This is a genomic window from Arthrobacter sp. 2RAF6, assembly GCF_052115205.1.
Lineage (GTDB): Bacteria > Actinomycetota > Actinomycetes > Actinomycetales > Micrococcaceae > Arthrobacter.
The window spans coordinates 1-57,289 of sequence record NZ_JBFRGF010000015.1; the positions used below are offsets into that span (position 1 = coordinate 1).

The following is a 57,289-nucleotide window of genomic DNA, read 5'->3' on the forward strand; positions in this document are numbered from 1 at the left end:
CCGCCGATGCTGATCGAGGACGCGAACACCGCGTGGGCCGACTCGAAACCGTCCAGCTTGGAAATCGACGGGGAAGACACGGACCCGCCGATCAGGCGGGTCAGGGCCAGGTTCAGGCCCGTGAGCATCAGGAACGTCGCGAGCGTGACAATGAAGGACGGCAGTTTCGTCTTGACCAGGATCCACCCATTGATGAAACCGATCCCGAGCGAGACGACGAGGGCCAGCAGGACACCCACCCACGCGTTCATCGAGAAATACCAGCTGAACAACGACGCGGTCAGGGCCGAGGAAATCACGGCAACACCGGTGGAAAGGTCGAACTCGCCACCGATCATCAACAACGACACCCCCACCGCCATGATCCCGATCGTGGAAGACCCATACAGGATCGTAGCCAAAGCATTCGGCTGCGTGAACGTCTGCGAGACCGAAGCGAAGAAAATGAAGAGGACAACCGCCCCCACGAGGGCACCGACTTCAGGCCTCCCCAAAAACTTCTGGATCGGGCTGCGGCGTCCGATCCGCTCATCGCCGGGGGCCGAAGCCGGTGCCGGCGGCAGGGTTGCTGTGTTTGCCATAGGAAGAGCTCCTTGTTGCTCAGGCTGCGCGGCGGTCGCCCGCCGCGCAGCCGGAATCCTGGATCTAGCGGACGCCCTGCTGGGCGAATTTGAGGACGTCGGAAGCGTTCGACTTGTCCACGATGGTGGGACCGGTCAGGACAGGCTGTCCGCCGCCGAGCTTGAAGCCGCCACGCTTGGCCTGCCACAGGGCGTCAACGGACATGTAGCCCTGGAGCCACGGCTGCTGGTCCACCGTGAAGATCACAGAGCCATCGACAATCTTCTGGGCGAGGTCTGCGTTCAGGTCGAAGCTGGCAACCTTTGCGGAGCTGCCGGCGTCCGTGACGGATTTAAGGAGCGTGAGGGTGATCGGGGCGCCCAGACCGATGATGACATCAGCGTCCTTGGCTGCCTGGAGTTTCGCGGTGGCGGTGGATTGGACCGAGGTCATGTCCTTGCCATCGACGTAAAGGATTTCCGTTCCGGGTACTTTCGCCTTGACACCGGCACACCGCGCCTCCAGTCCGACGTGGCCTTGCTGCTGGATCACGCAGACCGGGTGCTTGAAGCCTTGCGATGCCAGCTTGGTTCCAACGGCCTCGCCGGCAAGCTTCTCGTTCGAGCCGAAGTGTGTGAACGCCCCGAGTTGTGCCGAGACATCCTCGCCGGCGTTGAGGCTCACTACGGGGATCCCGGCGTCGGTGGCCTTCTTGAGGACGTCCTTGAGGGCGTCCGGTGTGGCAAGCGTTACGGCGATGCCGTCAACCTTCTGGTCGATGGCCTGCTGCACGAGCTGCGCCTGGCGACCGGCTTCGGGGTCGCTGGTGTAGAGGAGTTCAACATTGTCCTTCGAGGATGCCTCCTCCGCGCCCTTGCGGACGATGTCCCAGAATGTATCGCCTGCCGCCGCGTGGGTGATGAGCGCCACCTTCATGCGCGGAGTGCTGACGGCTTGTCCGCCTCCGGCGGCGTTGGCGCTGTCAGCCGGTTTTCCGCCTTGGCTGGAACACGCGCTGAGAGCCATCATCGGGACGACGGCTGCCACAAGTGCCGCCTTCCGCCAGGAAAACTTCTTCACGATTTATCTCCTTTGATAGGGGTTGCGGCCCTGCCACTCTGCAGGAGCTCAAAGCCCTCTACACAGATCATGGTGACTAGCCTCACAGATGTCAATACTTTGTCCTGACATTAGGATGTTTTTACGTGAGATGGTCACATGATCTCCCCGCGAACAGCGTGAGATCGGGGTTACGGGGCCGGTCGGGCCGTGGTACTTCGCACAACCAGGACGGGATCAATCAAGGTGCGCTCGGGCTTGATGGTGGGGTCCTCAATCCTGGCGAGCAGCCTGTGCGCGGCGTCAATGCCGACGAGATCGCTACGGTTGTCGACGGAAGTGATGTCCAAGTACCTCGACTTGGCCAGCGGAGAATTGTCGTAGCCGATCACCGAAATGTCGCCGGGCACGCGAAGGCCCCTGGCCTTGAGGACGGCAAACGCGCCGACGGCCATCGTGTCGTTGGCCGCAAAGATCGCTGTCGTGTCCGGGTGGTGATCCAGCAGCCAGGAAGCGGCGGCGTAGCCATCTTCCTCCGAAGTACCCCTGGACTCGGCAATCAGAAGTTCGACGCCGGCCGCCTGGATCTGGCGCCGGAAACCGGCGCGCCGATGGGCTGACGCGCCGTCGGACCCTGAGAGATGGCCAATGCGGGTATGGCCGAGCCCCAGCAAATGGCTGGCGGCCATACCGCCCCCGCCGTCGTCGTCGTTGGTGATGAGATCGGCACCGGCAGGCACCCCCTTGCGCCACCCGGCCACGACCGTGGGCACCCACGTTCGGTCGAGCATGGACTCACTCGACTCCGCCGCGATGACCAGCCCGTCAACATGCATGGCAAGCAGCCCATCGGCGGCTTCCTTGATGCGGTTCTCGCCGGGCCGGGAGTCGGCCAGCATGACGTGGTATCCAAGGTCGGAGAAAACCGACTCCATGCCTCTAAGGAGATCGACGAACCAAAGGTTCCTGTAGTCGTCAATCAGCAGGCCAATACTCTTGGTCCGATTGCTCGCCAGCGTCGTCGCGGCCCTGCTGGGATGGTAGCCGAGCTCCGACATTGCCGCCTGGACAGCGTGGCGGCGCTTGTCACTGACCCTCTCCGGCGACTGGAGGACCAAGGACACCAACGATGGCGAGACTCCGGCCTGTTTGGCGACGTCATAGATGGTCGGGCGGCGGGTTTTGGGACTTGTCGCACTCATGATTCGGGGAACCTTTCTACTCTGTCAAGGGTATTCGCGAGACATTGACAGGACATACTCACATGATTAGGATTTAAGTCCGGTGCTAAATTGTAGCGCTCCAAAATGCCGCAAGGGGTGTTCGGCACCCAGGCTTAATTTCGAAGGAGAAATCAATGGCTGAGAGCCTAGGGGTCGCCGTCATCGGCGCAGGAATGGCCGGCAAGGCACACGCGGCGGCCTACCGCACAGCGTCCGCCCTCTACAGCCCCGTGCTTCCGCCGGTGCGCCTCGTGTCCATCGGCGATGTGAACGCAGAGTTCGGGTCCCTCGCCGCCCGACGTTTTGGCTACGAACGCAATGACACCTCGTGGCAAGCGATCGCGGAAGCCGACGACATCGACGTCGTAAGTGTCGTCATCGCGAATTCCCTCCACCGCGAGGTGGTCGAGGGACTCCTGGCCGCAGGCAAGCACGTCCTCTGCGAGAAGCCGCTGAGTGACTCGATCGAGGATGCCCGCGCCATGGCCGAGGCCGCCCGCAACGCTTCCAGCATCGCGCGCATCGGCTTTACGTTCCGCCGCACGCCCGGCATTGCCTACATCCGCGATTTGATCCGCACCGGCGTCCTCGGCAAAGTGCTGCACTTCAGCGGCCGCTACTGGACCGACTACGGCTTCAGCCCGTCTGCTCCCATGAGCTGGCGCTACAAGGGCGGCCCCGGTTCCGGCGCACTGGCCGACGTCGGAAGCCACCTGGCCTACGTCTCCGAGTTCCTCTGCGGCGACATCAAATCCATCAGCGGCGGCCGCCTCAGCACCGTGATCGACAAGCGCCCCTTGCCGCTCGCCGCCGTCATGGGCCACGACCACGCCGCTGTCAGTGACACCTTTGAGGCCGTGGAGAACGACGACTACGCAGCCTTCAACGCAGAGTTCGAGAACGGCGCCGGCAGCTTCGAAGTCTCCCGCGTAGCCGCCGGCCACGCCAACAGCCTCAACTTCGAAGTGTTCTGCGAGAACGGTGCAGCCAAGTTCGACCAGCGCCGCCCCTCCGAAATCCAGCTGTTCCTCAACGATGGCTCCGGCAACGAGAACGGCTACCGCCAGGTCATCCTCGGCCCGGGCCACCCCTACATCGCCGGCGGCCTCGCCATGGACGCCCCCGAAGTCGGCTTCGGCCAAAACGACGCTTTCGGCTACCAGGCCCGGGCGTTCCTCGAAGAGGTTGCCGGTTTGCCGGAAGCCGAATCCCTTCCCCGCTGCGCCACGTTCGACGAAGGCGTGCGCAACATGGAACTGCTCGGCGCTGTCACGGAATCCGCACTCAACAACGGAAAGACCATCACGCTATGAAACTCGGCGTCTACAACGCAATCCTGCACGACAGGCCGCTTCCCGAGGCCCTCAAGGTCATCGCGGACCTGGGTCTAACGGGCATCGAGATCAACACCGGCGGCTTCCTGCCTGCCGTCCACGTTCCCACCTTCGACGACATCCTGGTTTCGGATGCAGCGCGAGATGACTATCTGGGCATCTTCGAGGGGACCGGCGTCGCGATTGCAGGCCTGAACTGCAACGGCAACCCCTTGCACCCGAAGCGCGAGATCGGCGAGAAACATGCCGAGGACATCCGCCGCTCCATCCGGCTCGCAGAGCGCCTCGGCCAGAACCGGGTGGTTACCATGTCCGGGCTGCCTGGTGGGGAACCCGGCGCGACCGTGACGAACTGGATCGTCAACGCGTGGAATTCGGCGGCTTTGGATGTGCTGGATTACCAATGGGACATCGCGGCGAAGTTCTGGCGCGAAACCGACCGCCTTGCCGCAGACCACGGGGTCAAGGTGGCCCTCGAACTGCACCCGCAGAACATCGTGTTCAACACTGCCGACGTGCACAGGCTCATCGAGCTCACGGGAGCCACCCACGTGGGCGTTGAACTGGACGCATCGCACCTGTTCTGGCAACAGATGGATCCCGTCGCGGTGGTCCGCGAACTCGGCCCGCTGGTTTTCCAGGCAGCCGCGAAAGACGTCCGTGTCAACACCGCGAACGCCGCTCTCTACGGAGTCCTCGACAACAGCTTCCGTCGCCTCTCGCCGGACGAAAGCCGCACGAACCTCGGCGGCGACGAGTGGGCCAACGAGTGGCCCAAGAACTCCGCGTGGGACTTCGTTGCCCTCGGCCGCGGCCACGACACCGCCTTTTGGACCGAGTTCCTGCGCGCCTTGCACGAAGCGGATCCAGGCATGCTCGTCAACATCGAACATGAAGATACCTCGCTCGGCCGGATCGAAGGGCTCGAAGTGGCAGCCAAGGTCCTGCGGGACGCCGACGCGGCGCTTTCGGCGTCGCTGAAGGTTACGGCTTAGGCGGCACATCGAACCATAGAGGAGGGCCCCATCCGAGTCGGWTGGGGCCCTCCTCTGTTGTCCCGCAAGGCTTTCCGTTCCCGTCCTTGGTATGCTGAATGATGAATCCATAAAATAGTCAAGCAAAGGCTTGTACTGACGGGCAGGGAGCAGTCATGGAAGAGTTCGCCGATTTCCGGGCACCGCTGTACGAGGTGAAGGCCAATCTGTTCAAGGGGCTGGCCCACCCGGTCAGGATCCGGGTATTGGAGCTGCTGTCGGCGGCGCCCGAGGTGTCGGTGACGGAGCTTCTGGCCGCAACGGGCCTGGAGGCTTCGCACTTGTCCCAGCATCTGTCGGTGCTGCGCCGATATCACCTCGTCAAGGGAGAACGACGGGCCCTGCAGATGTTCTACACCTTGGCGTACCCACAGGTCGCGGAACTCCTCTCCGTGGCGAGACTGTTGCTCAACGACATGCTGCACACCACCCGGGCGCAGCTTGAGTCCTCAGAAGCGACTGCACCCGTGTCCGCTGCAGCGGCCAGCACCCAATGAAGATCCTCGTCGCGGCCCGGGCCTTCCTGCCCGTGCGGCAGGATTACGCGCTGTTGCCGCGTACCTGGAAAGGAGATTTGGTTGCCGGGGTCACCGTCGGCATTGTCGCGTTGCCCCTGGCTCTGGCGTTCGGTGTCAGTTCCGGCGCGGGTGCGGCCAGCGGGCTGATCACCGCCGTGATCGCCGGCGTGATCGCGGCCGTTTTCGGTGGTTCCAATATCCAGGTCTCCGGACCCACCGGCGCCATGGTCGTGGTTCTGGGCCCGGTCATCGCCGCCCACGGGATCGGTGCACTGGCCGCAGTCTCGGTCCTTGCCGGGGTGATAGTGGTTGCCGCCGGACTACTCAAACTCGGGCGGGTCGTGACGCTCCTGCCCTGGCCGGTGATCGAGGGCTTTACCGTCGGAATCGCGATAATCATCTTCCTGCAGCAGGTCCCGGCCGCGTTCGGCGCCAAGCCCGGGCCCAGCAGCAACGCTGTCATCTCGGCCATCCAGGCCATCGGCACCGTGTCACCAGCCTCGGTTCTTGCCCCGGTGGCCTTGGTCGTCCTCGTGGCGTTGATCATGGTTGCCTCACCGCGGATCCATCCCCGGATCCCGGGCTCGCTTATCGCGATCATCATCGCCACTGTGGCAGCGCAGTTCCTCGACCTGCCCGTGACCCGGATCGGTGCCCTGCCCGATTCCCTGCCGGCCCCGATGATGCCTTCCCTGGACCTGGCGACGATCACCGCGCTGGCCGGGTCCGCGGCCACGATCGCGGCCCTTGCCGCGATCGAGTCGCTGCTCTCGGCACGGGTCGGGGCCTCGATCTCCGATACCGGCCCCTACGACGCGGACCGTGAGCTCCTGGGCCAGGGCCTGGCGTCCGTCGCGTCCGGATTCTTCGGCGGCATGCCCGCCACGGGTGCCATCGCCCGCACCGCGGTGAACATTCGCTCGGGCGGCCGGACACGCCTCGCCGCCATAACCCATGCGCTGGTCCTGCTGGCCGTGGTGTACCTGGCCACCGGCCCGGTTTCCCGCATCCCCCTTGCCGCGCTGGCCGGGGTGCTGATGGTCACCGCGACACGTATGGTCTCCCTCAAGACGCTGCGCAGCGTGATCGGATCAACCCGCGCCGACACTGTCGTGTTCTTCGTCACCGCGCTGATCACCGTGTCCTTCGACCTGATCGAGGCCGTGGAAATCGGGATCGCGGCCGCCGCCTTCTTCGCCCTGCGTGCCCTGGTCCGGTCCAGCGGCGTGCACCGGGAGGAAATCCCCGGCCCGGTCCACGAGGGGGACGAGCACATCGCCGTGTTCCGGCTCGACGGGGCCCTGTTCTTCGCCGCCGCCGAGCGCGTCCTGGAGCGGGTAAGCGCCATCCGGAACGTCGACGTCGTGATCATCCGAATGTCACAACTGCAGATCCTGGACGCAACCGGGGCCAGAACCATCACAGACATCGTCCAGGCCCTGGAACGCCGCGGAATCACCGTGCTGATCAAAGGGATCCAGGAGCGCCACCTTCGACTCGTCACCCAGGTGGGGGTCCTTGACTCCCTTCGCCACCACAAACACCTCTTCACCGAACTGGCCCCCGCCGTGGAGCACGCCCGAAGCCACGTCGCCCGCGCCGCACACGACCCCGCCGACGGCCCACCCGTGAAAGAAAACTAAGGCCGTTCGACGTCGGGGTATCGCCACCGGTAGTTGCGGCGACCTTGAGAGATCGCCGCAACCCTTTTGGCCGCCCCTACAGGGCCTTGGCGATGTACTTGCCCATGGTCTCCAACTGGTAGCGGGACACCTCGTTGGCGTTGTCGTCCTCGGCGAAGACGCTCGACACCATGACGGTGTTGTCCTTGTCCAGGAAGCCGATTTCCTTGAGTCCGCCAAAGAACTCGTCCCAGTTGACGTCGCCGTCGCCGATCTTGAGGTGCTGGTGCACGCGCACGGCATTGCCGGGCGGGTTGGTGATGTAGCGCAGCCCGTGGGAGGCATGGTGATCCATGGTGTCGGACACGTGGACCAGGCGCAGCTTGTCCCCCGCCGCCCGCATGATGTCGAGCGGCTTGTTGCCCATGTGGAACGTGTGGGAGGCAACATAGACCATGCCGATGTTGGGCGAGTTCACGCCACGGATGACACGCAGGGCGGAGAGCCCGTCCTCCACGAAGTCGTCCGGGTGCGGGTCGATGAGAACGTCCAGTCCTTCGCGTTCGATGATCGGAAGCAGCTCTTCCACGGAGCGGTAGAACGACCTTTCGGACTCCTCTGCCTTTTCAGGACGCCCGCTGAATTCGGTGTTCATCGTCTGTACGCCGAGATCGACAGTGATCTGGATGGCACGCTTCCAGTAGCGGACAGCGGCCTCGCGGGCGTCCTCATCCGGTCCGGACCAGCGCAGCACGGGAAGCACCGAGGCGATCTCGACGTCGGCATCCTTGCAAGCCTTCTTCAACTGGCCCACCAGTTCGTCGTCAGCCTTGGGGTGGTTGAAGAACGGGATGAAGTCAGCGTGCGGGGTCAGCTGGAGGTATTTGTAGCCGAGATCGGCGGCCAGCCGCGGAAACTCCAGGAGGCTGTGGCTGTGGTGGAACGGGGTGGGATCGAGGGCAATCTTCATGGTCACTCCTACCTGTACAGCTCAGGCTTGGTGTTCAGCTGTACCGCGACCTTTTCGCCCGACTTCTGGGCTTCGACGCCTGCTTCGCAGCAAGCAGCGGTGGCGTAGCCATCCCAGGCGGTGGGGCCGCCGATTTCGCCGCGGCGTGCCGCGTCCACCCAAGCCTGGACCTCGACGTCGTACGCGGCACCGAAGCGCTCCTCAAAACCGGGCGTGACCTTGCCGCCCCAGCGGCCGGCGCTGCGGACGTAAGGACCGCCGTCGCCGCCGATGTTCACAATGCCGTCCTCGAAGGACGCCTGGGTGGCTACTTCGTAGCCGAACTTGGCGTTCACGTAGATTTCGACGTCGGCCAGGACACCGGATTCGGTTTCGATCAGGACATGCTGGGGATCGTGCTGGCCGTTCGGGGCGTTGCGCGTCGCCTTGCCCAGGCGGACCTGCACGGCGGTGATTTCCTCGCCGGTGAAGAAGCGGATGGCATCGAATTCGTGGACCACGGAGTCGTTGATGAGCATCTCGTTGGTGAAGCCCTCGGGGGTGTTCGGGTTGCGGTGCTGGTGGTGCAGCATGAGCAGCTCGCCGAGTTCATGGTCGCGGATCACGGAGCCCAGGGCGGCGTACTCGGCGTCGAAGCGGCGCATGAAGCCCACCTGGATGCGCTTGTGGCCGAGTGCCGTTTCGGCCTGGACAACCTTCCAGGCACTCTCGGCATCCGGAGTAAGCGGCTTTTCGCACAGGATCGGGAAGCCCTTCTCCAGCGACTTGTAGAGGATTTCCTCGTGCAGGAAACCGGGGGTGGCAATCAGCACGGCGTTGACGTCGCCGTTGTTGAGCGCCTCTTCGGCGCTGGCGAGGGCGACGGCGCCGTCGATCCCTGCGATGGCGGCCTGCGCGCGGGCGAGGTCGACGTCGACGACGGCGGCCACTTCGGCGCCGTGGATGCGGGTGCTGAGCCGCTTGATGTGGTCGGCGCCCATGCGGCCTGCGCCGATGACGGCCACGCGGAGAATGTCAGTCAATGTTCTGTCCTTAGGTGTCTGGGCTGTTGTGCTCGGCGTTTTGTGCTATCGCACAGTGGTTCGGGAACCGCACGAAAGCAGGTAGTTGCGGGTGCGCTTGGCAATGGGCATGGGGACGTCGAAGGCCACGGGGTACATGTCCTGTTCCACAATGCCAAAGATCGGGCGGTTGAGTCCTTCAACGGCCTCGATGACTGCACGCAGGTCTGGGAGGCCGTTCGGCGGTTCGGTCATGACGCCGGCCAGATTGGCTGCCGCCCAGGTCATGTTTTCCTCGTTGACTTGTCTCAGGATGTCTGGGTTGATCTGCTTCAGGTGCAGGTAGCCGATGCGGTCCGGGTAGTTCTTGATCAGTTCCAAGCTGGAGGCTCCGCAGTATTCGGCGTGTCCGGTGTCCAGGCAGAGGTTCAGGTACTTCGAATCCGTGGACGCCAGGAGCGTTTCGATGTCCGCTTGCGCCCCGACGTGGGAATCGGCGTGCGAGTGGAACTGCTGCTTCAGGCCGAAGTCTTCCAGCAGGGTTTTGCCCAGGCGGTTATGGCCGGAGAACAGCTCGCTCCAGGCTTTCTCGGTGAGCTCCCCGCTTTCCACTGCTTCCCCGGTGACGTCGTCGCGCCACATGGCCGGGATGACCACGATGTGCTCGCCGCCCATGGCGGCCGTGAGCTCGGCTACCTTACGGGCGGGTTCCCAGGCGGTCTCCCATTGGTCCAACCCACGATGGAAGGCCGTGAAGACCGTTCCGGCCGTGACCTTGAGATCGCGCTGCTTGAGTTCCTCGGCGAGGCGCGTGGGATCGTTCGGCAAGTAGCCGTAGGGGCCTAGTTCGATCCACTTGTAGCCGGATTCGGCCACTTCGTCGAGGAATCGCTCCCACGGGGTCTGCTGGGGGTCATCCGCGAACCAGACTCCCCAGGAGTCAGGGGCCGTGCCGATGATGAGTTTGTTTTCTGTCATTGCTCAATCCTTAACGTTGACTGCTCCCCACCGGGGGCCGCAGCCCAACTGACTCGCATTTGTTGTCGTTATGAGGGCTCAAAACGACTGTGAGGGCCCACGCCGCCAGGGTTCCCTGGCCGAGCTTGCGAGGCGAGGGTGGCGGTGGGGATTAGTTGGAGGGGAAGTTGTAGGAGGCGCCGGAGGCGTGGGTGGGTTCGGGCCAGCGGGAGGTGATGACCTTGCCGCGGGTGTAGAAGGAGACGCCTTCGGGTCCGTAGATGTGCTTGTCGCCGAAGAGGGAGGCTTTCCACCCGCCGAAGGAGTGGTAGGCCACGGGTACCGGCAGGGGCACGTTGATGCCCACCATGCCCACGGTGACGGCGCGCTGGAACTTGCGGGCGTTGGCGCCGGAGGAGGTGAAGATGGCGGTGCCGTTGCCGTAGGGGTTGGAGTTGATGAGCCTGATGCCTTCGTCCAGGTCCTCCACGCGCACGACGACGAGGACGGGTCCGAAGATTTCCTCGGTGTAGGCGCTCATTCCGGTCTTGACGTGGTCGATCACGGTGGGGCCGACCCAGAATCCTTCTTCGTGGCCGGGGACCACGAGGTCGCGGCCGTCCACGACCATCGCCGCGCCCGCGGCTTCGGCTTCAGTGACGATCCGCACGATGCGTTCCTTGGAGGCCGGGGTGATGACCGGTCCCATTTCGGCGTCGGGTTCGGTGCCGTTCCTGACCTTCACCGCGAGGGCGCGTTCTTCGACCTTCTTGACCAGCAGCTCGGCGGCGTCCCCGACGGCGACCGCGACGGAGATGGCCATGCAGCGTTCCCCGGCGGAACCGAACGCGGCGGCGGCCAGGTGGTCGGCGGCGTTGTCCAGGTCGGCGTCGGGCATGATGATCGCGTGGTTCTTCGCCCCGCCCAGGGCCTGGACCCGCTTGCCGTGCGCCGTGGCGGTTTCGTGGACGTACTTGGCGATCGGGGTGGACCCGACGAAGGAGATGCCGTCCACGTCCGGGTGGGTCAGGAGCCCGTCCACGGTTTCCTTGTCCCCGTGCAGGACCTGGAACACGCCGTCGGGCAGGCCGGCCTGCTTCCACAGCTTCGCCAGCAGCATGGATGCGGAAGGGTCCCGTTCGGAGGGCTTGAGGATGAACGCGTTGCCGGTGGCGATCGCCATCGGCGCCATCCAGAGCGGCACCATGACGGGGAAGTTGAACGGGGTGATGCCGGCGACGACGCCGAGGGGCTCGCGGAAGGAGAACACGTCGATGCCGGTGGAGACCTGGTCCGAGTACTCGCCCTTGAGCAGGGTCGGAATCCCGCACGCGAATTCGATGACCTCCAGACCGCGGCCGATCTCGCCCTTCGCATCGGAAATGACCTTGCCGTGCTCGGCCGTGACCAGGGCCGCAAGTTCCTCTACATGGGAGGCGACCAGCTCACGGAACGTGAACAACACCGCGGTGCGCTTGGCCAGGGAGAAATCGCCCCACTTTACGCTCGCGGCCTTCGCGGCCGCGACGGTGGCGTCCAGATCGGCCCGGTTCGCGAGCCGCAGCTCCGCGGTCACGGCGCCGGTGGCCGGGTTGTACACCGGCTGGCTGCGGTCGCCGGCGCCGGCGGTTTCAACACCGTTGATGAAATGCTTGATGGTGGTCATGGTGGTCGTCGTCGACATGTGCGGACTTCCTTGTCTGTGGCTTGAAGAGAGCTTGAGGGGTTTAGCCGAGCAGCTTGCGCTGGCGGTTCTTGTGGTCTGTGTACGTCTTGTAGGCCTGCTGGGTGGATTCGAGTTCGGAGACCTGCGAGACGGGGACGTCCCACCAGGATTCGGAGCTCGGGGCATCCAGCAGGGGGTCCGATTCGACGTGGATGACGATCGGTCCGGTCTCTTCCGGTGCCGCTTTCGCGTCGCGGATGGCTTGTTCGAGTTCGGCGATGACTTTCTCTCCCGGTTCGATCCTGATCACCTTCGCGCCGAGGGACTCGGCGTTGAGGGCAAGGTCGATGGGCAGGTTCTCGCCGGCGTCGAATGAGTGTTGTTCCTTGTCCAGCACGCGGTACTGGGTGCCGAAGCGCTGCGAGCCCAGCGACTCGGAGAGCGAACCGATCGAGGCGTAACCGTGGTTCTGGATGAGGACGACGATCAGTTTGATGCGTTCGGCGACGGCGGTGACCAGTTCGGTATGCATCATCAGGTAGGAGCCGTCCCCCACCATGACCACGACGTCGCGGTCCGTGCCGCCCGCGGCGGACTCGGCCAACGCGGCGCGCTTGACGCCCAGGCCACCGGGGATCTCGTAACCCATGCAGGAGTAGGCGTATTCCACGTGGTATCCGAAGGGATCCCGGACGCGCCACATCTTGTGCAGGTCACCCGGCAGGGAACCGGCGGCGCAGATGACAACGTCCTGCTCATCCATGGCCCGGTTGGTGGCGCCGATGATCTCGTTCTGCGCCGGGAGCGGCGTGTGGCGGGTGTCGAAGGCTTCGTCCACGATGCCGTCCCAGCGCTTCTTCTCGGCCGCGATCTTCTGCTCGAGGTCCGCGCCGACACGGTAGCCGCCGAGTGCCTGGTTCAGCTTGACCAGTGCCTTGCGGGCGTCGGCGACGATCGGCAGCACGGTGCCGTGCTTGTACGCGTCGATTGCGGCCACGTTGATGTTCACGAACTTCACGTCGGGGTTCTGGAAGGCAGTGCGCGACGCCGTCGTGAAGTCCTCGTAACGGGTACCGATGCCGATGATCAAGTCAGCCTCGGCAGCGATGGCGTTCGCCGCCGTCGTGCCCGTGGAGCCGATGGCTCCGAGCGAGAACTTGTGGTCCCACGGCAGGACGCCGACGCCGGCCTGGGTGTTGCCCACCGGGATGCCGGTCAGTTCGGCGAACTTGGCGAGCTCCTCGTTGGCGAAGGCGTAGAGGACGCCGCCGCCCGCAATGATCAATGGCCGTTTCGCGGCACGGATGGCTTCGGCGGCGCGGCGGATGTCGTCGTCGTCTGCTTCGGGGCGGCGGATCCGCCACTCACGCTCGGCCAGGAACTCCTCCGGGACATTCAGCGCCTCGGCCTGGACGTCCTGCGGCAGCGAAATGGTCACGGCGCCGGTCTCGGCCGGGTCCGTCAGGACGCGCAGGCCGTGGTGGAACGCGGAGAACAACTGCTCCGGCCGGGAGACCCGGTCGAAGAACTTCGAAAGCGGACGGAATGCGTCGTTGACCGTGATGTCGTAGGCGTAAGGCAGCTCGAGCTGCTGCAGCACGGGGTCCGCGGCGCGAGTGGCGAAGGTATCGGACGGCAGCAGCAGGACCGGCAGCCGGTTGGTGGTGGCCAGCGCCGCGCCGGTCAGCAGGTTCGACGAGCCGGGCCCGATCGAGGTGCTGATCGCAAACGTCTGCCGGCGGCGGGTGTGCCGGGCATAGCCAACAGCCTGGTGCGCCTGGGCCTGCTCGTTGCGGCCCTGGTAGTACGGCATGATGCTCGGGTCCGCGGCTTGGTACTGCTTGAGGGCCTGGCCCACGCCGGCGACGTTGCCGTGCCCGAAGATCCCGAAAGTGCCCGGAATCAAGCGCTCCCGGTACTCGCTCCCGCCGACGGTGTCCACCGTGTACTGCTTGGACAGGAACTCGACAACCGCCTGGGCGACGGTCATTCTGCGCGTTGACATTACTCTTACTCCGATACTTTCGCAGGTGTCTTCAGCAGCTCTGGCGTCTTCAAGAGCGAAGCGGCGGTGGCAACGGCCCCGGCAACATCTCCGTCGGCCGGATACAGAAGGGTCCGACCCACAGTCAATCCCTGGACCCCGGGCAGGGCAAGCGCTGCCTGCCAGCTGGCGAAGACCTCATCCTGGCCCGCATCCGGATCCCCGCCCAACAAGACCGTGGGCAGGGTGGTGGCCGCCATGACCCGTTCCATCTCCGCCACCACAGGCAGTTTCATCCAGGTGTAGGCGCTCGTGGAACCCAGACCCTGCGCAATCGCGACCGACTTGATCACGGCGTCGGGGGAAAGATCGTTGCGGACCCTGCCGTTTGCCTCGCGGACGGACAGGAAAGGCTCCACCATCGCGATGAGCTTGCGCGCGGCGAGGGAGTCCACTGCCTTGGCTGTGGCTTCCAGGATCGATGCCGTGTCCGGGTCCCCGAGGCAGATCCGGGTGAGCATCTTCCCGCCATCGGCACCGAGGGCGTCCAGAGCGGCTGCGGTGTGGCCCGTGAAGCGGTCGTCGATCTCATTGACCAGCCCGGCGAGGCCGCCGCGGTTCATCGAGCCGAAGACAAGCTTGCCCTCAAGGGCGCCGAGCAGGAGCAGGTCGTCCATGATGTCCGGTGACGCCAGGACACCATCGACGGCAGGATTCGCCAAAGCGATCTGCAGCCGGTCCAAAAGATCCCGGCGGTCCGCCATGGCCACCGGGTCCGAACCGACGCTCAGGGCGCCGCGGGCCGGGTGGTCGGCGGCCACGATGAAGTTCTGGGTCCCGTACTTCAGGCTCGGGTGGCGGCGACGTGCGGCGGCGGCGCGGGCAACGGCGTCGGGATCTTCAAGCCGGATGGCACTGAGGTGCTCGTAACGGCGGGGGTCATCATTGAAGCTCAACGGGTTGCTCCTTCGGAAACTGCTGCGTGGGAAGCTGCCTGGTTGCCGGCCGGGGTCAGGCGGCCGCGTTCGGCGAGCAACGAGGTGACTTCCTCCGGCGTCGGCATCGCGTCGGCGCACGAGAGTCGGGAGGCGACGATCGCGCCTGCGGCATTGGCGTAGTCCAGGATCCGGGCCAAAGGCCAGCCGGAGAGCAGGCCGTGGCAGAAAGCACCGCCGAAAGAGTCGCCCGCCCCCAGGCCATTGACGGTCTCAACGGGAACCGGCGCGGAAACAACGCGTTCCGTGCGGGTCTTGGCCATGACACCTTCGGGGCCGAGCTTGACGACGGCGATCTCGACGCCGGCGGCCAGCAGACGGTCCGCCTGCTCGTCCGGGGTTCCTTCACCGACCGCGACGGCACATTCCTTGTCATTGCCAATGGCCACCGTGACGTGTGGCAGGATCTTGGCGACCTCTGCCCGGGCCTCGTCCTCGGAAGCCCAGAACATCGGCCGGTAGTCCAGGTCCAGGATGGTGTACTGGCCCTCGTTCAGGCCGGTGCGCGGCCGGGCCTCGTGCGCCGCAATGTGCGCTGCGCGGCTGGGTTCCTGGCAGAGGCCAGTCACAGTGGACCAGAAGATGCCGGCGTCCTTGATAGCCTCCAGGTCAAGTTCCTCGGCCTTGATCTGCAGGTCCGGTGCCGTGGGGAAACGGCCGTAGAAGTACAACGGGAAGTCATGCGGGGGCTGGATCGCGCAGAACGTGGCAGGAGTTTGAAGGCCCGCCACCGGGGTGACGAATGCGTCGTCGACCTTGAACTTGCGCAGCTCGCGGTGCAGGTAGATCCCGAACGGGTCATCGCCGGTACGTGTAATCACGCCGGATCGGCGGCCGTGGCGGGCTGCGGCAACAGCCACGTTGGACGGCGAGCCGCCAAGATACTTGCCGAAGGACTGCACGTCCTCAAGTCCCACACCGATGTCGTTCGGGTAGATATCAACGCTGATGCGCCCGATGGTGAGCAGTTCGTGGGTCACGGTGATCGCGGACCTTTCTGTAGTGAACTCTTCTTGCGGGACGGTGAGAGCTCCGGTGCTTTTGCCGGCCCGCAGTGAGCGGGGCCACAACCACTACTTTGCACCAGAATTCATGTCCTGTCAAAGGTTTGTACTGACATATTTACAACGAAACGTAATGACCTAAACTACGCGGCGGTTCGGGCTTGAATCCGCTCCAAAACGCCGGAGTTACCGGGCGGGAACGGCAAGCTCGCCAGTGACATACTGCGCCCGGCCAAAGCCGAAGGACCAGTCATCGGCACTGTTTTCCACGTACCCCAGGAAGACATCCTCACCAGCGACGCCTATCTCGCCGAGCCGGGCGGCAATGGCGGCGAACAAGGACTGCTTGGCTTCGCGGCTCCGCCCACCCTGGGTGAATATCTGGATCATGACAACGCCGGAACTCCGTTCGAAACCAAGGCCGGCGTCCTGCGCAACAATCTGGCCCGCGGGATGCTCGGTGATGATGTGGAAGTAATCGCGCTCGGGGATGCCATACTCGGCGAAGATTGCATCGTGGATTCGCTTGCTAAGGTCACCGAGCTGGCTAGGCGTGCGGCCTTCGTTGACATCAATGCGGACGAGGGGCATCTGCTCTCCTTAGTTAGTTTGTCCTGACATACTAACAAACTATCGACTTGGACCACAAGCTCTTTCCCCCGTGGCACCCCTCCCCCGCGACGCTCGCTCACCTATATGGCCTTATCCACCAACGCTCGCTCACCTATATGGGCTTAAGCACTAACGCTCGCTCACTTGATGTGAGCGAGCGTCGGGCGAAAAGCCTTCAAAGGTGAGCGAGCGTTCGTGAAAAAGACGCGATTGGTGAGCGAGCGTTGGTCCTTGCAACGTTCGGCCGGCAGTCCAACAGTTAAACGACGACGGCGCCCGTCACCTTCACTTGGAAGGTGACGGGCGCCGTCGTACTTTTCAGTCGCGCGGAAACCCTGCGCGGGGTTTTGCTAGAGGGTCGCGAAGACCTCGCGGAGGAGCTTGGCGGTCTCGGACGGCGTCTTGCCGACCTTCACGCCTGCAGCTTCGAGAGCTTCCTTCTTGGCCTGTGCCGTACCCGCGGAGCCGGAGACGATGGCGCCTGCGTGGCCCATGGTCTTGCCCTCGGGGGCAGTGAAGCCTGCAACATAGCCGACAACCGGCTTGGTGACGTTGGCCTTGATGAAGTCGGCTGCCCGCTCTTCAGCGTCGCCACCGATTTCGCCGATCATGACGATTGCCTTGGTCTCCGGGTCAGCCTCGAACGCAGCCAGGGCGTCGATGTGCGTGGTGCCGATGACGGGGTCGCCACCGATGCCGATCGCGGTGGAGAAGCCGAGGTCGCGCAGCTCGTACATCATCTGGTAAGTCAAGGTACCGGACTTGGAGACCAAACCGATGGGGCCCTTGCCCGTGATGTTTGCCGGGGTGATGCCAACCAGGGCTTCGCCCGGGGTGATGATGCCGGGGCAGTTCGGGCCGATGATGCGGGTGATCTGATTGCCGTCAGCGTCCACCGTGGCCTGGGCGAGTGCCCAGAACTCGGCGGAGTCCTGAACCGGCACGCCTTCGGTGATGACAACAACCAGGCCGATGCCTGCTTCGATGGCTTCAACGACGGCGGCCTTGGTGAATGCCGGCGGGACGAAAACGATCGAGACGTCGGCGCCGGTCTCGGCAATGGCTTCCTTGACGGTGCCGAAGACGGTGATTTCCTTGTCGCCGTGCAGCACGGTGGTGCCAGCCTTGCGGGCGTTGACGCCGCCGACGATGTTGGTGCCGGCCTTGAGCATCAGGGCGGTGTGCTTGGTGCCTTCGCCGCCGGTGATGCCCTGGACGATGACCTTGGAGTCCTTGTTCAGATAAATAGACATTGTGAGGTCCCTTTACTTCGCTGCGTTGGCGAGCTCGGCGGCCTTGTCGGCGCCCTCGTCCATGGTGGCTGCCAGGGTAACCAGCGGGTGGTTGGCCTCGGCCAGGATGCGGCGGCCCTCTTCGACATTGTTGCCATCGAGGCGGACAACCAACGGCTTGTTGGCATGGACACCAAGCTCGGCCAGTGCACCGACGATGCCCTTTGCCACAGCGTCACACGCCGTGATGCCACCGAAGACGTTCACGAAAACGCTCTTGACCTGCTCGTCACCGAGGATGACGTCCAGGCCGGCAGCCATGACCTCAGCGGAGGCTCCACCGCCGATGTCCAGGAAGTTGGCCGGCTTGACGTTGCCGTGGTTTTCGCCTGCGTAAGCAACGACGTCGAGGGTGGACATCACAAGACCGGCGCCGTTGCCGATGATGCCAACCGAGCCGTCAAGCTTCACGTAGTTCAGGTCCTGCTCCTTGGCCTTGGCCTCGAGCGGGTCAGCCGCGTCCTTGTCCTCAAGGTGAGCGTGCTTAGGGTGGCGGAAGCCGGCGTTCTCGTCCAGCGAGACCTTGCCGTCAAGGGCAACGATGTCGCCAGCGCCGGTCTTGACCAAGGGGTTGACCTCAACAAGGGTTGCGTCTTCCTTCTTGAAGACGTCCCAGAGCTTCAGGATGACGGAAGCAACCTTGCCACGCAGTTCCTCGGAGAAACCAGCAGCAGCAACGATTTCGTCGGCCTTGGCCTGGTCGATTCCGACGGCGGGATCGATGGCGACCTTGGCGAGTGCCTCGGGGCGCTCAACAGCAAGCTGCTCGATTTCCATGCCGCCTTCAACCGAGCACATAGCCAGGTAGTTGCGGTTGGCCCTGTCCAGCAGGACGGAGAAGTAGTATTCCTCAGCAATGTCGGCGCCCTGGGCGATCATGACCTTGTTGACGGTGTGGCCCTTGATGTCCATGCCGAGGATGTTGGTGGCGTGCTCCAGCGCTTCGTCAGCGGACTTTGCGACCTTGACACCGCCGGCCTTGCCACGGCCACCGACCTTTACCTGCGCCTTGACGACGGTCACGCCGCCGATGTTCTCGGCAGCAGCCTTTGCTTCTTCAGGAGTGTGCGCCACGATGCCGGCGAGCACGGGTACACCGTGCGCTTCGAACATATCGCGCGCCTGATATTCAAACAGGTCCACGGTTTAGTGTCCTTCTACGTCGAAGTAGTTTCTGTACAGCCGGAAACCACGGTGACCGCGAAAACCGGCTGCGGATAGGTGCGCATCGAACGGCCGCCAGGCAGCCGGTCACATTGCGCAAGTTCCTCTCGAACTTTAGCCCCCCGGGGAGGCCAGCCGGTTCTACAGTACCTGTTAAGTGAGTAAGCACACACTTCTATCGACCGTAGAAAAACCGCTATATGACGCGGTTTTCCGGCGCGTCCGGACGTCGTCATGCCAGGACGACAGGCCACTGGGAGCCTTTAGGAATCCAGTTTGGTCAGCGGCGCGTAACGCAACAGCAGCCGTTTCTCCCCGACGTCGAACTTCACCTTCGCCACGGTCTTGTCACCGGCGCCTTCGATGCCGATCACCGTGCCGTTGCCGAAGCTCGTGTGGTTCACTTTGTCCCCCACGACGACGGCGACCACTTCCTTTTGGGGCTGGACACGGTTGCGTACGACGGCGGCCGGCACGTCCGCGTTGAAGCCCGCCGTAGCGCTGGCGGCAGCCCCGCGCGACGTTCCGGCACCCCAGAAGGACCCGCCGTAACGCCCGGAACCGATAGGGGCGTTGCCCCAGCCGCTCACTTGGCGGGAGGTGCCTTCGCGCTTCCACTCCACGAGACCGGTGGGGATTTCCTCGAGGAATTGACTGGCGGGGTTGTATTGACTCTGGCCCCACATGCTGCGCACCTCCGAACGTGTCACATAGAGGCGTTTCCGTGCACGGGTGAGGCCAACATAGGCCAGGCGACGCTCTTCCGCCAGTTCCTTTGGATCCGTTGCTGAGCGCTGATGCGGGAACAACCCGTGTTCCATGCCGGTGAGGAAGACCACGGGGAATTCCAGGCCCTTGGCGGTGTGGAGGGTCATGAGCGTGACCACGCCCATCCGCTTGGCTTCTGCCACGGCGGCGGCAGCGTCCGCGGAGGATCCCTCCGGAGCGTCCGGGATCTGGTCGGCGTCGGCTACGAGGGAGACTTGCTCCAGGAACTCACCCAGCGAGCCTTCGGGGTTGTCGCGCTCGTATTCGCGGACCACCGCCACCAGTTCGGCGAGGTTTTCCACGCGGGATTCGTCTTGCGGATCGGTGCTGGCACGGAGCCCGGCAAGGTAGCCGGTCTGTTCCAGGACAGCTTCCAAAGCTGCCGCGGCCCCCGAACCGGAAGCCACTTCGGCCAAGTCATCGAGGAGCTTCACGAAGCCCAGGACCGCATTCACGGAGCGGGTGGCCATGCCGGGAGCCTGGTCTGCCCTGCGTGCCGCAGTCATGAACGACGTCCGTTCGCGTTCGGCGAGCGCCGCCACGGCACCTTCGGCACGATCGCCGATTCCCCGCTTGGGTTCGTTGAGGACGCGACGCAAATTGACGTCGTCGTCCGGGTTCACCAGGACACGAAGGTACGCGAGGGCGTCCTTGATTTCCTTGCGCTCGTAGAATCGGGTGCCGCCCACCACTTTGTACGGCAGGCCGACGCGCACCAGGACGTCTTCGATGGAGCGGGACTGGGCGTTGGTGCGGTAGAAAATGGCGACGTCGCCAGGACGCAGGCCATCCTCGTCCTGGAGCCGGTCGATTTCCTTGGCGATGAACTGGGCTTCGTCGTGCTCGTTCTCCCCCACGTAGCCGATGATCTTCTCGCCGTCGCCCTCGGCCGTCCAGAGTTTCTTGTCCGGGCGGTTGGGGTTGCGCGAAATAACGGAGTTCGCCGCGCTCAGGATGTTCTGGGTGGAGCGGTAGTTCTGCTCCAGCTTGATGGTGCGGGCTTCCGGGTAGTCCTTCTCGAATTCGACGATGTTGCGGATGTCCGCACCACGGAAGGCATAGATGGATTGGTCGGAGTCGCCGACGACGGTCAGCTCGCTCGCCTGGGGACCCTCGCCGACGATTTCGCGGACCAATGCGTACTGGGCGTGGTTGGTGTCCTGGTACTCGTCCACGAGGACGTGGCGGAATCGACGGCGGTAGGACTCTGCGAGCGCGGGGAAGGCCCGGAACATGTAGACGGTCTGCGCGATGAGGTCGTCGAAGTCCATGGCATTGGCCTGGCGCAAGCGCTGGGTGTAGCCCTTGAAGACCTCGGCCACGGCTTGCTCGAAGGGTTCGTTGTAATTGGCGCTCGACGCAAACGCGTCGTCATCAATGAGCTCGTTCTTGAGGGCCGAAATCTTGTGCTGGATGGCTTTGGGGGCGAACTTCTTGGGGTCCAGGTCGAGGTTCTTCGCTACGAGAGTGATGAGCCGCAGGGAGTCCGCGGAGTCGTAGATGGAGAAGTTGGAGTTCAGCCCCACGTTTGTGGCTTCGCGCCGCAGGATGCGCACGCAGGAGGAGTGGAACGTGGAGATCCACATCGACTTGGCGCGGGCACCCACCAGGGCCTCGATGCGTTCCCGCATTTCCGCGGCCGCCTTGTTGGTGAAGGTGATGGCCAGGATCTCACCGTGGTGGGCCCGCCTGGTGGCGATCAGGTACGCAATGCGGTTTGACAGCACGCGGGTTTTGCCCGAACCCGCTCCGGCCACGATCAGCAAGGGGCCGCCGGCATGTTTGACGGCTTCCTCCTGCTGGGGGTTCAATCCTTCGAGCAATGCCTCCGCAGACGGCAAGCCCGAGTGGCCCCGGTCTTGCCCGCCTCTGGGCGTGCCACCCCAGGACACACCCCCGCCGGGCGCAGAGTCGCCAGGCGCACCCCCGCCGGGCGCAGAGTCGCCAGGCGCCGGGCTGCTTCCGGCGCGTGAAAGCATGGCCGGAGCGGCCTTGGTGGCAGCTCGGCTTGCAGCTTTGAAGGGGCCATCCGCGTACGGGTCAAACAACATATCCATGGTGTTTACCAGTCTAGGCGGTGGCCCTGACACCGGAGGACCCGCATGATCTTCCACGGTGCCGGTCAAATACCGGCCCAGCCGGGAAATACGGCGGCTCCGCGCCGCCCCGGTGTGGTGTCGAAATACGGAACCCTCCTGGGGTTGTGCATCACCACTAAGGACGGCGCATGCTCACAGGAACCGCAGCACCATGTCCACCCGTCAAACGAAGGACGGCGCATGCTCAGGCGAGCTGCGGCACCGAGGTGAGCGCCGCGCGCAACTCGCGTACCGCCGTCGGGCCTCCAGCAAGGAACCAGTCCAGGCCGTTGACGCGTACGACGTCGGTGTCCCCGCCGGCTGCGCGGACGATCGCTTTGCCGGGGAGCCAGTCCCACTCAGGACAGCTGTGTTGGAACCAGCAGCCCAGTTCGCCGTCGGCCACGCGGCCAAGATCGCAGGAGCCGGAACCGAACATGCGCAGTGAAGCGGCGGACACCGCTGCAGCGTGCCAGGGCATGGCGGCGCGGGGATCGGCAAGCCAGGTGGGGTGGATGTAGGTCGCGGCACCGAGTTGACTGAGGGCAGCCCCCGACGGTCCCGGGATCCGTTCGTCGTTGAGGGTCGCGGGGTGGCCTTCGCCGCCGGTCCAGAGCTTGTCCAGCTCCGGCTGATAGATGGCCCCGAGGATGACGTCGGCGTCCGAGGCGACCCCATGTGTTGCCGTGCGCTCGTGCTTCAAGGCGATCGCAGAGCACCAATACGTGGAGCCGTGCAGGAAATTGTAGGTACCGTCCACGGGATCGATCACCCACGTGCGGCCGCTGTTTCCTGCCACCGAGCTTCCTTCTTCACCCAGGATGCCATCGTCCGGGCGGCAACGGCGCAGTTGCTCGAGGACGTAGGCTTCAGCCGCATGGTCGGCGGCGGTCACCACGTCCGAAACCGAGGTCTTCCGTTCTCCCTGCAAGCCGCCCATCCGCATCAGCAGGGCGAGCTGCCCGGCTTCGCGGACCAGGGCCGCAGCGAGTTCGTAGTCGTCGAGCGAAGGATCAAGTTCTGTGGCGGAGTGCCTGCCAGTGGTCATGGGTCCAGCTTATGTGCCGGGATAATGAATGACATGGCCAAGACCCCAGCCCAACGCATCAAGAAGCATGGCGCCAATGCCGCTGTCCCCCAGCACCACTTGCCGTCGGTGATCAATCCCACCACCCAGCGGTCCCCCGAGAAGGCTCAGAACAACGGCCGCCTCATAGTGATTGCCGGGGTGGTGGCCAGCCTTTTCCTGTTCTGGTACGTGCACCTGCTGACCCTGAACCAGATGACCCAGTTGTCCGGCGGCATGGCCATGCCCGATTCCCTCATCGGAGGGTTCTCCACCGACTACGTCCATCAATTGCACGGCGCCATGACGGACGACGCCCGCGGACAGCTCAGCTACATCCACAAGACCGCCGGAACCCTGTTTCCGCTGATCTTCGGCTTCACCTGGCTTCTGCTCATTGGCACGAATGTGGCCGGAAAGGCACTGCGCTGGGCCTTGTGGGCTGCGCCCCTGCTCTTCGCCGTAGTCCGCTTGTGGAGCAACGTGGCAGTTGACGCCGCGCTGGGATCCGCAACGCCCGACGCCGGCCAAGTGGCTTTGGCTTCCACGCTCACCGTTGTGGGCTGGGTACTGTTCCTGCTGAGCCTTTTGGCTGGCGGCGCGGCTGTGTTCCTGGGGCGGCGGCGTTCCAAGAGCGCCTAACAGGGCCAGCGCCCGCGGGCGCTCCTATTCCGAATCAGGCCCTATTCCGAATCAGGCCCCGGAACGAGCATCTCCCGGGCTTGGAGGGCCCGCTGGTGGGCGCCGGCTTTGTCGAAGCGATCGGCCGCTTCGACCAGGCTTTCTTTCGCTGCCTGCTGGTTCCCAGTACCGGCTTGGGCCCGCGCCATCAAGAGGTAGACCTCGCCTGCCATCTGAGCGGGCAGTTGGTCAGCGCGGCCCCTGATTTCGTGCAGCAGCTCAAGCGCCGCCCCGGCGTCTCCCGCCAGGTAGTTCCAATGCGCGCGGTTGAGTCGAAGCAGGAGAATTTCCTCTTCGCTGCCACCGACGACATCGGTGGCAAGCTCCGCCCGTTCAATGCACCGCAGGGTGGCCGCATCTGCCACTTCCGCCGCCAGCCTCATCGCCGCCGACGCCTTGTTGAATTTGGCCCAGACATCAAGGTTCCGGGACGGGGAAAAGGTTTCCGCAGCAAGCTCATGGTAGTGGAGCCCTTCATCGATTTTGTCGCAAAGGAAGGCCACATTGCCGATCACCCAGTACGCTTTGCCGGCCAACTGGTCATCCATTTCATCGGAGATTCTTTCCGAGAGGGACAGGCACTCCCCCCATGCCTCCTCAAGTTTGCCGGATTCGCCGAACGCCGCGATCAGTGCCTGCCGGGCATGGACGTCGATTTCCATGTCTGCGTCATCATCGACCAATCCAACTGCCGACGCCGCAGCCGAGGTGGCCATCTCCAGGAGCCCTTCACCCCGCAGGGAGTTCGCCATCAAGATCAGTGCCCGGGCCCGGTGTTGGGGTGAGGCCACAGCCAACGATGCCTCGGAAAGGGACCTCGCCAGCGTAGTGCTCGCAGCGAAATCACCTGCGTCGAGAAGATTCTCTGCTTGAAGGAAAGTCATGTTCCACCAGCCGGCGGAATCGCCCTCATCAAGGGCAATATCGGCGGCAGAACGCGCGCCATCGGCAGCCTTGGCGAAGTCGTGGCTGGCCCGGTGCCCCCTCGCCTGCAGTTCCGCAGCGGCGTACGACGGCGCAACCTTCTTTTCTCCCATGGCTCCATTATGTCCCTGAGACACTCCGCCGATGATTCAGGCGAGCGTTTAGCATGTTTCTGCACCGTGTGGACGAACACTGATGACACGGCGTGTCGTTACTCTTATAATGAGCGTGCTTCACTTCGTTCACTCCAGTCGCATCAGTCACATACCATCAGGAGCTTTCGCATGAAAAGAACTCTCGCCGCCCTCCTCGCGGCAGCAGCAATCTTGCTCGCAGGAATTACCGGCTCGGCAGCAGTGTCCGCCAGCAGCCAGAGTCCCTCGCAGGATTCGTCCATAGCCACGGGCTGGTGGCCGAACTTCGCCCAGAACTCGGCAGAGGCCACGGGCTGGTGGCCGAACTTCGCCCAGAACTCGGCAGAGGCCACAGGCTGGTGGCCCAACGCCACTACCCAGGGTTCACCTCAGGCCACAGGTTGGTGGCCCAACGCCGCCACCAACTCCACCCCCTCCAACTAGCTACACCTGAAAGGCACCGGACCCGAGGTCCGGTGCCTTTCCGTTGCCTGCCTTTCCCTTACCGCGGGAGGCATGCTCAGGTGGCGCGCAGCAGTTCCGCGAATTTTTCTGCTGCCATGGGCCGGCCAAAGTAATACCCCTGGCCACTGGCGCAGCCCAGTCGGGCAAGCTCAGCCGCCTGCTCCGCCGTTTCGATGCCCTCGGCAACGGCCTGCATTCCGCATGCATGAATCAGCTGGAGAACAGCCGCCACAAAGTCCCGTTCCTTGTCGTCCGTGCCCAGGCCTTGGATAAGGGAGCGGTCGATCTTGACCACGTTGACGGGAAGGCTGCGCAGGTAGCTGATAGACGAATAGCCGGTGCCGAAATCGTCGATTTCCAAGCGGATACCCAGACGCCGGAGGCCGGTCAGAGAGTATTTGTCGATGTCGCTGCCGTTCACCGCCATCGACTCCGTCAGCTCGATGACCAGCTTGGATGCCTCCACTCCGGTTTCGGCGAGCACTTCCCGCACATGCTCGATCAATTCCAGGCTTTGCAGTTCGGTTGTCGAAATATTGACGCGCATGCTGAAGTCTTCGTCCACGCCCGGGCCGTCCAGCCACTCGCGCAATTGCTGCATCGCCCGCCGAAGAACCCAATAGCCGAGATCGATGATGATTCCGGTTTCCTCAGCCAGAGGGATGAATGCATCCGGCATCAACAATCCCCTGTCGGGGTGGTTCCACCGCACCAGCGCTTCAGCGCCTTCAATCCGGCCAGAGGCCAACTCGACAACAGGCTGGAAGTGGAGGACCAGCTGATCTGTCCGGATGGCTTCACGCAGCTCGGAGATCATGAGTCCTTGGAGTCGGCGCGCGTACAACAAAGCCGGCTCGAAAACCCTGACGCTGCTCCCCGGCTCGGCCTTTGCCGCATACATGGCCGTATCGGCTTCCATTACCAGGTCGTCCACGGACTGTCCGGGCTCGGCGACCCGGAGCCCGATGCTGGTTCCACAGATGATCCGGACTTCGCCAATGTCGATGCTCTCACCGACTGCTCGGAGGATCCGCTTGGCAACGCCCCTCGCGTGCGCCGCATTGGATTTGGGCATCATGACGGCGAATTCGTCCCCGCCGAGCCTGGCCACCATGTCAGTGTCGCGGACCGCGGCGAGCAGGCGCCTGGCCGTGACCTTCAAGACGGTGTCCCCCGCGCCGTGCCCCAACGTGTCGTTGATCCCCTTGAATGAGTTCAAGTCCAAAACGAGCAATGCGGGTGGGAGCTCGCCCCTTTCGGATTCGACGAGTTCATGGTTCAGCGCCCTTTCGAGTGCGGTGCGGTTGGCCAACTGGGTCAGCGGATCAGTGAGCGCCATCCTTTCGAGTTCGATCTGGGCCTCGCGCAGCATGGCTGTTCGGCTTTCGACCCGTTCCTCGAGCTCCTGGTAGATGGCCTGGAGATCGTCCGCCATGAGGTTGATCCCGGTAATGACAGCAGCCACTTCGTCCCGCGGACCGGAGACCGGGATCCTCGTGCTGAGGTCGCCGTCCGCAATCCGGACCACCCCTTCAACAAGGGCAAGGAGCCGGGGGTCCTGGGGCTCACGATTCACGGTGGTGCTCTCTCAACCAGTCACGGGCTTCGGCCTCGGAGGTGAAGAACTGTCCCGGAAGGGAGCCTGGCTTCGCGCGCAGGAGAAAGTGCGCGATCACACGGTCCACAGGACTCTCCCCCAAGAGGGCACAGGCTGAAACGACCACGGAATTCGAGTACGTCAGGCGCGCGTCGTCCGTGACGGACAGCACTCCTGTCACCCTGAGCAGAAGCGGAAGCCTCCGTCCGTCCGCAAACATGCGAACGGCTGCCGCGGCCGCCCGCGCCTCCGGCGAGCGGACTACGGTGTTCGGCGGCAGGGTGACTTCGACAATCCCGTCCTCCGCCAAGTCGACGGTGATCTGATCGGCAGGGGCAGGCACGTCTTCGGATGAAGCATCCAAGGCATCATCGGGAAGCCGGGCGGGCAGTGTCTGGGCGCTCATCGCTGCGTGGCCTGCCGCCGTCGGACGATGGGCCCGTGGGGGCCCATAAGGGCGCTACCCGAGAGCCCGGAAGCTGCCCTTATGGGGAATATATCGCCTGCGTGTCCCGGACGACGCAGAACAAGCTGATGAGTCATGGGTCCTATGTTCTGCCGTGTCGATCAATCTAGTCTGCGCCAAGACTGCATGGAACCCTCAGCCCGGCGCCATTCCGGTGAGTGCACTCATGATAGTGCAAAGATTGCCCACCCGCTGACACGAGGCTACCCACGAAAACTCAGCGTTTTGCAAGCCGCGCCGCCGTTCGCCGTACTTCCCGAACCCTTTGCGCCACCACTAGCCCGGCGACGGAAAATCCGATCGTGACCGGATAAGCCATCAGGCGTTCCAAGGTTCCAGGCTCGGGGACATCCATCCTTGTCAGGCCACCGACCACGAGGGCGCCCAGCGTCAACGTCCCGCACGCCAGGATGAACCAGCTCATCGCGGTATGGGGCAGCCAGAGCAGCCCGAGGAGCAACAGTGCGAATGCTCCACCGATGAAGAACATGAGGGCGCCCACAAGGTGGAAGGGAGATCCGAGGTCTTCCGGCACAAAACCAACAACCACGGTTCCCAGCCCGGAGATACCCGCCAGGACCCGGACCGCGACGGCGGTGGGCCACGCTTTACGGTAGGCAGCACCCTCCAGGATGCGCACTCCGGGACGGGCAGCTATGCAGAGGAGCGCCGAAGTCAGCAGCAGCGCCCCGAAAAGCATGCCGAGGCCCTGCACCACAAAGGAGGCATTCATGAGCAGATGCAGCGGCGAACAGACGTCGCGGTGTTCGTAGATCCCGCACCTGAGCGCGCCAAGATCGCTGATGAAGCCCGTCCGGCGATCGTAGGGCCCGGGACCGAGCCAGGCTTCGATCACCGCCGATTCGGCCACGAAATACTGCACCACGCTCAACTGGGCCCAGCCGCCGATGTTCGAGCGGATGGTGCCCAGGTCCGGGAGGTGGTCGCCGAAGGCGGCCGGCGCCGTCATCTGCTCTCTCATGCGCGCCAGCCTAGCGCGCGGCGTTCGGGGGCGCGGGCCGTCGGTGTTCAGGGGCCACTAGTGTTCAACGGCTGCCCCTGCAGCTTGTATGCTTGTATGCGTGCCCGGCCAGCGGCTCCCAGGAGCTTCCAGCACGCGCACAGGCCCTCGTAGCTCAGTGGATAGAGCACGGCTCTCCTAAAGCCGGTGTCGTTGGTTCGATTCCAATCGAGGGCACTTGAAAGACCAGCTGCGCGAATCGTCTCCGGTGCAAGACCTGCGGGCCTACCTGCTGGGCAGCTGGACCGTGGAACGGTCCCTGTGGGACCGGGCGGGCGGCACCCGCGGTACGTTCACCGGCGTCGTGCGCTATTCAGGAACCCCCAACGGCGGGCTCCTCCTTCGCGAGGACGGCACCGTGACCTGGCCCACCCACACAGGCCCGGCCTTCCGCGAATACCTCCTGCGCCCCTCGGGCTCTCCCGCCGCGATGGACGTCTACTTCCCGGACGGGAAACCGTTCCACCGCATGAGCTTCCGCGATCACGCCAACGAGGACAGCCACTGGTGCGATCCCGATGACTACAAAGTCAATTACCTCTGGGGCGGGCAGGATGCTTTCAGCTACGCTTGGGACGTCCACGGACCGGCCAAGGATTTGCTGCTCGAATCCCGGCTAAGGAGAGAGCAATGACCCGCAACAGTCCAGCCAAGGACCTGATAGTCGTCAGCGCGGTCTGTGTGTACGACGACGCCGGACGGCTCCTGACGGTGCGCAAGCGTGGCACGGACAAGTTCATGCACCCCGGGGGCAAGCCCGAACCAGGTGAAACCGCGGCGGAGACGGCATCCCGCGAGCTGGCCGAGGAAGTCGGAATCGACGTCGACCCGGCCGATCTGGAGCCCTTGGGGAGTTGGCTCGCCATCGCCGCGAACGAGGCCGCCACGGATATCCAGGCTACCGTCTTCACCGCACCGGGCATGTGGGAGGCCCATCCTTCGGCCGAGATCGCAGAGATCCGCTGGTTGGATCTCTCTGCTGAACTTCCGGACGACTTGGCTCCACTCCTGACGGACCATGTCCTTCCCTTGCTCGCGAAAAAGTAGGGCGTCCCCGCGCGGGGACAATGCTGCGGGTGTCACTACCTGAACTTCCCTGTTTTCCCATGAAAATCCGGTGAGAACTGGCTATAGTGATCGCACAGTTTGTTTTAACTTGATACAGGCTGCATTGTCAGATCCAGCTGGGGGATCGCATGCAATCTCTTGAACAACGCCGACGCGCCCGGGGAGACGTCGGCGGGGGATCCGGCGCGGAAGTCCGCCGGGAACCGACGCAGTTCCGTGACACTCCTACGGAGGTCAAGGCCTACTCGACGGCGGGAATGGCCGGCTGGGCGGCGCAACTGGGTTCTCCCGCGCCCGAGGCTCCGCGTTCCCGCAGAATGGCCAGGACCGGCGGGATAGCCGCGATCGCAGCGTTGTTGCTCTACCTGACGTGGCGGATCGCATTCACCATGCCGCTTGGAGGCGGGGATCTTGTCATTGCGTGGACGCTGGTGACGTTTGAGGCCCTTCCCCTGACGGGGCTGGTCCTGAAGTCCATCACGCTGTGGAACATCGACTGCTATGCGCCGGAGCCGGTTGCCGAACCACCCAATGGCATGAGGGTCGCCGTGTTGATCCCCACGTACAACGAACCCGTTGAGGTCCTTGCCCCCACCATCGCTGCGGCCTGCGCCCTTCAGCCGAGCCACGAAACGTGGGTGCTGGATGACGGAAGCCGCCCGTGGGTTGCGGAGATGTGCGCATCCTTCGGTGCAAGGGTCATCACCCGCACGGAGCATGACCATGCCAAGGCGGGCAACATGAACCACGCACTGGAGCTCATGGCCGCAGAGGAAGCGTCCGGCAAAGACGCAATAGACATCATTGCCGTGCTGGACTGCGACCACGTGCCCCTGCCCACGTTCCTGACAGCCACCTTGGGATGGTTCGCCGACGAGGAAATCGCCCTCGTCCAGGGGCCGCAGGCGTTCTACAACTCCGGAGCCTTCGACGACGACGGCATCTCAGGCGAACAGGGTTTGTTCTTCAACGTCCTGATGCCTTCGCGCAATGTTCCCGGCGCAGGGCCGTTCTGGTGCGGCTCAACCTCGCTGCTCCGGGTCAAGGCCCTTCGCGAGGTAGGCGGAGTGGCCACCGAGACGATCACCGAGGACATGCACACGACCCTCAAGCTCATCCGGCGCGGATGGAAGACCGTCTACCACCACCAGACGCTCGCTGTGGGCCTGGCCCCGGCAACAGCCGATCAATACCTGCTGCAGCGCCGACGCTGGGGCATGGGCGCGATGCAGATCCTGACCTACGAGCGCCTCTGGGCGGCCAAGAGCTGGATGACCTGGCGAAACTTCCACGAATACATCAACGGAACTTTATGGTGGCTGGAGGGCATTGCCACTTTGGTTGCCTTCATCATTCCCATGGCGGTCATGGTCTCAGGCGCCCAGACCTCCACGGCCGGGCCAGTGGAGTTCACCCTGGCCTTCGCAGCCATGTTCTGGGTCCGTCTGTGGGGCGCCAAGAGACTCATGCGCCACCAGATCCACTGGCCGACGGCGTTCGCCCTGCGGATTTTCCGCGTTCCCGTTGGGATGGCTTGCCTTTGGTGGCTCGTTTCCCGAAAATCCTTGGAGTTTCAAGTCACTCCGAAAGGCGCTGCGGAACTTCGACTCCGCGGACGGGCCCCACGGATGCTCATTGTGCTGATCGTCATTGTGGCCGCGATTATTCTCTATGCGACGGCCGGAGTCTTCGGCTGGGTGCCTTGGCGGACAAGTCCGGGCTCCACGATCGCCGCCGGCGTCTGGCTGGTTCTGGCCGGGGTTGTCTTGGTGCTGGGGACGCTCCGGATCAGAGCCGCCGAATTCGCCACATCACGCAGGAGCGCCCACCGGGTCACCATCAACCTCCCTATCACGGTCGAGGGCGTCGCAGGAGAATTGCTTGACCTCTCCATGGGAGGCGCCGCAGTTCGAGTGGAGGCCGACGCGCTGCCCGAGGCCGGTCGCGTTCACCTCGCGCTGCCTGGGGCTACACCGATTGCCCTGGACATCGTTCGGGTCTGGTCCACGTCGAGGGAAGGCCGCACGGCGTCGCTGCGGGTTCGCGACGGCGACTGGAACGCGTATCGAGGCCTCGCACTCTGGCTGTTCCATACTCCCGATGGTGTCCTGCCCGGCTTTCCCCGTGGTGTCCCTGCCGTCGCAACCCGGGAGTCGGCATGAGCGGCCTCATCTTGCGCAAGCCCACCCTGGCCTGGACAGTTGTCGTCACCGCTGCGGCGGTGGCCGTCCTGGCGATGGTCCTCGGGGCAAACCAAGGGGCGTCCGCGGCGCAGGCCACCGGGGACCTCGCCATCCTGGCAGCCGCGCTGCTCGCCACAGTCAGTTGTGCCCGGGCAGCACGGCGCAAAGACGAAAGCTCCCGTGCGTGGCGGGTCATGGCTCTTGCCACCTTGCTCTGGACCATCGGTCAAGCAATCTGGACCTTCTATGGGTTGACGCTCGACCATGACTATCCCTATCCCTCCCTAGCCGACGCCGCCTTCGTGGGCTATTCGATCCCGGCCGCGATTGCCCTCTACTTGTTCCCGCGTCCCCGGGTTTCCCGGGTTGCTTTCGTGCGCGCACTCCTGGATTCGGCAGTGATCGCATCCGCCGTGCTGTTCATGAGCTGGGCCACCGTCCTCGGTTCCATGTACAGGGCGGAAGGCCAGGAAACCCTCGCCCATCTCACCGGCCTGGCCTATCCCGTTGCCGATATCGTGATGGTCTCCATAGTCCTCATGCTCACGATGCGGAGAGCACCGGGAGAACGCCTCAGATGGGTCTGCCTGGGTGGCGGGCTCCTCGTCCTGGCGATCACTGACAGTACTTATGTGAAGCTGACCTTCGACAACATCACGGGGCTCACCGGGACTCCCCTGGCGGCTGGCTGGATCGCGGCCTTCCTGCTGATCGCCCTCGCCCCTCTGGTCCCCTACGCCCCCCGTCCCCGGACGGACCGGCGCCTCTACACCCTGGCGTTGGAGCTCCTCCCCTACGTCCCCGTCTTCGGTGCTGTCATGGTGGCGCCCATACGCGTCGGGCGTCCCAGCGACCCCTTCCTCCAAACCGTAGGCCTTACGGTGCTGGCCCTGGCCATCACCCGCCAGATCCTCATGATCCTGGAGAACATCAACCTCACTCGGGACCTTGAATCCAAAGTTGCCGAGCGCACGTCGGAACTCGAAGGCTTGGGCGCGATCGTCAACTCTTCGGCAGATGCCATTGTGGGCAAGACCCTGGACGGTGTCATCACCAGCTGGAATCCCGGAGCCGAACGGATCTACGGATACACCGCCGCGGAGGCAATCGGCAGGAATGTTTCCTTCATCATCCCGGACGAGCTTCAGGACGAGGAAAAAGAACTCTTGGCAGCCATCAGGGCCGGCGGGGAAACCCACAGCTACGAAACAGCACGGGTCCGCATCGACGGTTCGATCGTTCCGGTCTCGCTGACAATGTCCCCGATCCGCGGAACGGCGGGCATCCGCGGAGTCGCCACGATCGCCCAGGACATCACGGAACGCAGGATCGCCCAGGCCGAGTTGGTGACCGCCCGGGAAGCCGCCGAGGAAGCCAGCCGCTTGAAGTCGGAGTTCCTCGCGACCATGAGCCATGAGATCCGCACACCGATGAACGGTGTGATCGGCCTGACCGGCTTGTTGCTGGACACCAGATTGGAGGAAACCCAGCGCCAATATGCCGAGGGCGTCAAGGGTGCCGGCGAAGCCCTGCTGACCCTGATCAATGACATTCTGGACTTCTCGAAACTCGAAGCCGGCAAGGTCGACCTGGACCCCGCGCCCTTCAATCCACGCACCCTCGTGGAGGAACTCGCAGTCCTCCTCGCCGAAACCGCACAGGCCAAAGGCCTGGAGCTGATTGCGTACTGCCGGCCGGAAGTTCCGACGATGCTGGTGGGCGACGCCGGCCGCATCAGGCAGATCCTGCTCAATCTGGCCTCAAACGCAGTGAAGTTCACGCCCTCAGGGGAAGTCGTCATTAGCGTGAAGCTCGTGGAGCAAGAATCCGCGACCGCGCGGGTACGCTTCGAAGTCCGGGACACCGGAATCGGGATCGAGGCAGCAGACCATCTCAGGCTCTTCGAATCGTTCTCGCAGGCCGACGCCTCAACCACCCGGCGGTACGGCGGAACCGGCCTTGGACTGGCGATCTCCCGGAGGCTTACCGAGGCAATGGGCGGCGAGATCGGGGTGGACAGTTCCTTGGGCAACGGCAGCACTTTCTGGGCCACCCTTCCCTTGGCGGTGAGCGGGCCTGCCGCAGCTCCGCCGTCGATCTCGCCCGAGCAACTGACGGGACTCCGGGTCCTGGTAGTGGACGACAACTCGACCAACCGCCTGGTGCTGCAGGCGCAATTGGCGGGCTGGCGGATGAATCCGGAGGCTGTCGGCGACGCCCAACAGGGCTTGGACCGTTGCCGCGAAGAAGCCGCCGCCGGGCGTCCCTTCGACATTGCGGTGCTGGACATGTGCATGCCCGACATGAACGGCTTGGAGCTGGCCCACAAGCTGAGCACCGACGTCGCGCTCGCGTCCACGCGGATCATCATGCTGACATCCACCATGAATGTGGACAAAGCCGAGCTCGTGGCCGCCGGGGTCCAGGAATGGTTGACAAAGCCCGTGCGCAGCTCCGAGTTCTATGACCGCCTCATGCGTCTCGTCGCGACACGTCCGATCGCGGCTCCCGCGGTTTCTCCCGCAATCCCGGTGACCATCAGCCAACCTTCGCGGGGCCTAATTTTGGTCGTCGAGGACAACGAGGTCAACCAGCTCGTGGCCCGCAGCATGGTTGCGAAGCTCGGGTACGTGGCCGACGTCGTAGCTGACGGCAGCGAAGCAGTCGCCGCGACGGCGGCAACAGAGTATGCCGCGGTCCTGATGGACTGCCATATGCCCGTCATGGACGGATTCGAGGCCACCAAGGCCATCCGTGCCCGGAACGATGGCCGCAGGAGGCTCCCCGTCATTGCCATGACCGCAGGCGCCCTGGATGAGGACCGTGAGCGCTGCCTTGCGGCCGGCATGGACGACTATCTGACCAAACCGGTGGACGTGGACAAATTGGACCAGGTCCTCTCGCGATGGATACCTGAAACGCGGAAGGAAAGTGGCGGACCCGCACTCGACCCCGCGAGGCTGGAAACGCTGCGTGACCTCGGCCCGGCAGACGGACTGGGGTTGCTTCCTGCCGCGGCCCAAGCCTTCAGGCAAGACATCCAACCGAGCCTGCAAGCACTCCGCCGGGCTTTGGACAATGGAAGCGGAGACACTTTCAGGCAAGTGGCCCACAAATTGAAAGGCGCCGCGGCCAACATCGGGGCCGCCCGCGCCGCCCGGATGTGCGAGGAATTGGAACGCAGCTCTTTAGGCGGCAAGCCCGTCGATCCCGCACTCCTGGCGGCTCTTGAAGCCGAACTTGACCTCGTTGACAAAGCGCTGGACCACGCCCTGTCGGTAGCCTCGTGAAGGTCCTGGTGGCGGACGACGACTTCGGTTCGCGTCTGGTGGCGAAGGCGGCAGTGGAGCAGTCCGGCCATGAATGCATCGTGGCCGCGGACGGCAGCTCCGCCTGGGAGATGTACAGGCAACACCGGCCGCAAGTTGTCGTGACTGACCTGATGATGCCCGGGCTCAACGGACTGGAGCTCTGCCGAGCCATCCGCTCCGCGGAAGAGGACTCCTACACGTACCTTGTCCTTGTCACCTCGAAGGATTCACGAGAGGACGTCGTCGCGGGCATGCAGGCCGGCGCTGATGACTACGTGGCCAAGCCGCTTGACCCGTTCGCCCTGCATACCCGGCTGTTGGTGGCGCAAAGGGTGACTTCGCTGCACACGGATCTTGCGCGCTACCGTGCCGCGCTCGCGGAGCAAGCGCGCACCGATCCCCTGACGAAGCTCCATAACCGGCTGAAGCTCTCCGAGGACCTGGAACAGCTGCACCAGACAAGCGCCCGCTACGGAACGGACTACAGCCTGGCGATCTGCGACGTGGACAATTTCAAGAGATACAACGATCTTTACGGCCACCAAGCCGGTGACCTCGCCTTGCAGTCGGTTGCGGCCTCCCTTGCCGGCGAAGGGCGCGAAAGCGACGGAATCTACCGCTTCGGCGGGGAGGAGTTCCTCTTCCTGCTGCCGGGCCAGACGGTATCCGGCGCAGAAACAAGGCTCGCACGAGCTCTCGAGGCCGTGCGGGACCTGGGCATTGCGCATTCAGGCAACCCCTCGGGCACCCTGACCTTGAGCGCCGGTCTCTCGGCCTTTGTGCCCGACCACCGGGTCAGCAGCGAACGCCTCCTCAAGGAAGCCGACATGGCGTTGTACACCGCCAAGTCCGCCGGCCGGAACCGCGTGGAAGTTGCGCCGGAAGTTCGTCAACACACCCGGAGCTGAGACTGCGGCCAGCTGAAACCCCGGCGTCTACAGCTCCGGAACAGCTTCCTGTGCCACAGCCGTCGCCTCCGCGAACTGCGTGTTGTACAGCTCCGCGTAGCGCCCGTCCGCGGCGAGGAGCTCTGCGTGCGTGCCGCGCTCAACGATCGATCCGTCCTCCACCACCAGGATGACGTCGGCGGCCCGGATGGTGGAGAGCCGGTGGGCGATCACGACGGCGGTGCGTCCCTCGAGTGCCTCGCCCAAGGCCGCCTGGACGGCGGCTTCACTCGTGGAATCCAAGGCCGCCGTGGCTTCGTCGAGGATGACGACCCTCGGTTGGGCGATGAGGAGGCGTGCGATGGTGAGCCGCTGGCGTTCCCCGCCGGAAAGGCGGTAGCCACGCTCCCCCACCACGGTCTCCAAGCCATCCGGCAAGGAGCGGACCATGGCTTCGAGCCGGGCGCGCCGGAGCACGTCCCACATTTCCTCGTCCGTCGCTCCAGGCAGGGCCAGCCGCAAGTTGGAGGCGATGCTTTCATGGAAGAGGTGCCCGTCCTGCGTGACCATGCCCAGGGTCGCCCGGAGGGAATCGAACGTGACGTCCCGGACATCCAGGCCGGTCCCTTGACCGCGGCCGCCCAAGCGCACGGCGCCGGAGTCGACGTCGTACAGGCGGGACAGCAGCTGGGCCACAGTGGACTTGCCCGCGCCGGAAGACCCCACGAGCGCCACGGTTTGACCGGGCTCCACGCGGAAGCTGATTCCGTGCAGGACCTCTTCGCCGCCGCGGGTATCAAGCGTCGCCACTTCCTCCAGCGATGCAAGGGACACCTTGTCCGCGGACGGATAGGCGAAGCGGACGTCGTCGAACTCCACCGCAACGGGTCCCGAAGGCACCGCGACGGCGTCGGGCTTCTCCTGGATGAGCGGCTTAAGGTCCAGGATCTCGAAGACCCGCTCGAAGCTGACCAACGCGCTCATGACCTCCACGTGGGCACTGGACAGCGCGGTGAGCGGCGCATAGAGCCGGGTGAGCAGCAGTGCCAACACGACGACGTCGCCCGCCGCCAGCTGCCCGCTCAGTGCAAGCCAACCGCCCAGTCCGTAAACGAGCGCGAGGGCCAGGGCGGAAACGAGGGTCAGCGCAGTGATGAAGGTGAACTGCAACATGGCGGTGCGGACACCGATGTCCCGCACGCGGCCGGCGCGCAGGGCGAACTCGGCGGATTCTTCGTCCGGGCGGCCGAACAGTTTGACGAGCGTGGCGCCGGGTGCGGAGAAACGCTCCGTCATTTGGGTTCCCATGGCCGCGTTGTGGGATGCGGCTTCACGACGGAGGTCGGCCAGCTTGGAGCCCATGCGGCGTGCGGGGATGAGGAAGATCGGCAGCAGCACCATCGCCAAGACTGTGACCAGCCAGGAGGTGTTGAGCATGACCACAAGGGTCAGGGCCAAGGAGACGACGTTGCTGACCACTCCGGAGAGCGTGCCCGCGAAGGCCGATTGGGCTCCGATGACGTCGTTGTTGAGCCGGCTGACGAGGGCTCCGGTACGGGTCCGGGTGAAGAAGGCGATGGGCATGCGCTGCACATGGTCGAACACCCGCGTCCGCAGATCAACGATCACGCCTTCGCCGATCACGGAAGACAGCCACCGGGTCAGCAGTCCCACTCCGGCGTCGGCGACGGCGACGGCAGCGATGAGCGCGGCCAGACCGACCACGACGTCCACGCCTGCATGGGCGATGAGCGCGTTCACCACCTTGCCGGCCAGCACCGGGGTGGCCACGGCAAGGAATGCACCGGCGATGGAGGCCAGTACGAAGGCGATCAGCTTGTTGCGGTGCGGTTTCGCGAAAGCGAGCACGCGCTTGATGGTTTCCCGCGAGAACGGCTGGGAGCCGCTCTTGGCGCGGGTGATGTTGTAGAGCGAGCGCCAGGCGACGCCATCCATGCTCATGGCTTGTGATTCCCCATTCCGGAAGTGTGGTGCAGTTCGGTCACGGTGCCGTTGTCAAGGTGCCAGCGGGAATCGAGCCGGACGTTTTCGAGCAAGCGGCGGTCGTGCGTGACCAGCAGGAGCGCGCCTTCGTAGCCGTCGAGCGCATCCTCAAGCTGCTCGATCGCCGGCAGGTCGAGGTGGTTGGTGGGTTCGTCCAGGACCAGCAGGTTGACGCCTCGGGCCTGCAGCAGCGCGAGCGCCGCGCGGGTGCGTTCGCCCGGGGACAAGGAATCCACGGTCCGGGAGGTATGGTCCGCCTTGAGGCCGAATTTGGCCAGCAGGGTGCGGACATCCGCGGAGTTCCATTCGAGCAGGACGGATTCGACGGCGTCTGCCAGGGTGAGGTGCCCCGCCAGCAGTCCGCGGGCTTGGTCGATCTCGCCGATCGCCACGGATGCACCCTTGGAGGCGTCTCCGGCGTCGGGCTGTTGAAGCCCGAGCAGCAGCCGCAGGAGGGTGGACTTTCCTGCGCCGTTGGGTCCGGTGATGCCAATGCGTTCGCCGGCGTTGAGCTGGAGGTTGACGGGTCCCAGCGTAAAGTCGCCTTGGTGTGCCACGACGTCGCGCAAGGTTGCGACGACGGAGCTGGAGCGCGGAGCCTGGCCGATACTGAACTGCAGCTGCCATTCCTTGCGCGGCTCTTCCACCTCGTCAAGCCGGGAGATGCGGGACTCCATCTGCCGGACTTTCTGGGCCTGCTTTTCCGAAGACTCAACGCTCGCCGCCCTGCGTATTTTGTCGTTGTCCGGGCTCTTTTTCATGGCGTTGCGGACGCCCTGCGAGCTCCATTCGCGCTGCGTCCTGGCCCGGGACACGAGATCCGCCTTGGTATTGGCGAATTCCTCGTAGCGTTCGCGGGCGTGCCGCTTTGCCACCGCCCGCTCTTCGAGGAAGGAATCGTAACCGCCGTCGTAGACCGCCACGCTGTTCTGCGCCAGGTCCAGTTCCAGCACCTTGGTAATGCAGCGTGCCAGGAACTCACGGTCGTGCGAGACCAACACGGCGCCGCCGCGAAGGCCTTGAACGAATGATTCAAGGCGGGCGAGTCCGTCGAGGTCCAGGTCATTGGTGGGTTCGTCGAGGAGCACGACGTCGAAGCGGCTCAGCAGGAGCGCCGCCAAGGCAACGCGGGCGGCCTGTCCGCCGGACAGGCCCGTCATGAGTGCCTCCGGACCGGATTCCAGGCCGAGTTCCGCCAACACCGCGGGGATCCGGTCCTCCAGGTCCGCGGCACCCGATGCCATCCAGCGGTCAAAAGCCAAGGAATACGCGTCGTCGGCATCCGCGGTCCCGGCTGCCAGCCCCTCGGCGCCGGCCTCCATCTCGGCCGTGGCCTGGGCGCAACCCGTGCGGCGGGCAATGTAGGCGGCTACGGTTTCGCCGGGGGTGCGTTCGTGTTCCTGGGGCAGCCAGCCCACAAAGGCGTCGCTGGGAGCGAGGCTGACCGTGCCCTCTTGGGGGCGGTCAGCTCCTGCGAGGATGCGCAGCAGGGTGGATTTCCCGGCGCCGTTAGCGCCGACGACACCCACGACGTCTCCTGGAGCGACGGTGAGGGAGAGCTTCGAGAACAAGGTGCGGTGACCGTGGCCGCCGGAGAGCTCTTTGGCGACAAGCGTTGCAGTCATTGGTCTATCCTCTCACTGCTCCGCCCTTGAGCGGAAAGACCGGCCAAGCGAAAAGACCGGGGCATGGAAGAACCCGCTGGTCCGTACTTGGGGGGTGTGCGGACCAGCGGGTTCGAGAATCAAGCATAATTCAATGTGCCCGCATCGTAAAATCAAGCTCGCAGTCCTTGCCGGAACCGTCTTCCGGGAGCCTCCTGCGGGAACCGTCTATCAGAAAGTGGTTCATGTCCCTCCCTTCCAAGGCGTTCCAACGCTGGCTGCACGGGATCGCCCCGAACACCAGCACGGCCGATGTCTGCCGCTTTTCGGGAGTGAAACGCACCACATTGGCCCAGCAATTGGTCCGCGGCAAGGTTGCGGAGAGTTCACTCGTGAGCATCAGCCGGGCCTTCGACATGAATCCCTTCGACGCATTGAGCCAATTCGAGGCCTACGCGGCGCTTCGCGGGACCCCGGTTCCTCCCACTGACGCGGAACTCGTCAGCCAGGTCTCCACCATGGATCTGCTGCGTGCAGTCGTCGAGCGCTCGGACACCCGGGACGGCGTCCCGCCCTTGGTCCTGGCGGAGACCCCGCACCCGAGTTCAGTCAGGAACTGGGTGGACGCGATCGACGACGGCGAGCTGCGCCACCGGGTGAGCGGTGGCACGGGGATCGCACCGCAGAACTTCTCCGCGTACCTGACAGCCAACCGTTTGCCCCCGGAACTGGCCTTGGCGACGTCCCGGGCGGCCGGCGTCGGACCGGCCGGAGGCCTCGTGGCCAGCGGCCTCGTCACCGAAGCCGAGTCGGGATGGGCCCCCGGGGCGCGGCGGGAGGCACTGGACAGGATGACAGAAGGCGAACTGGCCCTGTTGGCCGGAGAGAGACTGCAGGCACTCGGCAAGGCCCTGCGCCGCCATGAGCACGAGCTCGACCACAGCAACAGAATCTGGGAGAACCTGGGATGACCACCGTGTTGGCGTGGGCCACGCTCTCTATTTGCCTCATTTTGACGGCCATTCGCATTCCCAGCGCCGTCCGGGGCGAGAACCGGATGATGTTCGTCCTGTTCACGCTGATTTCCCTCGACATCCTGCTCAGCATCGAGGGTCCTTACTTGTTGATCGACTCCTGGCTGGGCAACTTCAACCTCTGCAACCTGCTGCTCCGGTTCATGCTCTACGGAACGTTCCTGCTCATGGGAATCAAGGTGGCGAGGGCCTTTGCCTCACCCGGCGGGGAACGTGCCATCCGGGGGCCTATCGGCTTGGCCGTTTTGGGAGCAACCGCGGTCCTCACGGCCTTCTTTTTCTTCTCGATGGACACCTCGGACTCCACTGTTGGCCTGAATGACCTGGATCCTGGGCCAGCCCTTGATACCTACGCGGCCTTGGGCAGGTTCTACCCGGGCTACGTTGCCGCATGCCTCATCCCGGGCATGTGGCGGTCCGTTCGAGGTTCGGGTCCCGTCCTGCTCCGGACCGCCTCCGCGACTTTGCTTCTGGGCCTCGGTTTGCTGATCGTTTCGCAGGTCTTTCCGCTCATCCCGCTATCCAATACGTGGCTGCGGCCGCTCATCAACTACTCGGCCGCTTTGGCGACTGCGATTGGATTGGGAGGCATCTGGCTGTCCAAAATCGTTGCCAGCCGGACTCGCCGCACGGTAACGTAAAAACATACCGCGTAACCTCTTTCATAAATCCATTATATCGTGCCATAATTATGAATGTGTGAAGGCGACGCAGCCTGACCTTTGAATCAATGAACGGGTTTCCAAGGTTCGTGGCGCGTGCGGGAGCACTTTTGGGGGGATGAGTGGTGGCGGGCTGTTGGGGACCGCCCCCACTCAGCCTTTTTAAGCGTCCTTCCGCGTACGCCCGCCGCACCCCCGCAGGACCCCGGCACGGTCCCGTGACTAAGATGGCTTTCATGAAAAGCCTGCCCACTCGCCGCATCGCACTGTCCGCAACACTTGCCTCCGTCGCGCTGGCACTGTCCGCTTGCGGCGGCGGTTCCTCGCCGTCGTCGACGTCGGGTGGAGACACTTCGCTGTCCGCCATCAAGTCCAAGGGCGAAATCGTCATCGCCACCGAAGGCACGTACCGGCCGTTCAGCTTCCACGAGAACGGGGCCGGTCCCCTCACGGGCTTCGACGTCGAAATCGCCCAGGCCGTGGCGGGCAAGCTCGGGGTAAAGGCAACCTTCCAGGAAACCCAGTTCGATGGCATCTTTGCGGGCCTTGATTCCAAGCGCTTCGACACTATTGCCAACCAGATTTCCATCAACCCTGAGCGCACGGCCAAGTATGACTTCTCGGCCCCATACACGATCTCCAATGGCGTCGTCGTGACCAAGTCCGACAACAACTCCATCAACAGCTTCGCCGACCTCAAAGGCAAGACCACAGCCCAGTCGCTGACCAGCAACTTCTACAAGATGGCAGTTGACGCGGGCGCCAACGTCCAGTCCGTCGAAGGCTGGGCACAAGCCGCCACCCTGGTCCGCCAAGGCCGCGTCGACGCGACCGTCAATGACAAGTTGACCTACCTCGACTACGCCAAAAGCACCCCGGACTCGGGCTTGAAGATCGCCGCCGAAACCACCGACAAGACGCAGAGCGCCCTGGTCTTCCGCAAGGGATCCGCCGACCTCAAGGCCGCAGTGGACAAAGCGCTCACGGACCTTCGAGCCGACGGCACCCTCGCCAAGATCTCCCAGAAGTACTTCGGCGCAGACGTTACCAAGTAGCCGGCGGCCAAACAGATGACCTTCAACTGGGACCTCGTCTGGAGTTCCTTCGGGCCGATCATCGGCGGCGCCGTCACCGGAACCATCCCCCTGACCCTGGCCTCATTCGCCATTGGCCTGGCGCTGGCGCTGCTCGTTGCCCTCTTGCGCCTGAGCCCCAACAGGCTGCTCTCCGGCGTCGCGCGCTTCTACGTCTCCGTGATCCGGGGGACGCCCCTCCTGGTGCAGTTGTTCGTGATCTTCTATGGCCTCCCAAGCATCGGCGTGAAGCTGGAACCGTGGCCGAGCGCCATCATCGCGTTTTCCCTCAATGTGGGCGGCTACGCGGCCGAGGTCATCCGCGCAGCGATCCTGTCCGTGCCCAAGGGCCAATGGGAGGCAGGGCACACCATCGGTATGTCGCGGCCGCAAACGCTCGTGCGGATCATCCTCCCGCAAGCGGCCAGGGTCTCGGTGCCCCCGCTGTCCAACACCTTCATTTCCCTTGTGAAGGACACCTCGCTGGCTTCACTCATCCTCGTCACCGAGCTTTTCCGCAACGCCCAGCAGATCGCCGCGTTCAGCCAGGAATTCATGATCCTGTACCTCGAATCCGCCTTGGTCTACTGGGTCATTTGCCTCGTCCTCTCCACGGGCCAGTCCGCCCTGGAGCGTAGATTGGACCGTTATGTCGCCCACTGAGCCCAGCAACGCCCCGCGAGGGAACTCCGGGCTGGTGTTGTCCGCCCGGGACCTCGCCAAAGCCTTCGGCAGCAACGTGGTACTGCGCGGCATCGACATCGATGTCCGCCGCGGACAGGTAGTTGCCTTGATCGGGCCCTCCGGTTCAGGAAAGACGACGGTCCTGCGATCACTCAACGGCCTCGAAGTGCCCGACGCCGGCACGGTCACCTTCGGGGACGCCGACGCCGGTACAGTCCGCGGATCCGGCGCAGGCCTGACCCTCGATTTCGCCGGTACCGTGGGAAAGCGGGAGATCGCCGCCCTCCGGGACCGCAGCGCCATGGTGTTCCAGCACTACAACCTGTTCCCGCACATGACGGTGCTCAAGAACATCATCGAGGGACCGCTGCAGGTCCAGAAACGTCCCCGGGCGGACGTAGTGGCGGAGGCGGAGCGGCTCCTGGCCCGGGTGGGCCTCGCGGACAAACGCGATGCTTACCCTTTCGAACTGTCAGGCGGCCAGCAACAACGCGTGGGAATCGTGCGCGCCTTGGCCCTCAAACCCCAACTGCTGCTCTTCGACGAGCCCACCTCTGCCCTGGACCCGGAACTCGTGGGTGAAGTGCTGGGTGTCATCAAGGAACTTGCCGACGAAGGCTGGACCATGGTGATCGTGACGCACGAGCTCGCCTTCGCCCGCCAGGTTGCCGATGAAGTCATCTTCATGGACGGCGGCGTGGTGGTGGAACGAGGGCCGGCCGCGGAGGTCTTGCGGGAGCCGCGGGAGGAACGAACCAAGCAATTCGTCAAGCGCCTCCAGCACGACGTCTGAGGCCCAACTGACTCGCATTAGATGTCGTATTGAGCCTCCAAAGCGACATTAACTGCGAGTCAGTTGGGTGGGTGGGCACGCACTCAGCGGATGAAACGCAAAGTCACCAACTGGAACGGGCGCAGGGTCAATTCGGCGGCCCCCGCTCCGGGAGTCACTCCGGGAGCATCGACGGGTCGCTCCAGGAGGTCCACTGATTGCACCATCCGTGATTCGAAGTTGGCTGTGATGAGGCCCGTGGAGCGTTCCCCCAGCGATTCGTAAAGCCTCACGATGACGTCTCCGGAGCCGTCCTCGGCAAGCTTGACGGCCTCGATGACCAGCGCTTGGTTGAACACCGTGAAGAGCGGCTCCACGGGGTTCGCTCCCGCCAGCAGCCTTGGTTTGAGGTTGGTCCGGTAGCCCTCTTCCACGGCGTCGCCGATGCCGGCGCCGGGCCGGATGCTCAGATCCAGGACGTGCATGCCAAGGTCGGCCCGGGGGTCCGGGAACTTGGGCGCCCGCAACAGTGACACGCGGACGTTGGTGGTGGTTCCGCCGTCGGCGCGGATGGTCCGGGTGACGTCATGCCCGTAGCTTGACGCGTTGGAAATGGCCACACCGTAACCCGGCTCTGCCACATGGATCCAGCGGTGGGCGCAGAATTCGAACTTGGCGGCTTCCCAGGACGTGTTGGTGTGCGTAGCCCGGAATACGTGCCCGAACTGGGTCTCCGAGGCTGAACGGTCGGCACGCACATCCAGCGGGAACCCGATCTTCAGCAGTTTCTCGTGTTCCTGCCAGTCCACCGTAGTGGAAATGGCGAGGGATTCCGCTCCCGCTTCGAGGGAAATGCGCTGCGTGATGGTGGAGGAGCCCACGCTTCGCTCCACCACGACGACGGCGTCCCAGCCTGCGCTTTCCAACGTCACCGATCGGGCCTCGACTATCGAGACGACGTTCCGGCGGTAGAACTCGTCGATGTCCCAGGCATCCCATTCGTTGGGCGTGTCCCGGTGGAGTTCAAGGTGGTTGCCGAACATCCCGAGTGCAATGGCTTCGCGGCCGGTTGCGTAATCCGAGAGGGAGGTCAGCAATCCGTTGGCGTCCAGTACCGCGCGGATGATGCCGTTGTCCAGAACATAACCGCCGGCGCGTTCTGTGACGCTGACTGGACTGTCCTCGTGAACCGCTTCCGCAGCGGCAAGCGCGGGAACCCCGCTGCGCTCATGCGGGGCCGCATTGAGCAGGAAGATGGTGTCTCCCTCGCCCAGCAGGGCCGAGGCGGCACCCGCGATGATGCCTTCCAGCTCCCGGGCGATCGCGGCATAGTTCCGCTCCGCATCCTGGTGGACCCACGCGATGGAGCTGCCCGGCAGGATGTCGTGGAACTGCTGCAACAGCACAAGCCGCCACAAGCGCTTGAGGTCCGCCGCAGGATAGGTGAACGAACCGGGAGTCCGTACTGCCGCCGTCGAGCACCAAAGCTCGGCCTCGCGCAGCAGGTGCTCCGAGCGGCGGTTCCCCTGTTTGGTGTTGGCCTGGCTCGTGTAGGTGCCCCTGTGTAGCTCGAGATACATCTCCCCCACCCAGACCGGGAGGTTGTGGTACTCGGCCTCGGCCTGCTTGAAGAACTCTTCGGCGGTTCCCATGCGCACCTTCGGCGAGCCTTCCAGATCCGCCGTCCGGTGGGCTGCCGCAACCATTTCGCGCGTTGGTCCGCCACCGCCGTCGCCGTAACCGAAGGGGACCAGCGAAATGGTGCCCCGGCCGTGCTCCCGGTAATTGCGCTGGGCATGGGCGAGTTCGCGGCCGTGGAGCTCGGAGTTGTAGGTGTCCACGGGCGGGAAGTGGGTGAAAAGCCGCGTGCCGTCGATGCCCTCCCAATTGAAGGTGTGGTGCGGCATCTTGTTGACCTGGTTCCAGGAGATCTTCTGGGTAAGGAACCACCGGGAACCAGCGGACTTGACGATCTGCGGGAGGGCGCCGGAATATCCGAAGGAGTCAGGGAGCCAGGCTTCCTGGCAGTCGATGCCGAACTCCTGCAGGAAGAAGCTCTTGCCCTCCACGAATTGGCGGGCCATGGCCTCGCCGCCGGGCATGTTGGTGTCCGATTCCACCCACATGCCGCCGACCGGCACGAATTGCCCTGCATTCACTTTCTCCCGGATCCGGATGAACAGCTCAGGATAGAACTCCTTCATCCACGCCAATTGCTGCGCCGAGGAGCAGGAGAAGACGAAATCGGGGTTCTCATCCATGAGGGCGACAACGTTGGAGAACGTGCGGGCGCATTTACGGATGGTTTCACGGACCGGCCAGAGCCAGGCCGAGTCAATGTGGGCGTGGCCGGTGGCCAGCAGTTCGTGGGCCGAGGCGTATGCGGGCCGGCTCAAGACCTCGGCGAGGACCTCCCTGCCGGCCGCTGCGGTGCCCGCGACATCGTCCGGGTCCATGACGTCAAGCATGCGCTCAAAGGCCCGCAGGATCTCATGCCGCCGGGGCAGTTCGAAAGGTAGCTCGTGCATCAGCCCGCTGAGGGTCCAGATGTCCTGGTGGAGCTCCCACACCACCTCGTTGAGTTCGGCTATGGCTATGCGTCCGAGCTGGTAGCGGAGCTCGTCTCCGGAGGTGGATTTGTCCCCCAATGGGGTTGCCGCGAAGCTCCACCCCTGGCTGAGATCCGGATTGGCGGCGGCTTCAACATAGAAGTCCACCGAGAGTCCGCCACCCAGAAGCTTCAGCGGGACGTGCTGGTTCCGCGGAGAGATGGCCTTGATGATGGTGCCGTCCGGACGCCAGGCGATGCCTTCGCACTGGAATCCCGGGGCGTCGTTGCTGAACCCGAGATCGACGACGATCTCCACCGTCGTGCCGTCGGCAACTCCCCAGCCCTCCGGAACCTCACCCCGAAGCCGCAGCCATTTGGTGCTCCAGGCTTTGCCCCACGCAGCACCGTGTTCCTGGGGTTCAAAAACCCGGCGGAGTGCTTCCGAGACTGGAATCGGCTCTCCCGGTGCATCCCAGCTGCTCAGTTCAAGAGGCAGTGCGCGGCCATAGATGGCGGGGGCTATCCGCTCCCGGACAAAACGTTCGAGCCGCTTCTCAGTGATCCGGCGGTCGTCGTGCAATTGAAGTCCCCTTTGGCGGTGGGCTGGGTAGAGATGCTTCCTTACCGAGATGAGCAGCCTAACTAAGCAAGGTGACTGTTCGGCGGGAAACAACGGTTCCATTCGATGGATAAAATCTACGTTGTTCCGGATCAATTACCAAGTGATTGGCGGCTATCCCTACAAGTCCCTAGTCCCCACCGGCTCCCAGCCTTCGCAAGCTCAGGCCGGGGCCCTCGCCGGTGTGGGCCCCCGGCCGGGGCCCTCGCCGGTGTGGGCCCGCGCCGGAACGCCCACCCTGTCACTGCCCGCGTAGACGTTCAGGCTGGTCCCCCGGCTGAATCCCACCAGGGTCAGGCCGGTCTCCTGTGCGAGCTCCACGGCGAGGCTCGAGGGAGCGCTGACGGCGGCCAAAACCGGGATTCCTGCGAGCGCCGCCTTCTGGACCAGTTCGAAGGATGCCCTACCGGAGACCTGAAGGACGGTGCCGCGCAAGGGCAACAATCCTTCGCGCAGCGCCCAGCCCACCACCTTGTCCACGGCGTTGTGCCTGCCCACGTCTTCCCGCAGGCACAGAAGCTCGGCAACACTGCCGGTGCCGTCGTCGTGGATTCTAAAGAGGCCGGCGGCATGCACTCCCCCGGTCTTGTCGAAGACCGCCTGTGCTTCGCGGAGACGGTCAGGCAGGGACGCCAGAACCTCGACCGGAATGCTCAGGGGGTCGCCAGCGGGGCTGAAGTGCGAGGATTTGCGCACTGCTTCGATCGAGTCGGTGCCGCAGATCCCGCACGAGCTGGAGGTGTAGACGTTGCGCCCGGTCTCCGGTAGGACGACGTCGGGACGCAACTGCGCTTCCACGACGTTGAACGTCTGCACGCCGTTCTCGTCCTCGCCGGCGCAGAAACGCAGCGAAATGAGCTGGGCAGCGTCCCAAATGACACCTTCGGAGACCAGGAAGCCCGCCACGAGGTCGAAGTCGTCGCCAGGGGTGCGCATGGTCACGGAGAAGGACATGTGCCCCAGGCGCACCTCGAGCGGTTCCTCGACGGCCAGGAAGTCCTCGCGGTAGCGGACCGGGTGCTCCAGCGCCTGGGCGGAGCCATCCAGGACAAATTTGTGCACCTTGCGGCGCTGGGTCACCCGTCCCATCTCAGATACCCACCGTCCCGGCGGCTTCACTGTGCTCGGCGGCTTCCCCATGCTTGACGAACCGCACCGTCATGGCCTTGTAGCCGGGCGTGTTGGATTCACGGGCAACGAGCTCCCGGTGGACCAGGGCGTTGGCCTCCGGGAAGTACGCGGCCGCGCAACCCTTGGCCGTGGGGTAGGCAACCAGCCGGAACTTGTCCGCCCGGCGTTCCGTTCCGCCGAAGGTGGAGATGACGTCCACCATGTCCCTGTCCTCGAAGCCGAGTTCGCTGAGATCGTCCTCGTGGACCAGGATGACCCGGCGGCCTTCAGAAATGCCCCGGTAGCGGTCGTCCAAGCCGTAGAACGTGGTGTTGTACTGGTCGTGGCTGCGGACTGTCTGGAGGATCAGGTGGCCGGCGGGGGCTTCAAGGTACTCCAGCGGGCTCACGGTGAATCGTGCCTTGCCGATGTCCGTGGCGAACGTGCGGGTGTCGCGTGGTGGATTGGGCAGCACAAAGCCGTTCTTGGTCCGGACCCGTGCGTTGAAGTCCTCGAAGCCGGGAATCACCCTGGAGATGTGGTCCCGGATGACGTCGTAGTCCTCGGCCATCTCCCGCCAGTTCACCGCATGGTCATTGCCGAGGACTGCCTGCGCCATGCGTGCGACGATGACGGGTTCGCTGAGCAAGTGCTCCGAGACGGGAGTCAGGCGACCTTGGGTGGTGTGGATGACTGACATGGAGTCTTCCACGGAGAGGATCTGCCGACCGCCGGGGTGTTTGTCGTCCGTGTCCGTTCGGCCCAACGTGGGCAGGATCAGGGAGGTCTTGCCGTGCACCACGTGCGCGCGGTTGGGCTTGGTGGAGATGTGCACCGTCAGCCCGGCCCTCTTGAGCCCTTCCTCCAGCGCGACGGTGTCCGAGCCTGCCGCGGCGAAGTTGCCGCCCATGGAAACGAACACGTCCACCTCGCCCTTCTCCAAGGCGTGTTGGGTTTCCACGGAGTCGTATCCGTGTGCCCGGGGAGTGCTGAATCCAAACTCTTTGTCCAAGGCTGCCAGGAAGCCCTCGGAAGGCTTCTCCCAGATGCCCATGGTGCGGTCGCCCTGCACGTTGGAGTGGCCGCGGACGGGGCAGGCGCCGGCGCCACGCTTGCCGAAGTTTCCCTGCAAGAGCAGCAGATTGATGATTTCCCGCAGGGTATCCACGGAGTGGGGTTGCTGGGTCAGCCCCAGCGCCCAGCAAATGATGGTGCCTTTCGACGCGGCCAGCATACCGGCCACCTTGGTGATTTCGATGCGGCTCAGGCCCGCGGCGCGTTCCGTCTCGACCCAGTCCAGCGCCGAGCGTGCCTCGGCGTACGCCTCGAAACCCTCGGTCTGCGCGTCGATGAAGGCGCGGTCCACCACTGTTCCCGGCTGCCGCTTCTCCTCCTCCAGCAGGAGGTGGCCCAACGCCTGGAACAGGGCAAGGTCGCCACCCACCTTGATCTGCAGGAATTCATCGGCGATGTCCGTGCCACCGCCCACCACGCCGTTGAGCGACTGGGGATCCTTGAAGTTCAGGAGCCCGGCCTCCGGCAACGGATTGACGGCGACAACCTTGCCGCCGTTGTTCTTGCAATCACGCAAGGCGGAGAGCATGCGCGGATGGTTCGTGCCCGGGTTCTGGCCCACAACGAGCACGAGTTGCGCTTCGTGGATGTCTTCCAGTGAGACAGTGCCCTTGCCGATGCCGATGGTCGGGTTGAGGGCGCTCCCGGATGACTCGTGGCACATGTTCGAGCAGTCGGGCAGGTTGTTGGTGCCCAAGCTGCGGGCGAACAACTGGTACATGAAGGCGGTCTCGTTGGCCGTGCGCCCCGAGGTGTAAAAAACGCAGCGGTCAGGCGTGGTTGCATTCACGTGCTCGCCGATCAGGGCGAAAGCATCCGTCCAGCTGATCGGCGAATAGTGTGTGTCGCCGGGGCGGATGACAACGGGCTCGGCAATGCGCCCTTGGCTGCCGAGCCAGTATTCGGTCTTGTCCTCAAGCTCGGCCAGGGAGTGCCGGGCCCAGAACTCCGCATCGACCACGCGCGTGGTGCTCTCCTCGGCGATTGCCTTGGCCCCGTTTTCGCAGAACTCGGCTGGACTGCGTTTGCCGGTGATGGACTCCGGCCAGGCGCAGCCGGGACAATCGAAGCCGTCCCGCTGGTTGACCCGGAGCATTGACTTGACGGTCCGGCCGACGCCCGCTTGGGCCCAACCGCGTTCCAATGCAACGGTGACTGCCTTGACGCCCGCGGCGGAGCGCTTGGGTGGATGGATCTGGAGGTCATCTTCGTTGATGTCCTGCTCGGGAGCATGCCTGTTCATATCCCCATCATTGCAAGGCCTGACTCTCTAATCCACCCGCGTCCATTCGGCGCCGGAACTCTCAGCCCGTCAGGGCGCTCCAGTCGACCGGCCCGGACGACACCTTGCGCGCCGGCTTGGCAGGAGTCTTCTTGGCCTTCTCCTCCGTGGGCTTTGACCGGGGAAGCGGCGGCCCCCACGGCAACGGAAAAGCGGGCACCGCTTCTCCCAGTTGCACGCCGTGCGGTGGCACCACCATGACTCCGTCCGCGCTGGCGAGGCCGCGCATCATCCCGGGCCCCGCATGCTGGGCCGGCGAGGCCAAGCCGTACACGAATCTGAAGGGAAGCAAGCGCGTGCGCCCCGGGTCGGCGTCGAGCATGGCACCGCAAGGAACCTCGCCGACCTCCGGCAGCGCCCTGTGCCCCAGTCCCGCGAGTAGCGGTGCGCCGATCGTGAAGAGGACCATCATGGCCGCGAGCGGATTGCCGGGGAGACCCAGCACAAAGCGACCGTCCGGCAGTTCGGCCAGCACGCCGGGATGTCCCGGACGCATCGCAATTCCATCTATCAGCAAGCGGCCGCCGAGATCCGCAATGGCCCGCCGGAAGTGGTCCGTCCCCGAACGGCCGGTTCCCCCGGTGGTGATGACGACGTCGGCGGGCGGCGTCTCCGGCGACAGCTCGCCTTCCTCAAGGCCCGAGAGCCATTCTTCGTAGGAGTCGCCCACCTTGATTTGCCCGCCGCGGATCCCGCCAAGGAGTTCGACGACGGCGCCAAGCTGGGGACCGAAGGTATCCCTCACCCGGCCGGGGACCGGGACACCCGCGGTCACCACTTCGGAGCCGGTGAGGAGCATTTTCACGAGGGGCTTGCCCAGGACATCCAGTTCATCCCGCCCGGCCAGGGCGGCCAGGGCGAGATGGGCAGGGTTCAAGACGACGCCCGATTTGATCAGCAGCTCCCCCGCCGCAGCTTCTTCTCCGGCATTGCGGATATGTTGGCCGTTGCGCGGTTCGCCCGGTTTCGCGTTCCCGCTGAGCGCGAGCAACGGTAAGCCATCTTCGTCCGTGGTCAGGACCCCGCTCTCGCTCCGCAGCACGGCCTTGGCCCCCGGCGGGATCAGGCCGCCGGTGACGATCGGACTCGCTTGGTGCGGGGTCAGCCGATGGCCGGGTTCCGCGAGGATCCATGGGCCGCTGCCGTTGACCGCCCAGCCATCCATCGCCGAGGACGCGTAGTGCGGCAGGTCCTGCAGGGCGTGGACATCCGCGGCCAAGGTCCTGCCGATGGCGTCCTTCAGCGCGACGGGTGCGGCGGGAATGGGCGTGGCACTATCGAAGGCAAGTTGGCGCGCCTCGGCCCACAAGTGGTCGGCGTGCGGGGCATGCCCGGAGGCTTCCGTCATCCGGCGTCGGTTCCGGGGTTCGTGTAGTCCTTCGCGAGCGTGCGTGCCAGGCCCATGGCGGCATCCATCGACGCGGCTTCAGTCGCTTGTCCCGAACCCGCAGCAAGTCCGGCCGCGAAGCCAGCAATGAAGGTGGTCAAGGGAGCCGCCGGCCGGACCACTGAATGGGCTGCAACGCCTGCCAGGGACAGGATCTCGTTGATATCGATCTCGACGTCTTCCAGCTCATATGCTTGCAGAAGGCTCCTGCACCATTCCTCGAGCGTTTCTTCCTGGCTCTTCACGATCCGCCTCCACTGTCCGGTACAGCTGTTATCACGGCAGGTCGCCGTCCACTCCAAGCGCCGCGGCGTCGTCCCAGGTATCCACGTCATCGGTGGACCCTGCGGGGACAGGCACGGCCAGCAGATCAAGCCTAGCAAGCAGGCGGAACACCGCGGCGTTGGCCAGGCCACCTTGTTCCTCCGCAGCCTGCACTTCCCGTCGTAGCGCGGATACGCGGTAGATCCCGAGCAGCGGCTGCTTCCGACCGTCGGCGGATACGGACATGGCCCCTTCCGCTTCTTCGTGGCCTGCAAGTTCCCGGAGCAGTACCGGAACCGCGGCGGCGGCCAGGGGCATATCGCAGGCCATGACGAGTACCCAGGGCGCGTGCTTCGTGGACAGGCTCTGGCCACCCTTCCCTTCGCCGTCTTGCGCTTCTAGCGCGAGGAGTCCGGCGGCGATCGCGGCTGCCGGCCCGGCGAAGGGCGGGTCCTCCCGCGCGGTCAATGTGCCATCCGGTAAAGTGCCGGGATCCGGCCCGACGACGACCACCCTCCCTGCACCGCGCACGGCCGCCACGGCGCGCTGAAGGAGCGTGGCGCCGTCGTACCTCAACTGGGCTTTGGGCACGCCTCCGAGGCGGGAGGACTTGCCACCCGCCAATATCACCGCATCAAAGTCCACCCGCCCAGATTACCCGGGAAGCAGGCTCGATTCCGGTTCAGGCCGCCGATTCAGGCAGGAGAAAGGGATCCCATGCGGGCGCAGGTTTCTCAAGCTCCTTGATCTGCCAGATAGTCCCGGTGGGCGCCGCCGGCGTGAACCTCAGTTTCCAGCCCATCTCGGCTGGAGTGTGGTCACTCTTGGCGTTGTTGCAGCGAAGACACGCTGCCACCAGGTTTTCCCAGGAATCCGCGCCGCCCCTGGATTTGGGGTGGACGTGGTCAATGGTGTGGGCTGCTTTCCCGCAATAGGCGCAACGGTGACCGTCGCGGCGCAAGACGCCACGGCGTGTAACCGCCGTGATGGTGTTGTACCTCGGCCGGATGTAGCGATTGAGCAGAATCACGGAGGGGCGTCCGAGAATCTCCTGTGGCCCGACGACAGGCTCGTCGCCTTCGGCCACTACGCTCGCTTTTCCGGTGAGCACAAGGACCAGCGCCCGGCGGAAGGTTACTACCGCCAGCGGTTCATATCCAGCATTCAGAACGAGTGTGCGCATGCACGTACCTCTTCACGGCCGCACCCGTCAGGGGCGCGAGGGCCGGCTGCCCTCTGCATGTACGGGCTGTGGATCGACAACCTAAGAGTAAACACCCGGAGGCCGGATCAACGAATCCTTGCGGGAGTTCCAGGACAGTGTCGGTCAAAGTTCACGTGCCGGACACGTAGCCGGAACCTTCCAAGCACCCGGAGGCTACTCCCCGAACCGTGGCCTGGAGACACCTGGAGGAGTGATTTAGCGCATGCTGGTTAAAACAGAACATCCCCGCGGGCGGACCAGCGGGGATGTTCCAGTGAAGCTATGTAGCCGGAGCTATTTAGCCACCAACGCGGATGAAGACCGGGCCGGAGCCGACGTTGACGCTGTAAAGGGCGGTGGTGCCACCGTTCCAGCCGCCGTGGACGGCCATGCCGTTGCCGACGTAAACGGCGATGTGGGCCATGCCCATGCCACCGTTCTGGTAGTAGACCAAGTCTCCCGGCTGCGCTTCAGCAGCGCTGACCGTACGGCCAAGGGAGAGGTAGTCTGCCGGCCAGCCGTGGAAGTTGATCCCAACAGCGGCCAGGGAGTTCGAAGCCAGGGCGGTGCAGTCCTGGGCAACGCCAAGCTGTGCGTAAGCTGCGGCAGCAATTGCTGCGCCCTTGCCGCTGGCAACCTTGGTTGCGGGTGAAACAGCAGCGGTGACAGAAAGCGTCGAGGAGCCGGTAGCGGCACCCGTTGCGGCCGGAGTAGCGTCCTGCGTGGCAACCGGAGCTGCGACAACCGGAGCAGCTTCGGTGGAGACCGCCGGGCGCTCGTACTTGATGGCGACGGAGGAGTCGGCCGAAATGCTTGCTTGGGCGATGGACTGGACTTCCAGGGCGGAGGTCGAAGTGGACTCGCGGGGGACGTTGGTTTCTGCAGCGTTGGCTGCGATACCGCTAGTGAGCACCAGACCGGAAGCAGCTGCGATAACTGCTGCCTGACGGCCTACGCCACCGGCGTTGCTGCCGACAGTCTTAGCGATAACGGCAAGCGAGTTGGTCTTGGTGACCGCGGCACGATGGCGCGCAACAGTAGAGCGTGAAGACACGTTAAGAGGCCTCTCCCTATGCCCGCGAGGTAAGCTGTCGGATTCGGATGGGAGTCATCCGGCCACACTTCTCCCTCTCGGAAGTTGTGCGACTTAACCCCAAGGCCATCGGTGAAGATGACCAAAAGTGGGTCCCCCGCCTCTGCCAGACGATGTTTTGCGAACGGAACCTCGAGCAGTGGCAGAGCTAGGCAATCCACTCGAGTGCATCAACTCTCTAAAAGTTGATGCGTCTTAGACGGTACATGAGTTTTGGCTGAATGTCACATTCAGGTCACGGAGCGTGACAAGCATGCGAGAGGCTTCCATCGGATTGGCTACAGCCAGCCCAGGGGGTCAACGACGTCGCCGTTGACCATGACTTCAAAATGGAGGTGGCAGCCCGTGGAGGCGCCGGTGGTGCCGCTCAATGCGATGACATCGCCACGGCTGACCGTTTGGCCCACCTGGACGTTGAACGAAGACAAATGGTTGTACGTGGTTTCCAGGCCGTTGCCATGGTCCACCACAATGCGGTTGCCGCCGCCATACGGATGCCAGCCGGCGAAAGTGACCTTGCCGGCCGCGGCAGCATGGACGGGGGTGCCGCACTGGGCCACGAAGTCCTGGCCTCGGTGGAACTCACCCAAACCGCCCGTGATGGGATTCACGCGGTAGCCGAAAGGCGAGGCCGTGGTCAGGGTGTCCAACGGCGCCCCCAGGGTGCCCTTGGATGACGACGTCTTGATGGTGCCGACGGACTGCGCACTCAAGAGCTGCTTGAGCTTGCTGTCCGGATCCCCCGTGGTGGAAACCGCAGCACGGCTGAAGTCGATCGTGGCGCTTGCGGCGGCCGGAATCTCAGGCTGGGTGCCTACTGCCGAGGCGGCCTGGTTTGATTCGGCCGTGGCCGTCATGGCGCCGGTTCCCGGCATGGCGACCGTCAGGATGAGGCCCGTCGTGGCAAGGGCCACTCCGGCCTTCTGTCCCGCCCCGCTCGCCGCGGCGAACTCGGCCATCTGCCGAAAAGGACCCTTGCGGCGGCGAAGTTCGCGATGGGGATCGCGGGGCCGCTCGTGCTCGACGGCGCTCGTGCTCCGCAGCTCAGCAGTAGGACCGGACGCGCGCCTGCGGCCCCTGGTGTTCTGCGTGGTCAAGGTTTTCCTCTCTGGCAAGCCTGCGAAGTTAGCTGTCGGATTCGGGCCAGAGAGATCGTGGACCCGGTCCGCGCGAAGGGCGCGAAGCGCAGAGCTACCCGAAGGGCCCCGCACTTTTTGCACTTCCGCTGCGGACTTCACCCCAAGGCCGTCTTTCGACAGCCGATGGTGGTTCCTCCGCTTCTGCCAGTGAATGGACTAATCCACCTGATCCGCTGGCAGAACTCGGCTTCGGATCAGGTAACGCTTTGGTATCGGCGCCAGTAACAAACTATAGGGGATTAAGGCCCCGCGGTAATAATTTCGTTATCTTTGCCGGTCGCCTCGCCGGGCCGGCTAGGCGACCGTGACAAATACGTGCGAGGCAACCTCAGGCGGCAGTTCCAGCGCGCCGTCGATATTGGGCACGCGAACGGAGATGTACTCCCCCACACGTTCCAGGGAAACCCTGGCGCCGGGCCGGATTCCGCCCTCGTCCAGCTGCACGAGAAGTTCCGGTTCCACCTGGATCGGTTCAGCCAGCCGGCTGACAGTGACCCGGTTTTCAGGTGAGTATTCGTTCATCGCGTCAAGTAGGTTGACCACGCCATCCGTAAAGGCGTGGGACGCGACTCCACCCAGCGCTTCGAGTCCGGGAATGGGGTTGCCATAGGGCGATTCCGTCGGGTGGTCCAGCAGCTCGTAGAGCCGCCGTTCCACGCGCTCACTCATGACATGCTCCCAGCGGCAGGCTTCGTCGTGGACGTAGGCCCAGTCCAGTCCGATGACATCTGCCAGGAGCCGTTCGGCGAGCCGGTGCTTGCGCATCACCTCGGTGGCGCGTTTCCGGCCCGTTTCAGTCAGCTCAAGGTGCCGGTCATTGGACACAATCACCAGGCCGTCGCGCTCCATCCGTCCGATCGTCTGGGAAACAGTGGGGCCCGAGTGCCGCAAGCGCTCGGCGATGCGTGCGCGAAGAGCCACGATGTTCTCTTCTTCAAGCTCCAAAATGGTCCGAAGATACATCTCAGTGGTATCGATCAGATCCGTCATCCAGCTCAGCTCCTCGAGCGCAGTATCTTGCGTATTTTCCACCGTACCGCAGCCGCCTCAGTGGTCGAACAGGTGGCCGAACCGCCGGCGGTCCCGGTCCGGGCGCCAGCTCCAAGCTTAGCTTATTTGGAATTACTCCGAATAATTCTCGTGCCCCGTCCAGAGCCAGCCGAACAAATGCTTTCCACGTGGCGGACTATGACACCTTCGGTTCTGCCCCCGCCTGCGGCGTCAGGCAGAATTGGGGAGTCGAAGGGGCAGCTTGCCGCCTGCCACGACCCATCTAGGCCGCTACTTCACCATTGGAGCATCCCGTGAGCGACAACAGCATCACCATCCCTGCCGATTTGCTGCCCAAGGACGGCCGCTTCGGTGCCGGGCCCTCCAAGGTCCGCCCGGAGCAGATCGAGGCACTTTCCGCCGCCTCGACGACGATCCTCGGCACCTCCCACCGCCAGGCACCGGTCAAGAACCTGGTGGGCTCGGTCCGCGAGGGACTTAGCCAGTTCTTCCGTGCACCCGAGGGCTACGAGGTGATTCTCGGCGTCGGAGGCTCCACCGCGTTCTGGGATGTCGCCAGCTTCGGCCTGGTCGAGAAGAAGGCCCAGCACCTCTCCTTCGGTGAGTTCGGTTCCAAGTTCGCTTCGGCGACCAACAAGGCACCGTTCCTGGAAGCTTCGTCCATCATCAAGTCCGAGCCTGGCACCCGGCCGGTTTCCCAGGCCGAAGCAGGCGTGGACGTGTACGCGTGGCCACAGAACGAAACCTCGACGGGTGTGGCCGCTCCGGTCAAGCGTGTCCAAGGCAGCGACGACGGGGCTCTGGTCCTGGTTGACGCGACGTCCGCAGCCGGCGGCCTGGACGTTGATGTTGCCGAGGCTGACGTCTACTACTTCGCGCCGCAAAAGAACTTTGCCTCCGACGGCGGCCTGTGGCTCGGCCTCTTCTCCCCCGCAGCCCTGGAGCGCGCCGCCCGCATCAAGGCAAGCGGCCGCTGGATCCCGGATTTCCTCGACCTGCAGACGGCTATCGACAACTCGAAGCTCAACCAGACCTACAACACGCCGTCCCTGTCCACCTTGGTGACATTGGATGCGC

48 protein-coding genes, 1 tRNA gene and 2 riboswitches (1 of these 51 cut by a window edge) are annotated in these 57,289 nt (G+C 64.3%); of the genes, 18 read left to right on the top strand and 31 right to left on the bottom strand.

Going from position 1 to position 57,289, the window contains the following annotated elements; all coding sequences use genetic code 11:
• The 3 genes from AB4Z38_RS12415 to AB4Z38_RS12425 all read right to left on the bottom strand — a co-directional run.
• Positions 1 to 581: ABC transporter permease (locus tag AB4Z38_RS12415; protein WP_441429999.1), on the bottom strand; the 581-nt coding region annotated here is incomplete at its 3' end.
• Between the two features lie 64 nt (positions 582 to 645).
• A complete protein-coding gene (locus tag AB4Z38_RS12420; RefSeq protein ID WP_441430000.1) occupies positions 646 to 1,641 on the bottom strand; it encodes a substrate-binding domain-containing protein in 996 nt (331 codons plus the stop codon).
• Between the two features lie 170 nt (positions 1,642 to 1,811).
• Complete coding sequence (locus AB4Z38_RS12425) at positions 1,812 to 2,822, bottom strand: LacI family DNA-binding transcriptional regulator (protein WP_441430001.1); 1,011 nt, start codon at positions 2,820 to 2,822, stop codon at positions 1,812 to 1,814.
• Positions 2,823 to 2,977: 155 nt separating this feature from the next.
• Here AB4Z38_RS12425 and AB4Z38_RS12430 point away from each other — a divergent pair, with 155 nt between their 5' ends.
• From AB4Z38_RS12430 to AB4Z38_RS12445, 4 genes are all read left to right on the top strand, one after another.
• A complete protein-coding gene (locus AB4Z38_RS12430) occupies positions 2,978 to 4,156 on the top strand; it encodes a Gfo/Idh/MocA family protein (protein ID WP_441430002.1) in 1,179 nt (392 codons plus the stop codon).
• Entirely contained in the window at positions 4,153 to 5,172 is a 1,020-nt protein-coding gene (locus tag AB4Z38_RS12435; protein WP_441430003.1) for a sugar phosphate isomerase/epimerase family protein, read from the top strand. The genes AB4Z38_RS12430 and AB4Z38_RS12435 overlap by 4 nt, the downstream gene beginning before the upstream one ends.
• Before the next feature lie 155 nt (positions 5,173 to 5,327).
• Positions 5,328 to 5,708, top strand: a complete 381-nt coding sequence (locus tag AB4Z38_RS12440; RefSeq protein WP_441430004.1) for an ArsR/SmtB family transcription factor — start codon at positions 5,328 to 5,330, stop codon at positions 5,706 to 5,708.
• Positions 5,705 to 7,372 carry a SulP family inorganic anion transporter gene (locus tag AB4Z38_RS12445; RefSeq protein ID WP_441430005.1) on the top strand — a complete coding sequence of 556 codons (1,668 nt, stop codon included), beginning with the start codon at positions 5,705 to 5,707 and terminating at the stop codon, positions 7,370 to 7,372. The genes AB4Z38_RS12440 and AB4Z38_RS12445 overlap by 4 nt, the downstream gene beginning before the upstream one ends.
• A gap of 76 nt (positions 7,373 to 7,448) precedes the next feature.
• On the opposite strand, the gene AB4Z38_RS12450 is transcribed toward AB4Z38_RS12445, so the two are convergent.
• From AB4Z38_RS12450 to AB4Z38_RS12505, 12 genes are all read right to left on the bottom strand, one after another.
• Positions 7,449 to 8,321, bottom strand: a complete 873-nt coding sequence (locus tag AB4Z38_RS12450; RefSeq protein WP_441430006.1) for a sugar phosphate isomerase/epimerase family protein — start codon at positions 8,319 to 8,321, stop codon at positions 7,449 to 7,451.
• An 8-nt stretch (positions 8,322 to 8,329) separates the two neighbouring features.
• On the bottom strand, positions 8,330 to 9,343 hold the full coding sequence (locus AB4Z38_RS12455; RefSeq protein WP_441430007.1) for a Gfo/Idh/MocA family protein: 1,014 nt from the start codon (positions 9,341 to 9,343) through the stop codon (positions 8,330 to 8,332).
• A 45-nt stretch (positions 9,344 to 9,388) separates the two neighbouring features.
• The gene (locus AB4Z38_RS12460; protein ID WP_441430008.1) at positions 9,389 to 10,300 is read right to left on the bottom strand and encodes a sugar phosphate isomerase/epimerase family protein; all 912 of its coding nucleotides are present in this window, start codon (positions 10,298 to 10,300) and stop codon (positions 9,389 to 9,391) included.
• 151 nt (positions 10,301 to 10,451) lie between these two features.
• Positions 10,452 to 11,963: a CoA-acylating methylmalonate-semialdehyde dehydrogenase gene (locus AB4Z38_RS12465; protein ID WP_441430009.1), complete on the bottom strand. Its 1,512-nt coding sequence runs from the start codon at positions 11,961 to 11,963 to the stop codon at positions 10,452 to 10,454.
• Positions 11,964 to 12,006: 43 nt separating this feature from the next.
• Complete coding sequence (gene iolD / locus AB4Z38_RS12470) at positions 12,007 to 13,935, bottom strand: 3D-(3,5/4)-trihydroxycyclohexane-1,2-dione acylhydrolase (decyclizing) (protein ID WP_441430075.1); 1,929 nt, start codon at positions 13,933 to 13,935, stop codon at positions 12,007 to 12,009.
• Positions 13,936 to 13,955: 20 nt separating this feature from the next.
• Positions 13,956 to 14,885 carry a Cgl0159 family (beta/alpha)8-fold protein gene (locus AB4Z38_RS12475; protein ID WP_441430010.1) on the bottom strand — a complete coding sequence of 310 codons (930 nt, stop codon included), beginning with the start codon at positions 14,883 to 14,885 and terminating at the stop codon, positions 13,956 to 13,958.
• The gene (iolC, locus tag AB4Z38_RS12480) at positions 14,882 to 15,904 is read right to left on the bottom strand and encodes a 5-dehydro-2-deoxygluconokinase (RefSeq protein ID WP_441430011.1); all 1,023 of its coding nucleotides are present in this window, start codon (positions 15,902 to 15,904) and stop codon (positions 14,882 to 14,884) included. The genes AB4Z38_RS12475 and iolC overlap by 4 nt, the downstream gene beginning before the upstream one ends.
• 210 nt (positions 15,905 to 16,114) lie before the next feature.
• Positions 16,115 to 16,519 (bottom strand): tautomerase family protein, encoded by a 405-nt coding sequence (locus AB4Z38_RS12485; RefSeq protein ID WP_441430012.1) that lies wholly within the window; start codon positions 16,517 to 16,519, stop codon positions 16,115 to 16,117.
• Positions 16,520 to 16,890: 371 nt separating this feature from the next.
• The gene (gene sucD, locus AB4Z38_RS12490; protein WP_441430013.1) at positions 16,891 to 17,793 is read right to left on the bottom strand and encodes a succinate--CoA ligase subunit alpha; all 903 of its coding nucleotides are present in this window, start codon (positions 17,791 to 17,793) and stop codon (positions 16,891 to 16,893) included.
• Positions 17,794 to 17,805: 12 nt separating this feature from the next.
• Positions 17,806 to 18,975: an ADP-forming succinate--CoA ligase subunit beta gene (sucC, locus tag AB4Z38_RS12495; RefSeq protein ID WP_441430014.1), complete on the bottom strand. Its 1,170-nt coding sequence runs from the start codon at positions 18,973 to 18,975 to the stop codon at positions 17,806 to 17,808.
• A 284-nt stretch (positions 18,976 to 19,259) separates the two neighbouring features.
• Positions 19,260 to 21,821 carry a DNA helicase PcrA gene (gene pcrA / locus AB4Z38_RS12500; RefSeq protein WP_441430015.1) on the bottom strand — a complete coding sequence of 854 codons (2,562 nt, stop codon included), beginning with the start codon at positions 21,819 to 21,821 and terminating at the stop codon, positions 19,260 to 19,262.
• 226 nt (positions 21,822 to 22,047) lie between these two features.
• Complete coding sequence (locus AB4Z38_RS12505) at positions 22,048 to 22,890, bottom strand: inositol monophosphatase family protein (protein ID WP_441430016.1); 843 nt, start codon at positions 22,888 to 22,890, stop codon at positions 22,048 to 22,050.
• 33 nt (positions 22,891 to 22,923) lie between these two features.
• On the opposite strand from AB4Z38_RS12505, the gene AB4Z38_RS12510 reads away from it, so the two are divergent.
• A complete protein-coding gene (locus AB4Z38_RS12510; protein WP_441430017.1) occupies positions 22,924 to 23,550 on the top strand; it encodes a hypothetical protein in 627 nt (208 codons plus the stop codon).
• A 41-nt stretch (positions 23,551 to 23,591) separates the two neighbouring features.
• Here AB4Z38_RS12510 and AB4Z38_RS12515 read toward each other — a convergent pair whose 3' ends face one another.
• The gene (locus AB4Z38_RS12515; RefSeq protein WP_441430018.1) at positions 23,592 to 24,626 is read right to left on the bottom strand and encodes a hypothetical protein; all 1,035 of its coding nucleotides are present in this window, start codon (positions 24,624 to 24,626) and stop codon (positions 23,592 to 23,594) included.
• 171 nt (positions 24,627 to 24,797) lie between these two features.
• Here AB4Z38_RS12515 and AB4Z38_RS12520 point away from each other — a divergent pair, with 171 nt between their 5' ends.
• Complete coding sequence (locus AB4Z38_RS12520; RefSeq protein WP_441430019.1) at positions 24,798 to 25,091, top strand: hypothetical protein; 294 nt, start codon at positions 24,798 to 24,800, stop codon at positions 25,089 to 25,091.
• A gap of 76 nt (positions 25,092 to 25,167) precedes the next feature.
• Here the strand turns inward: AB4Z38_RS12520 and AB4Z38_RS12525 are convergent, their stop codons facing one another.
• The 3 genes from AB4Z38_RS12525 to AB4Z38_RS12535 form a co-directional block, all read right to left on the bottom strand.
• Positions 25,168 to 26,688, bottom strand: a complete 1,521-nt coding sequence (locus AB4Z38_RS12525; protein WP_441430020.1) for a putative bifunctional diguanylate cyclase/phosphodiesterase — start codon at positions 26,686 to 26,688, stop codon at positions 25,168 to 25,170.
• The gene (locus AB4Z38_RS12530) at positions 26,678 to 27,115 is read right to left on the bottom strand and encodes a DUF7793 family protein (RefSeq protein WP_441430021.1); all 438 of its coding nucleotides are present in this window, start codon (positions 27,113 to 27,115) and stop codon (positions 26,678 to 26,680) included. Before AB4Z38_RS12530 ends, AB4Z38_RS12525 begins: the two co-directional genes overlap by 11 nt.
• A 277-nt stretch (positions 27,116 to 27,392) precedes the next feature.
• On the bottom strand, positions 27,393 to 28,157 hold the full coding sequence (locus tag AB4Z38_RS12535; protein ID WP_441430022.1) for a hypothetical protein: 765 nt from the start codon (positions 28,155 to 28,157) through the stop codon (positions 27,393 to 27,395).
• A 143-nt stretch (positions 28,158 to 28,300) separates the two neighbouring features.
• Here AB4Z38_RS12535 and AB4Z38_RS12540 point away from each other — a divergent pair.
• From AB4Z38_RS12540 to AB4Z38_RS12565, 6 genes are all read left to right on the top strand, one after another.
• Positions 28,301 to 28,373: transfer RNA gene (locus AB4Z38_RS12540), tRNA-Arg, on the top strand.
• A 1-nt stretch (position 28,374) separates the two neighbouring features.
• Positions 28,375 to 28,830: a DUF6314 family protein gene (locus AB4Z38_RS12545; RefSeq protein WP_441430023.1), complete on the top strand. Its 456-nt coding sequence runs from the start codon at positions 28,375 to 28,377 to the stop codon at positions 28,828 to 28,830.
• Positions 28,827 to 29,243 (top strand): NUDIX hydrolase, encoded by a 417-nt coding sequence (locus tag AB4Z38_RS12550; RefSeq protein WP_441430024.1) that lies wholly within the window; start codon positions 28,827 to 28,829, stop codon positions 29,241 to 29,243. Before AB4Z38_RS12545 ends, AB4Z38_RS12550 begins: the two co-directional genes overlap by 4 nt.
• Before the next feature lie 149 nt (positions 29,244 to 29,392).
• Positions 29,393 to 31,426, top strand: coding sequence for a glycosyltransferase family 2 protein (locus tag AB4Z38_RS12555; protein ID WP_441430025.1), 2,034 nt, complete (start codon positions 29,393 to 29,395; stop codon positions 31,424 to 31,426).
• Entirely contained in the window at positions 31,423 to 34,737 is a 3,315-nt protein-coding gene (locus AB4Z38_RS12560) for a response regulator (protein WP_441430026.1), read from the top strand. The genes AB4Z38_RS12555 and AB4Z38_RS12560 overlap by 4 nt, the downstream gene beginning before the upstream one ends.
• A gap of 8 nt (positions 34,738 to 34,745) precedes the next feature.
• On the top strand, positions 34,746 to 35,666 hold the full coding sequence (locus AB4Z38_RS12565) for a GGDEF domain-containing response regulator (protein ID WP_441430027.1): 921 nt from the start codon (positions 34,746 to 34,748) through the stop codon (positions 35,664 to 35,666).
• Between the two features lie 27 nt (positions 35,667 to 35,693).
• On the opposite strand, the gene AB4Z38_RS12570 is transcribed toward AB4Z38_RS12565, so the two are convergent.
• Positions 35,694 to 37,607 carry an ABC transporter ATP-binding protein gene (locus AB4Z38_RS12570; RefSeq protein ID WP_441430028.1) on the bottom strand — a complete coding sequence of 638 codons (1,914 nt, stop codon included), beginning with the start codon at positions 37,605 to 37,607 and terminating at the stop codon, positions 35,694 to 35,696.
• A complete protein-coding gene (locus AB4Z38_RS12575) occupies positions 37,604 to 39,274 on the bottom strand; it encodes an ABC-F family ATP-binding cassette domain-containing protein (protein WP_441430029.1) in 1,671 nt (556 codons plus the stop codon). Before AB4Z38_RS12575 ends, AB4Z38_RS12570 begins: the two co-directional genes overlap by 4 nt.
• A gap of 224 nt (positions 39,275 to 39,498) precedes the next feature.
• Here AB4Z38_RS12575 and AB4Z38_RS12580 point away from each other — a divergent pair, with 224 nt between their 5' ends.
• From AB4Z38_RS12580 to AB4Z38_RS12600, 5 genes are all read left to right on the top strand, one after another.
• Positions 39,499 to 40,224: a hypothetical protein gene (locus tag AB4Z38_RS12580; RefSeq protein ID WP_441430030.1), complete on the top strand. Its 726-nt coding sequence runs from the start codon at positions 39,499 to 39,501 to the stop codon at positions 40,222 to 40,224.
• Positions 40,221 to 40,928 (top strand): hypothetical protein, encoded by a 708-nt coding sequence (locus AB4Z38_RS12585; RefSeq protein WP_441430031.1) that lies wholly within the window; start codon positions 40,221 to 40,223, stop codon positions 40,926 to 40,928. Before AB4Z38_RS12580 ends, AB4Z38_RS12585 begins: the two co-directional genes overlap by 4 nt.
• A gap of 257 nt (positions 40,929 to 41,185) precedes the next feature.
• Complete coding sequence (locus tag AB4Z38_RS12590) at positions 41,186 to 42,004, top strand: amino acid ABC transporter substrate-binding protein (protein ID WP_441430032.1); 819 nt, start codon at positions 41,186 to 41,188, stop codon at positions 42,002 to 42,004.
• A gap of 15 nt (positions 42,005 to 42,019) precedes the next feature.
• Complete coding sequence (locus AB4Z38_RS12595) at positions 42,020 to 42,685, top strand: amino acid ABC transporter permease (RefSeq protein ID WP_441430033.1); 666 nt, start codon at positions 42,020 to 42,022, stop codon at positions 42,683 to 42,685.
• Complete coding sequence (locus AB4Z38_RS12600; RefSeq protein WP_441430034.1) at positions 42,672 to 43,499, top strand: amino acid ABC transporter ATP-binding protein; 828 nt, start codon at positions 42,672 to 42,674, stop codon at positions 43,497 to 43,499. Before AB4Z38_RS12595 ends, AB4Z38_RS12600 begins: the two co-directional genes overlap by 14 nt.
• An 83-nt stretch (positions 43,500 to 43,582) precedes the next feature.
• Here AB4Z38_RS12600 and AB4Z38_RS12605 read toward each other — a convergent pair whose 3' ends face one another.
• The 10 genes from AB4Z38_RS12605 to AB4Z38_RS12650 all read right to left on the bottom strand — a co-directional run bounded on the left by AB4Z38_RS12605 (position 43,583) and on the right by AB4Z38_RS12650 (position 56,191).
• Positions 43,583 to 46,609 carry an alpha-mannosidase gene (locus AB4Z38_RS12605; protein WP_441430035.1) on the bottom strand — a complete coding sequence of 1,009 codons (3,027 nt, stop codon included), beginning with the start codon at positions 46,607 to 46,609 and terminating at the stop codon, positions 43,583 to 43,585.
• 201 nt (positions 46,610 to 46,810) lie between these two features.
• Positions 46,811 to 47,737, bottom strand: coding sequence for a formate dehydrogenase accessory sulfurtransferase FdhD (fdhD, locus tag AB4Z38_RS12610; RefSeq protein ID WP_441430036.1), 927 nt, complete (start codon positions 47,735 to 47,737; stop codon positions 46,811 to 46,813).
• Position 47,738: 1 nt separating this feature from the next.
• On the bottom strand, positions 47,739 to 50,075 hold the full coding sequence (locus AB4Z38_RS12615) for an FdhF/YdeP family oxidoreductase (RefSeq protein ID WP_441430037.1): 2,337 nt from the start codon (positions 50,073 to 50,075) through the stop codon (positions 47,739 to 47,741).
• A gap of 61 nt (positions 50,076 to 50,136) precedes the next feature.
• Positions 50,137 to 51,462, bottom strand: a complete 1,326-nt coding sequence (locus tag AB4Z38_RS12620) for a molybdopterin molybdotransferase MoeA (protein ID WP_441430038.1) — start codon at positions 51,460 to 51,462, stop codon at positions 50,137 to 50,139.
• A complete protein-coding gene (locus AB4Z38_RS12625) occupies positions 51,459 to 51,746 on the bottom strand; it encodes a DUF6457 domain-containing protein (RefSeq protein ID WP_234751566.1) in 288 nt (95 codons plus the stop codon). The genes AB4Z38_RS12620 and AB4Z38_RS12625 overlap by 4 nt, the downstream gene beginning before the upstream one ends.
• 31 nt (positions 51,747 to 51,777) lie before the next feature.
• A complete protein-coding gene (gene mobA, locus AB4Z38_RS12630; protein ID WP_441430039.1) occupies positions 51,778 to 52,410 on the bottom strand; it encodes a molybdenum cofactor guanylyltransferase in 633 nt (210 codons plus the stop codon).
• 37 nt (positions 52,411 to 52,447) lie between these two features.
• Positions 52,448 to 52,948, bottom strand: coding sequence for an HNH endonuclease (locus AB4Z38_RS12635; protein ID WP_028266173.1), 501 nt, complete (start codon positions 52,946 to 52,948; stop codon positions 52,448 to 52,450).
• A gap of 319 nt (positions 52,949 to 53,267) precedes the next feature.
• Entirely contained in the window at positions 53,268 to 54,023 is a 756-nt protein-coding gene (locus tag AB4Z38_RS12640) for an NlpC/P60 family protein (RefSeq protein ID WP_441430040.1), read from the bottom strand.
• A 5-nt stretch (positions 54,024 to 54,028) separates the two neighbouring features.
• A riboswitch (cyclic di-AMP (ydaO/yuaA leader) is annotated at positions 54,029 to 54,195 on the bottom strand.
• A 145-nt stretch (positions 54,196 to 54,340) separates the two neighbouring features.
• Positions 54,341 to 55,159 (bottom strand): M23 family metallopeptidase, encoded by an 819-nt coding sequence (locus tag AB4Z38_RS12645; protein ID WP_441430041.1) that lies wholly within the window; start codon positions 55,157 to 55,159, stop codon positions 54,341 to 54,343.
• A 2-nt stretch (positions 55,160 to 55,161) separates the two neighbouring features.
• Positions 55,162 to 55,369: riboswitch (cyclic di-AMP (ydaO/yuaA leader) on the bottom strand.
• A 126-nt stretch (positions 55,370 to 55,495) separates the two neighbouring features.
• Positions 55,496 to 56,191 (bottom strand): metal-dependent transcriptional regulator, encoded by a 696-nt coding sequence (locus AB4Z38_RS12650; protein ID WP_345452396.1) that lies wholly within the window; start codon positions 56,189 to 56,191, stop codon positions 55,496 to 55,498.
• Positions 56,192 to 56,505: 314 nt separating this feature from the next.
• Here AB4Z38_RS12650 and serC point away from each other — a divergent pair, with 314 nt between their 5' ends.
• Positions 56,506 to 57,289 carry the 5' portion of a phosphoserine transaminase gene (gene serC, locus AB4Z38_RS12655; protein ID WP_441430042.1) on the top strand. It continues 347 nt past the right edge of the window, so 784 of the gene's 1,131 nt are visible here — the first part of the coding sequence; the start codon lies at positions 56,506 to 56,508; its stop codon lies off the right edge, out of view.

Excerpts from the sequence above, each read along its gene's own strand:
- AB4Z38_RS12450 (WP_441430006.1), bottom strand. The coding sequence starts at position 8,321 with ATGAAGATTGCCCTCGATCCCACCCCGTTCCACCACAGCCACAGCCTC.
- AB4Z38_RS12435 (WP_441430003.1), top strand. The coding sequence starts at position 4,153 with ATGAAACTCGGCGTCTACAACGCAATCCTGCACGACAGGCCGCTTCCC.
- AB4Z38_RS12590 (WP_441430032.1), top strand. The coding sequence starts at position 41,186 with ATGAAAAGCCTGCCCACTCGCCGCATCGCACTGTCCGCAACACTTGCC.
- AB4Z38_RS12505 (WP_441430016.1), bottom strand. The coding sequence starts at position 22,890 with ATGACCACTGGCAGGCACTCCGCCACAGAACTTGATCCTTCGCTCGAC.
- AB4Z38_RS12485 (WP_441430012.1), bottom strand. The coding sequence starts at position 16,519 with ATGCCCCTCGTCCGCATTGATGTCAACGAAGGCCGCACGCCTAGCCAG.
- AB4Z38_RS12570 (WP_441430028.1), bottom strand. The coding sequence starts at position 37,607 with ATGAGCATGGATGGCGTCGCCTGGCGCTCGCTCTACAACATCACCCGC.
- AB4Z38_RS12440 (WP_441430004.1), top strand. The coding sequence starts at position 5,328 with ATGGAAGAGTTCGCCGATTTCCGGGCACCGCTGTACGAGGTGAAGGCC.
- AB4Z38_RS12585 (WP_441430031.1), top strand. The coding sequence starts at position 40,221 with ATGACCACCGTGTTGGCGTGGGCCACGCTCTCTATTTGCCTCATTTTG.
- AB4Z38_RS12520 (WP_441430019.1), top strand. The coding sequence starts at position 24,798 with ATGAAAAGAACTCTCGCCGCCCTCCTCGCGGCAGCAGCAATCTTGCTC.
- AB4Z38_RS12615 (WP_441430037.1), bottom strand. The coding sequence starts at position 50,075 with ATGAACAGGCATGCTCCCGAGCAGGACATCAACGAAGATGACCTCCAG.
- pcrA (WP_441430015.1), bottom strand. The coding sequence starts at position 21,821 with ATGGATATGTTGTTTGACCCGTACGCGGATGGCCCCTTCAAAGCTGCA.
- AB4Z38_RS12430 (WP_441430002.1), top strand. The coding sequence starts at position 2,978 with ATGGCTGAGAGCCTAGGGGTCGCCGTCATCGGCGCAGGAATGGCCGGC.
- AB4Z38_RS12425 (WP_441430001.1), bottom strand. The coding sequence starts at position 2,822 with ATGAGTGCGACAAGTCCCAAAACCCGCCGCCCGACCATCTATGACGTC.
- AB4Z38_RS12555 (WP_441430025.1), top strand. The coding sequence starts at position 29,393 with ATGCAATCTCTTGAACAACGCCGACGCGCCCGGGGAGACGTCGGCGGG.
- AB4Z38_RS12635 (WP_028266173.1), bottom strand. The coding sequence starts at position 52,948 with ATGCGCACACTCGTTCTGAATGCTGGATATGAACCGCTGGCGGTAGTA.
- AB4Z38_RS12465 (WP_441430009.1), bottom strand. The coding sequence starts at position 11,963 with ATGTCGACGACGACCACCATGACCACCATCAAGCATTTCATCAACGGT.
- AB4Z38_RS12560 (WP_441430026.1), top strand. The coding sequence starts at position 31,423 with ATGAGCGGCCTCATCTTGCGCAAGCCCACCCTGGCCTGGACAGTTGTC.
- AB4Z38_RS12600 (WP_441430034.1), top strand. The coding sequence starts at position 42,672 with ATGTCGCCCACTGAGCCCAGCAACGCCCCGCGAGGGAACTCCGGGCTG.
- sucD (WP_441430013.1), bottom strand. The coding sequence starts at position 17,793 with ATGTCTATTTATCTGAACAAGGACTCCAAGGTCATCGTCCAGGGCATC.
- iolD (WP_441430075.1), bottom strand. The coding sequence starts at position 13,935 with ATGACCGTCGCCCAGGCGGTTGTCGAGTTCCTGTCCAAGCAGTACACG.
- AB4Z38_RS12575 (WP_441430029.1), bottom strand. The coding sequence starts at position 39,274 with ATGACTGCAACGCTTGTCGCCAAAGAGCTCTCCGGCGGCCACGGTCAC.
- AB4Z38_RS12595 (WP_441430033.1), top strand. The coding sequence starts at position 42,020 with ATGACCTTCAACTGGGACCTCGTCTGGAGTTCCTTCGGGCCGATCATC.
- AB4Z38_RS12515 (WP_441430018.1), bottom strand. The coding sequence starts at position 24,626 with ATGGGAGAAAAGAAGGTTGCGCCGTCGTACGCCGCTGCGGAACTGCAG.
- AB4Z38_RS12580 (WP_441430030.1), top strand. The coding sequence starts at position 39,499 with ATGTCCCTCCCTTCCAAGGCGTTCCAACGCTGGCTGCACGGGATCGCC.
- AB4Z38_RS12535 (WP_441430022.1), bottom strand. The coding sequence starts at position 28,157 with ATGAGAGAGCAGATGACGGCGCCGGCCGCCTTCGGCGACCACCTCCCG.
- AB4Z38_RS12445 (WP_441430005.1), top strand. The coding sequence starts at position 5,705 with ATGAAGATCCTCGTCGCGGCCCGGGCCTTCCTGCCCGTGCGGCAGGAT.
- AB4Z38_RS12510 (WP_441430017.1), top strand. The coding sequence starts at position 22,924 with ATGGCCAAGACCCCAGCCCAACGCATCAAGAAGCATGGCGCCAATGCC.
- AB4Z38_RS12530 (WP_441430021.1), bottom strand. The coding sequence starts at position 27,115 with ATGAGCGCCCAGACACTGCCCGCCCGGCTTCCCGATGATGCCTTGGAT.
- AB4Z38_RS12550 (WP_441430024.1), top strand. The coding sequence starts at position 28,827 with ATGACCCGCAACAGTCCAGCCAAGGACCTGATAGTCGTCAGCGCGGTC.
- AB4Z38_RS12620 (WP_441430038.1), bottom strand. The coding sequence starts at position 51,462 with ATGACGGAAGCCTCCGGGCATGCCCCGCACGCCGACCACTTGTGGGCC.
- AB4Z38_RS12460 (WP_441430008.1), bottom strand. The coding sequence starts at position 10,300 with ATGACAGAAAACAAACTCATCATCGGCACGGCCCCTGACTCCTGGGGA.
- AB4Z38_RS12650 (WP_345452396.1), bottom strand. The coding sequence starts at position 56,191 with ATGACGGATCTGATCGATACCACTGAGATGTATCTTCGGACCATTTTG.
- fdhD (WP_441430036.1), bottom strand. The coding sequence starts at position 47,737 with ATGGGACGGGTGACCCAGCGCCGCAAGGTGCACAAATTTGTCCTGGAT.